The organism is Stenotrophomonas sp. STEN063 (assembly GCF_056854515.1).
This window is the reverse complement of sequence record NZ_JBXFWF010000023.1, coordinates 1-55,436: the sequence shown is the minus strand read 5'-3', so window position 1 is coordinate 55,436 and position 55,436 is coordinate 1. Positions and strand designations below refer to the sequence as shown.

General features: G+C 62.3%; 57 protein-coding genes and 5 tRNA genes (1 of these 62 running past the window's edge). 57 read left to right on the top strand and 5 right to left on the bottom strand.

The features are described from left to right. Positions 1-45, top strand: partial view of a TlpA family protein disulfide reductase gene (locus AC1VWL_RS08365; RefSeq protein ID WP_482986364.1) — the 3' portion only. It extends 519 nt beyond the left edge of the window; the window shows 45 of its 564 coding nt (coding positions 520-564); the start codon falls outside the window, past its left edge; its stop codon occupies positions 43-45. 304 nt (positions 46-349) lie between these two features. Here the strand turns inward: AC1VWL_RS08365 and ppk2 are convergent, their stop codons facing one another. The 4 genes from ppk2 to hemA form a co-directional block, all read right to left on the bottom strand. Beyond that, a complete protein-coding gene (ppk2, locus tag AC1VWL_RS08360) occupies positions 350-1,168 on the bottom strand; it encodes a polyphosphate kinase 2 (RefSeq protein WP_482986363.1) in 819 nt (272 codons plus the stop codon). Between the two features lie 41 nt (positions 1,169-1,209). Further along, the gene (locus AC1VWL_RS08355) at positions 1,210-2,922 is read right to left on the bottom strand and encodes an O-linked N-acetylglucosamine transferase, SPINDLY family protein (RefSeq protein WP_482986362.1); all 1,713 of its coding nucleotides are present in this window, start codon (positions 2,920-2,922) and stop codon (positions 1,210-1,212) included. A 196-nt stretch (positions 2,923-3,118) separates the two neighbouring features. Then, entirely contained in the window at positions 3,119-4,204 is a 1,086-nt protein-coding gene (gene prfA / locus AC1VWL_RS08350) for a peptide chain release factor 1 (RefSeq protein WP_481548073.1), read from the bottom strand. Next, entirely contained in the window at positions 4,182-5,465 is a 1,284-nt protein-coding gene (gene hemA / locus AC1VWL_RS08345) for a glutamyl-tRNA reductase (protein WP_296252472.1), read from the bottom strand. Before hemA ends, prfA begins: the two co-directional genes overlap by 23 nt. A gap of 67 nt (positions 5,466-5,532) precedes the next feature. On the opposite strand from hemA, the gene AC1VWL_RS08340 reads away from it, so the two are divergent. From AC1VWL_RS08340 to ychF, 8 genes are all read left to right on the top strand, one after another. Continuing rightward, complete coding sequence (locus AC1VWL_RS08340) at positions 5,533-7,215, top strand: tetratricopeptide repeat protein (RefSeq protein WP_482986361.1); 1,683 nt, start codon at positions 5,533-5,535, stop codon at positions 7,213-7,215. Continuing rightward, positions 7,212-7,871: a lipoprotein insertase outer membrane protein LolB gene (gene lolB, locus AC1VWL_RS08335; protein ID WP_481615402.1), complete on the top strand. Its 660-nt coding sequence runs from the start codon at positions 7,212-7,214 to the stop codon at positions 7,869-7,871. The genes AC1VWL_RS08340 and lolB overlap by 4 nt, the downstream gene beginning before the upstream one ends. Continuing rightward, positions 7,868-8,746 carry a 4-(cytidine 5'-diphospho)-2-C-methyl-D-erythritol kinase gene (gene ispE / locus AC1VWL_RS08330; RefSeq protein WP_282267133.1) on the top strand — a complete coding sequence of 293 codons (879 nt, stop codon included), beginning with the start codon at positions 7,868-7,870 and terminating at the stop codon, positions 8,744-8,746. Before lolB ends, ispE begins: the two co-directional genes overlap by 4 nt. A gap of 3 nt (positions 8,747-8,749) precedes the next feature. Then, positions 8,750-8,826: transfer RNA gene (locus AC1VWL_RS08325), tRNA-Gln, on the top strand. A 108-nt stretch (positions 8,827-8,934) separates the two neighbouring features. Then, positions 8,935-9,894, top strand: coding sequence for a ribose-phosphate diphosphokinase (locus AC1VWL_RS08320; protein WP_282267136.1), 960 nt, complete (start codon positions 8,935-8,937; stop codon positions 9,892-9,894). A gap of 105 nt (positions 9,895-9,999) precedes the next feature. Beyond that, a complete protein-coding gene (locus tag AC1VWL_RS08315) occupies positions 10,000-10,602 on the top strand; it encodes a 50S ribosomal protein L25/general stress protein Ctc (RefSeq protein WP_282267139.1) in 603 nt (200 codons plus the stop codon). A 53-nt stretch (positions 10,603-10,655) separates the two neighbouring features. After that, positions 10,656-11,234, top strand: a complete 579-nt coding sequence (pth, locus tag AC1VWL_RS08310) for an aminoacyl-tRNA hydrolase (protein ID WP_296252462.1) — start codon at positions 10,656-10,658, stop codon at positions 11,232-11,234. A gap of 84 nt (positions 11,235-11,318) precedes the next feature. Further along, the gene (ychF, locus tag AC1VWL_RS08305; RefSeq protein WP_482986360.1) at positions 11,319-12,410 is read left to right on the top strand and encodes a redox-regulated ATPase YchF; all 1,092 of its coding nucleotides are present in this window, start codon (positions 11,319-11,321) and stop codon (positions 12,408-12,410) included. An 897-nt stretch (positions 12,411-13,307) separates the two neighbouring features. Here the strand turns inward: ychF and AC1VWL_RS08300 are convergent. Then, positions 13,308-16,103, bottom strand: coding sequence for a TonB-dependent receptor plug domain-containing protein (locus AC1VWL_RS08300; protein WP_482986359.1), 2,796 nt, complete (start codon positions 16,101-16,103; stop codon positions 13,308-13,310). Positions 16,104-16,265: 162 nt separating this feature from the next. Here AC1VWL_RS08300 and AC1VWL_RS08295 point away from each other — a divergent pair, with 162 nt between their 5' ends. The 48 genes from AC1VWL_RS08295 (at position 16,266) to AC1VWL_RS08060 (ending at position 55,229) form a co-directional block, all read left to right on the top strand. Continuing rightward, complete coding sequence (locus AC1VWL_RS08295) at positions 16,266-17,309, top strand: cyanophycinase (protein ID WP_482986358.1); 1,044 nt, start codon at positions 16,266-16,268, stop codon at positions 17,307-17,309. A 197-nt stretch (positions 17,310-17,506) separates the two neighbouring features. Continuing rightward, positions 17,507-18,526: an isoaspartyl peptidase/L-asparaginase family protein gene (locus AC1VWL_RS08290; RefSeq protein ID WP_482986357.1), complete on the top strand. Its 1,020-nt coding sequence runs from the start codon at positions 17,507-17,509 to the stop codon at positions 18,524-18,526. A gap of 136 nt (positions 18,527-18,662) precedes the next feature. After that, a tRNA-Tyr gene (locus AC1VWL_RS08285) sits at positions 18,663-18,748 on the top strand. Positions 18,749-18,776: 28 nt separating this feature from the next. Beyond that, positions 18,777-18,850 (top strand) — tRNA-Gly (locus AC1VWL_RS08280). 38 nt (positions 18,851-18,888) lie between these two features. Then, a tRNA-Thr gene (locus AC1VWL_RS08275) sits at positions 18,889-18,964 on the top strand. A 49-nt stretch (positions 18,965-19,013) separates the two neighbouring features. Then, the gene (gene tuf, locus AC1VWL_RS08270) at positions 19,014-20,204 is read left to right on the top strand and encodes an elongation factor Tu (RefSeq protein WP_481509898.1); all 1,191 of its coding nucleotides are present in this window, start codon (positions 19,014-19,016) and stop codon (positions 20,202-20,204) included. 104 nt (positions 20,205-20,308) lie between these two features. After that, positions 20,309-20,384 (top strand) — tRNA-Trp (locus AC1VWL_RS08265). Between the two features lie 50 nt (positions 20,385-20,434). Continuing rightward, positions 20,435-20,845, top strand: coding sequence for a preprotein translocase subunit SecE (secE, locus tag AC1VWL_RS08260; protein WP_296253959.1), 411 nt, complete (start codon positions 20,435-20,437; stop codon positions 20,843-20,845). Positions 20,846-20,855: 10 nt separating this feature from the next. Then, entirely contained in the window at positions 20,856-21,416 is a 561-nt protein-coding gene (gene nusG, locus AC1VWL_RS08255) for a transcription termination/antitermination protein NusG (protein ID WP_057630031.1), read from the top strand. A 194-nt stretch (positions 21,417-21,610) separates the two neighbouring features. Continuing rightward, positions 21,611-22,039, top strand: coding sequence for a 50S ribosomal protein L11 (rplK, locus tag AC1VWL_RS08250; protein WP_057630030.1), 429 nt, complete (start codon positions 21,611-21,613; stop codon positions 22,037-22,039). 4 nt (positions 22,040-22,043) lie between these two features. Further along, positions 22,044-22,742 carry a 50S ribosomal protein L1 gene (gene rplA, locus AC1VWL_RS08245; protein WP_303749023.1) on the top strand — a complete coding sequence of 233 codons (699 nt, stop codon included), beginning with the start codon at positions 22,044-22,046 and terminating at the stop codon, positions 22,740-22,742. A gap of 570 nt (positions 22,743-23,312) precedes the next feature. Beyond that, complete coding sequence (gene rplJ / locus AC1VWL_RS08240; protein ID WP_282270681.1) at positions 23,313-23,849, top strand: 50S ribosomal protein L10; 537 nt, start codon at positions 23,313-23,315, stop codon at positions 23,847-23,849. A gap of 63 nt (positions 23,850-23,912) precedes the next feature. Beyond that, on the top strand, positions 23,913-24,278 hold the full coding sequence (gene rplL, locus AC1VWL_RS08235; protein ID WP_282270680.1) for a 50S ribosomal protein L7/L12: 366 nt from the start codon (positions 23,913-23,915) through the stop codon (positions 24,276-24,278). 313 nt (positions 24,279-24,591) lie between these two features. Continuing rightward, complete coding sequence (gene rpoB, locus AC1VWL_RS08230; protein WP_282270678.1) at positions 24,592-28,782, top strand: DNA-directed RNA polymerase subunit beta; 4,191 nt, start codon at positions 24,592-24,594, stop codon at positions 28,780-28,782. Positions 28,783-28,871: 89 nt separating this feature from the next. Next, entirely contained in the window at positions 28,872-33,095 is a 4,224-nt protein-coding gene (gene rpoC / locus AC1VWL_RS08225; RefSeq protein ID WP_481615107.1) for a DNA-directed RNA polymerase subunit beta', read from the top strand. Between the two features lie 229 nt (positions 33,096-33,324). After that, positions 33,325-33,699, top strand: a complete 375-nt coding sequence (gene rpsL / locus AC1VWL_RS08220; protein WP_004145320.1) for a 30S ribosomal protein S12 — start codon at positions 33,325-33,327, stop codon at positions 33,697-33,699. Positions 33,700-33,709: 10 nt separating this feature from the next. After that, the gene (rpsG, locus tag AC1VWL_RS08215) at positions 33,710-34,177 is read left to right on the top strand and encodes a 30S ribosomal protein S7 (protein WP_057630019.1); all 468 of its coding nucleotides are present in this window, start codon (positions 33,710-33,712) and stop codon (positions 34,175-34,177) included. A gap of 135 nt (positions 34,178-34,312) precedes the next feature. After that, positions 34,313-36,454 carry an elongation factor G gene (gene fusA / locus AC1VWL_RS08210; RefSeq protein ID WP_481615108.1) on the top strand — a complete coding sequence of 714 codons (2,142 nt, stop codon included), beginning with the start codon at positions 34,313-34,315 and terminating at the stop codon, positions 36,452-36,454. Positions 36,455-36,504: 50 nt separating this feature from the next. Further along, complete coding sequence (tuf, locus tag AC1VWL_RS08205) at positions 36,505-37,695, top strand: elongation factor Tu (RefSeq protein ID WP_481509898.1); 1,191 nt, start codon at positions 36,505-36,507, stop codon at positions 37,693-37,695. Positions 37,696-38,957: 1,262 nt separating this feature from the next. Continuing rightward, positions 38,958-39,269, top strand: a complete 312-nt coding sequence (rpsJ, locus tag AC1VWL_RS08200) for a 30S ribosomal protein S10 (protein ID WP_010341589.1) — start codon at positions 38,958-38,960, stop codon at positions 39,267-39,269. Positions 39,270-39,280: 11 nt separating this feature from the next. Further along, a complete protein-coding gene (gene rplC, locus AC1VWL_RS08195; RefSeq protein ID WP_282270285.1) occupies positions 39,281-39,931 on the top strand; it encodes a 50S ribosomal protein L3 in 651 nt (216 codons plus the stop codon). Positions 39,932-39,943: 12 nt separating this feature from the next. After that, the gene (gene rplD, locus AC1VWL_RS08190) at positions 39,944-40,549 is read left to right on the top strand and encodes a 50S ribosomal protein L4 (protein WP_282270283.1); all 606 of its coding nucleotides are present in this window, start codon (positions 39,944-39,946) and stop codon (positions 40,547-40,549) included. Further along, positions 40,546-40,845 carry a 50S ribosomal protein L23 gene (gene rplW, locus AC1VWL_RS08185; RefSeq protein WP_057629589.1) on the top strand — a complete coding sequence of 100 codons (300 nt, stop codon included), beginning with the start codon at positions 40,546-40,548 and terminating at the stop codon, positions 40,843-40,845. Before rplD ends, rplW begins: the two co-directional genes overlap by 4 nt. Positions 40,846-40,855: 10 nt before the next feature. Beyond that, positions 40,856-41,683, top strand: a complete 828-nt coding sequence (rplB, locus tag AC1VWL_RS08180; protein ID WP_057629590.1) for a 50S ribosomal protein L2 — start codon at positions 40,856-40,858, stop codon at positions 41,681-41,683. A gap of 6 nt (positions 41,684-41,689) precedes the next feature. After that, complete coding sequence (gene rpsS / locus AC1VWL_RS08175) at positions 41,690-41,959, top strand: 30S ribosomal protein S19 (protein ID WP_057629591.1); 270 nt, start codon at positions 41,690-41,692, stop codon at positions 41,957-41,959. A 12-nt stretch (positions 41,960-41,971) separates the two neighbouring features. Next, positions 41,972-42,307, top strand: coding sequence for a 50S ribosomal protein L22 (gene rplV, locus AC1VWL_RS08170; RefSeq protein ID WP_054657198.1), 336 nt, complete (start codon positions 41,972-41,974; stop codon positions 42,305-42,307). Positions 42,308-42,325: 18 nt separating this feature from the next. Continuing rightward, positions 42,326-43,060 carry a 30S ribosomal protein S3 gene (gene rpsC / locus AC1VWL_RS08165; RefSeq protein ID WP_057629592.1) on the top strand — a complete coding sequence of 245 codons (735 nt, stop codon included), beginning with the start codon at positions 42,326-42,328 and terminating at the stop codon, positions 43,058-43,060. 5 nt (positions 43,061-43,065) lie between these two features. Further along, positions 43,066-43,479, top strand: a complete 414-nt coding sequence (rplP, locus tag AC1VWL_RS08160) for a 50S ribosomal protein L16 (RefSeq protein WP_282270271.1) — start codon at positions 43,066-43,068, stop codon at positions 43,477-43,479. Beyond that, positions 43,479-43,664, top strand: a complete 186-nt coding sequence (gene rpmC / locus AC1VWL_RS08155; protein ID WP_054657204.1) for a 50S ribosomal protein L29 — start codon at positions 43,479-43,481, stop codon at positions 43,662-43,664. Before rplP ends, rpmC begins: the two co-directional genes overlap by 1 nt. 11 nt (positions 43,665-43,675) lie before the next feature. Further along, positions 43,676-43,945 (top strand): 30S ribosomal protein S17, encoded by a 270-nt coding sequence (rpsQ, locus tag AC1VWL_RS08150; protein ID WP_303749032.1) that lies wholly within the window; start codon positions 43,676-43,678, stop codon positions 43,943-43,945. Between the two features lie 13 nt (positions 43,946-43,958). Further along, positions 43,959-44,327, top strand: a complete 369-nt coding sequence (gene rplN / locus AC1VWL_RS08145; protein WP_019186153.1) for a 50S ribosomal protein L14 — start codon at positions 43,959-43,961, stop codon at positions 44,325-44,327. A gap of 16 nt (positions 44,328-44,343) precedes the next feature. Next, entirely contained in the window at positions 44,344-44,661 is a 318-nt protein-coding gene (rplX, locus tag AC1VWL_RS08140; protein WP_017355416.1) for a 50S ribosomal protein L24, read from the top strand. A 10-nt stretch (positions 44,662-44,671) separates the two neighbouring features. Further along, entirely contained in the window at positions 44,672-45,214 is a 543-nt protein-coding gene (gene rplE / locus AC1VWL_RS08135) for a 50S ribosomal protein L5 (protein ID WP_062169033.1), read from the top strand. 18 nt (positions 45,215-45,232) lie between these two features. Beyond that, positions 45,233-45,538, top strand: a complete 306-nt coding sequence (gene rpsN, locus AC1VWL_RS08130; RefSeq protein ID WP_282270266.1) for a 30S ribosomal protein S14 — start codon at positions 45,233-45,235, stop codon at positions 45,536-45,538. Between the two features lie 217 nt (positions 45,539-45,755). After that, complete coding sequence (gene rpsH / locus AC1VWL_RS08125; RefSeq protein ID WP_296253885.1) at positions 45,756-46,154, top strand: 30S ribosomal protein S8; 399 nt, start codon at positions 45,756-45,758, stop codon at positions 46,152-46,154. A gap of 15 nt (positions 46,155-46,169) precedes the next feature. After that, complete coding sequence (gene rplF / locus AC1VWL_RS08120) at positions 46,170-46,697, top strand: 50S ribosomal protein L6 (protein WP_282270262.1); 528 nt, start codon at positions 46,170-46,172, stop codon at positions 46,695-46,697. A 33-nt stretch (positions 46,698-46,730) separates the two neighbouring features. After that, positions 46,731-47,084 carry a 50S ribosomal protein L18 gene (rplR, locus tag AC1VWL_RS08115; RefSeq protein ID WP_062169024.1) on the top strand — a complete coding sequence of 118 codons (354 nt, stop codon included), beginning with the start codon at positions 46,731-46,733 and terminating at the stop codon, positions 47,082-47,084. Between the two features lie 161 nt (positions 47,085-47,245). Further along, complete coding sequence (rpsE, locus tag AC1VWL_RS08110) at positions 47,246-47,788, top strand: 30S ribosomal protein S5 (RefSeq protein ID WP_282270259.1); 543 nt, start codon at positions 47,246-47,248, stop codon at positions 47,786-47,788. After that, positions 47,781-47,972, top strand: coding sequence for a 50S ribosomal protein L30 (gene rpmD, locus AC1VWL_RS08105; RefSeq protein WP_062169020.1), 192 nt, complete (start codon positions 47,781-47,783; stop codon positions 47,970-47,972). Before rpsE ends, rpmD begins: the two co-directional genes overlap by 8 nt. Before the next feature lie 6 nt (positions 47,973-47,978). After that, on the top strand, positions 47,979-48,422 hold the full coding sequence (gene rplO, locus AC1VWL_RS08100; RefSeq protein WP_057629603.1) for a 50S ribosomal protein L15: 444 nt from the start codon (positions 47,979-47,981) through the stop codon (positions 48,420-48,422). Between the two features lie 7 nt (positions 48,423-48,429). Next, the gene (gene secY, locus AC1VWL_RS08095; protein WP_282270254.1) at positions 48,430-49,785 is read left to right on the top strand and encodes a preprotein translocase subunit SecY; all 1,356 of its coding nucleotides are present in this window, start codon (positions 48,430-48,432) and stop codon (positions 49,783-49,785) included. 347 nt (positions 49,786-50,132) lie between these two features. Continuing rightward, positions 50,133-50,489 carry a 30S ribosomal protein S13 gene (rpsM, locus tag AC1VWL_RS08090; protein WP_057629605.1) on the top strand — a complete coding sequence of 119 codons (357 nt, stop codon included), beginning with the start codon at positions 50,133-50,135 and terminating at the stop codon, positions 50,487-50,489. Positions 50,490-50,501: 12 nt separating this feature from the next. Continuing rightward, complete coding sequence (gene rpsK / locus AC1VWL_RS08085; RefSeq protein WP_057629606.1) at positions 50,502-50,894, top strand: 30S ribosomal protein S11; 393 nt, start codon at positions 50,502-50,504, stop codon at positions 50,892-50,894. 14 nt (positions 50,895-50,908) lie between these two features. Then, positions 50,909-51,538, top strand: coding sequence for a 30S ribosomal protein S4 (gene rpsD / locus AC1VWL_RS08080; protein WP_057633112.1), 630 nt, complete (start codon positions 50,909-50,911; stop codon positions 51,536-51,538). Positions 51,539-51,592: 54 nt separating this feature from the next. Next, positions 51,593-52,591, top strand: a complete 999-nt coding sequence (locus AC1VWL_RS08075; protein WP_062169013.1) for a DNA-directed RNA polymerase subunit alpha — start codon at positions 51,593-51,595, stop codon at positions 52,589-52,591. A 194-nt stretch (positions 52,592-52,785) separates the two neighbouring features. Further along, a complete protein-coding gene (gene rplQ / locus AC1VWL_RS08070) occupies positions 52,786-53,172 on the top strand; it encodes a 50S ribosomal protein L17 (protein WP_282270242.1) in 387 nt (128 codons plus the stop codon). A gap of 145 nt (positions 53,173-53,317) precedes the next feature. Continuing rightward, a complete protein-coding gene (locus tag AC1VWL_RS08065) occupies positions 53,318-53,833 on the top strand; it encodes a disulfide bond formation protein B (protein ID WP_482986356.1) in 516 nt (171 codons plus the stop codon). Positions 53,834-53,861: 28 nt separating this feature from the next. Further along, the gene (locus AC1VWL_RS08060) at positions 53,862-55,229 is read left to right on the top strand and encodes a class II 3-deoxy-7-phosphoheptulonate synthase (protein WP_482986355.1); all 1,368 of its coding nucleotides are present in this window, start codon (positions 53,862-53,864) and stop codon (positions 55,227-55,229) included. Positions 55,230-55,436 lie beyond the last annotated feature (207 nt).

Here is a 55,436-nt window from a genome sequence, read left to right as displayed (position 1 = left end):
GAGATCGAGCAGGCGATTGTGGCTGCCGGGGGTAAGGCGGTTTAAAGGGTTCGCTGCGCGAAAGGGAGGGGGCTGTTCTCGGCATCTGTCAGATGGCCGCGGTGCCGCTGCTACTCCCTCCCTTTCGCGCAGCGAAGGGGAGGGTTGGGGAGGGGTAGCTTTTCAGCTCTTCGCGCAATGCCAGCTTCGCGGCTTACGCCGCTCCTATAACTCCTGCAACATGGCTGGGAATGCCCCTGCCGAGCATGGCTCGGCACTACAAGCCGCTCTCCCGTTTACGGGAGAGGGGTTGGGGTGAGGGCAGCCTTTCGGGTATTGCTGGAATGCTCCTGCCGAGCATGGCTCGGCACTACATGGCGCTGGACGTGCGCTTTGGCTTGGCGGCTTCTTCATCCACAACGAACGGGGTAATCGGCTTTACCACGCCGTACCTCTCCTTCTTGGGCTTGCCTGGCAGCGGTGGCAGTTCGACCACCGGTTCGTCGATGTGGGTATCCGGCAGGCGATCCAGCAGGTCGCGTATCAGGGTCAGGCGGCCGCGTTTCTGGTCATTGAAGTCCACCAGCGTCCACGGCGCCTGTGTGGTGTGGGTGGCTTCCAGCATGGCTTCGCGGGCCTGCGTGTAGGCGTTGTATTCCTGCCGCGATTTCAGATCGATCGGTGACAGTTTCCAGCCCTTGAGCGGGTCATCGCGGCGCTCGGCAAAGCGCTTTTCCTGCTGCTCCTGGTCCACGCACAGCCAGTACTTGAACAGCAGGATGCCATCGTCGATCAGCAGTTTCTCGAACGCGGGAGCCTGTTTGAGGAAGTCTTTGTACTGTGCATCGGTGCAGTAGCCCATCACCTTTTCAACGCCAGCACGGTTGTACCAGCTGCGGTCCATCAGCACGATCTCGCCGGCGGCGGGCAGGTGTGCGATATGGCGCTGGAAATACCACTGACTGTCTTCCCGTTCGCTGGGCTTGGGCAAGGCCACCACCCGGCACTGGCGTGGGTTGACGTGCTTGGCGATGTCCTGGATGACGCCACCCTTGCCAGCGGTATCGCGGCCTTCGAACAGCACCAGCACGCGCTGCCCGCAGTGCTGGGCCCAGCGGGCCATGTTGGCCAGTTCCAGCTGCATCGGTTCCAGCAATGCTTCGTACTGTTTGCGCTTGAGCTTGCCCATGGTCACTCCTTGTGGAGTGCCGAGCCTAACCCAATCGCATGTCAGTCAATGTCAGCGCCACGCCAGCCGTGGCTGCCGGCCAGCTGCTGCAGCAGCTGGGTCAGGTCGCTGGCGAAGCCGGCCATGTCGAACAGGCTGCTACGCTCGCGGGCTTCGGCCAGCCGCTGGCGCGTGGCCTGCAGGGCGGCAGTATCGTTGCCCAGTGCAATTGCCTTGGCGATGAAGGTCTGGTCACCGGTGACATTCATGTCATCCATGCCGAGGTGATGGTTGAGGCTGCCCGCCACCCGCGCGGCAAGCGTGTTTCCGGGCGCAGTCAACACCGGGCAGCCAGCCCATAGCGCGTCGGAGGCGGTGGTGTGGGCGTTGTACGGATGTGTGTCCAGGAACAGATCGGCATGCTGGTAGCGGGCCAGATACTGCGGATGCGGCAATTTGCGCATGAACACCAGGCGCGCTGGATCCACGCCGCGCTGACGGGCGACGTCCTGCAGGCGCTGATCCGCCTTGCCTGGGCCGGACAGCAGCCACAGCACGCTGCCGGGCACGCCCAGCAGCACCTGCAGCAGGCGTTCGACGCTGCGCGGGTTGAGCTTGTAACTGTTGTTGAAGCAACAGAACACCACGCCAGCTTCCGGCAGGCCACAGTCGCCGCGCGACGGTGGCGACTGAACAATGCGGGTGTTGTCCGAGGGCTGGAAGGCGCGCGGCAGGCGCAGCACCCTTTCGCTGAAGCCTGATTCCAGCGCCGATGGCAGCACGAATCCATCGGCGACGACGTAGTCGATCCACGGCGCGCCGGACGTGCCGGGGTAGGCCAGCCAGTTCAACTGCAGCGGAGCAGGGCGCATGGCCAGTACTTCGGGTGTGCCGCCGCCACCCCAGCCACGCAGGTCGAACAATAGATCGATGCCTGCGTTGCGGATGCGCTGGGCTATCGCCGCATGCGGCTGGCCGCTGACGTCGTGCAGTTGCCCGGCAGCGGCCTGCAGGCGTTGGCGGATGCTGCTGCCATCGTCGCGGTTGAGTGCAAACAGGTGGACCTGCAATTGCGGCTGCGCGCGCAGCTGCTCGAACAGGGCGACCGTCAGCAGCCCGGTCGGGTGCGCACCGAAGCCGTTGGAAAGAAAGCCGACGCGCAGCGCGCCGTGTGCACGCACCTGCGTTGCAGGCAGGCGCGGAATGGCTTGGGCAAGCACGCCGGCACGTTGTCGCGCACAGGCCAGTTGTTCGGCGGCACTGGCATCCTCGCTGAGGAAGGCGAAGGGCTCCACGGCGGGATTGCCTTGCACTACCGCGCGCCGCACTTGTTGCGAGAGCGCATCGATATCGCGCCAGTCGCAGAGCCGGCGCTGCCAGTTCAGGCGCTGTGCGGCCATATAGGCCTCGTCCGGTGCCAGCGCATGCGCGCGTCGATAGGCGTCGGCGGCGGCTTCGGGCTGGTTGGCATCTTCCAATACGTGACCCAGCCACAAGGCCATGCCGGGGTGCTGCGGAGCGCGCTGGCAGGCCTGCTGCAGCAGTGCGGCGGCTTCGTCATGCCTGCCTTGCATCCAACGGGCGCGCCCGAGCCGGGCGAGGGCTTCGGGGTGTTGTGGACGCAGCTGCAGTGCTCTGGATGCAGCTGTTTCACCCGCACGCACATCGCCCGCGCCAAGTTCTGCGTCGGCCAGCATCACCCAGGCGATGAAGTCACCGGGCTGGCGGGTGACGGCATTGCGGAGCTGGTCGCGTTCGTTGAGGGCGTTGGTCATTGTGCTTGCTTTGCTCCCTCCCTTGCGCGTAGGGCTGGGGAGGGGTGGTTTTTGATTTTGCTCTGGGCTGGTGATTAAGGCCAAATCCAGAGGCAGCAGCCAAAGCCAAAGCCAAAGCCAAAGCTCCCCCTCCCCAGCCCTCCCCTATGCTTCGCATAAGGGAGGGAGCAAAGCAGGTGCTGCGTGCTGGAGGGGGTTACGTCCCTTCAGCCAAACGTGCCAGCTCATCGACCTGGTGTTCGTGCTGCAGGCGTGCGATCAGGTCGTCGAGGCCGCCTTCGATGATGTTGGGCAGGTCGTACAGGGTCAGGCCTTCGACGCGGTGGTCGGTGATGCGGCCCTGCGGGAAGCTGTAGGTGCGGATGCGCTGGCTGCGGTCGCCACTGCCTACCTGCAGGCGGCGCGACTCGGCCTGGGCTGCGGCCTGCTTGCTGCGCTCGGCATCCAGCAACTGCGCCTTCAGCCGCTTCATCGCCTTGTCGCGATTGGCGTGCTGGCTGCGCTCGGTCTGGCATTCCACCACCACGCCGGTGGGGACGTGGGTGATGCGGATCGCTGACTCGGTCTTGTTGACGTGCTGGCCGCCGGCGCCGGAGGAACGGAACGTGTCCACCTTCAGATCCGCCGGGTTGATCACCACGTCTTCGACATCGTCGGCTTCGGGGATGATCGCCACCGTTGCTGCCGAGGTGTGGATGCGGCCCTGCGATTCGGTGGCCGGCACGCGCTGCACACGGTGCGTGCCGGATTCGAACTTCAGCTTGGAGTAGGCGCCGCGGCCAACCACGCGTGCCACGATCTCCTTGTAGCCGCCATGTTCGCCGGGGTTATCGGATTCGATTTCCACCTTCCAGCCCTGGCGCTCGGCATAGCGGGCGTACATGCGGAACAGGTCGCCGGCAAAAATCGCTGCCTCGTCGCCGCCGGTGCCGGCGCGCACTTCCAGGAACAGGTTGCCTTCATCGCGCGGGTCACGCGGCACCAGCAGCAGCGCCAGTTCCTCGTCCAATGCCTGCAGGCGGGCCTGGGCAGCGCTGATTTCTTCCTCGGCCAGCTCGCGCAGTTCCGGGTCGTTGCGCATGGCTTCGGCCGAGGCCAGGTCTTCCAGCGCACGGGTTTCGTTCGCCAATGCAGTGGCGATGGGTTCCAGTTGCGAGAACTCACGGGAAAAATTGCGGAAACGCTCGTTGTCGGCGACCACATCGGGGTCGGAAAGCAGGCGTTCCAGTTCTTCTCGGCGCTCGGCCAGTGCCAGCAGCTTACGGCGCAGGGTCGGCGTCATCATTCCTCGCAGCGGGGTGGTGATACCCGGGGGTGGCCGGGAACAGGCGCTCGGCGGCGCGGGTGAGATCGGTATCGCCATCCTGCGCGGCTTGGCGCAGGGCGGCGGTGGGTGGATGCAGCAGGCGGTTGGTCAGGCCGTGCGCCAACTGCTCCAGTACTTCGTCGGGGAGTTTGCCATGGGCCAGCTGTTGCCGGGCCTTGGCCAGCAATTCGGCGCGGGTGGCCTCGCCGAACGCGCGCAGTTGCCGGATCGGCGCCTGCAGGCGAGTGGCGCGCAGGTTCTCCAGGTAACGGGTGACCTGCAGGTCGATGATGGATTCGGCCTCGGCGGCGGCCTCGCGGCGGCCGCGGCGGTTTTCTTCCACGGCCCGCTCCAGGTCATCCACGGTGTACAGGTAGGCATCGGCCAGCGTGCCAACCTCGGCGTCGATATCGCGCGGCACGGCCAGGTCGAACAGCAGCATCGGCTTGTGCCGGCGCAGGCGCAGCGCGTTGGCGACCTGGCGGTGCAGGATCACCGGCTCGCGCGCGGCGGTGGCCGAGAACACCACGTCGGCTTCGCCCAGATGGCGCTCCAGCTCGGTCAAGGGCAGCGCCACGCCGCCGTGCCGGCTGGCCAGGTCCTGGGCATTGGCCAGGGTGCGGTTGGCGATGAGCAGGCGCTTCACCTTGGCATCGCTCAGATGCTTGGCGACCAGCTCCATGGTTTCGCCGGCACCGACCAGCAGCACGGTGGATTCATCCATGCGCGCAAACGAGTCCTGCGCCAGCCGCACCGCGGTGGAAGCCACCGAGATTGGATTGGCGCCGACGCGGGTGTCGGTGCGGGCACGCTTGGCCACGGAGAAGGTCTGCTGGAACAACCGGTCCAATTGTTGCCCGATTGCGCCGCTGTCGTGGGCCAGCGCCCAGGCATCTTTCACCTGGCCCAGGATCTGCGGCTCGCCCAGCACCATCGAGTCCAGGCCAGTTGCGACCCGGAACAGATGGCGCACGGCCTCAGCGTCGCTGTGCTGGTAGAGGTAGCCCTGCAGGCTGCCGGCGTGGTGCTCCAGCCAGTGGCTCAAGGCCTTGCTGTCCTCGGCAACGGCATACAACTCGGTGCGGTTGCAGGTGGACAGCAGCACCGCCTCGGCCAGTTGCGGGGTCTGCCGCAATGAATCCATCGCGCGCGGCAGGGCGTCTCCGCCAAAGGCAGCGCGTTCGCGCAGTTCTACCGGCGCAGTCTGGTGATTCAGTCCGAGCACCCACAGGGTCATCTGTTCAGTTGCTTGCGATAAGCTGCTGGCTGTTGAAGGCCGCCATTTTACGGCCCGGTTGCGTCAGATGCCCGTATTCAATCGCATATGCACCGTTCTGTTGCTTTCCCTGCCGGTTTTTCCGGTGCTGGCGGCCCCGGTTGCGCCGGTCCAGGCGCCATTGGCGGCCGAAGGCCTGCCGCTGACCCCGGTGCTGGCCGGCGAATTCTCGCTGCAGGCCGGCAAGTTGCCCGATGCCGCCCGCTGGTATCTGCAGGCGGCCCAGGAAGCCAAGGGCGACGTGGGCCTGGCTGAACGCGCCACCCGCATCGCCATGCTGGCCGATGATGCCGACCGAGCCGAACAGGCGCTGGCGCTGTGGGCGCAGCGTGACCCTGGTTCGGTCGCGGTGCGCGGCACCCGTGGTGCGCTGGCCATGCGCAATGGCGATGCCAGGCTGGCCCGCAAGGAGTTGTTGGCGGTGCTGCGCTCTGCTGAGCCGCGCGCCTGGCGCTATGCGCTGCTGGCGCTGGCTACTGGTGGCCGCGACCCGGCGGTGCCGGCACAGGTGCTGGGCATGCTGGTGGACGCCAATGCGATCCCCAATGATCTGGAGGCCTGGCAGGAGTTCGGCAGGCTGGCCCTGCGCATGGAGCGGCCGGAGTTGTCGCGGCGCATGGTCGGCGAGGTGGTCCGGCGCTTCCCGGACGAGCCGCGGGTGGCGCTGTTGCATGCCTCCCAACTCAACCAGGCCGGCAAGAAGGACGAGGCGCTGGCCCTGCTAAAGGGCATCGAGCCCAGGGCCGAGAAGGACGAGGAGCTGCGTGGTGCGTTGGCCATCGCCTATGACACGCTGGGTGAAACCGCCGCAGCCGAGCATGTGCTGTCGATAGGTGAGCAGAACCTGCAGAGCTGGGGCATGCGTGCCTCGCTGCTGGCCAAGCAGAAGGACGATGCGGGCCTGTTGGCGCTGTATCAGGACATCGCGGCCAAGGCCAGCAAGCCTGATCCCGACCAGCGCCTGCTGCTGGGCAAGATCGCCGAGTACCTGAAGCGCTACCAGGAAGCCGTGGATTGGTATCACGGCGTGCCCGGTGGCGAGCATCGCGGTGAGGCCCAGCTGCGTGCGGTCAATGCGCTGCACCTGATGGGCGACAAGGCGCGCGCTGCCAAGGAAGTGCAGTCGATCCAGGCCGATGCCTCGCTTGACGACGATGTACGCCGTGACGCCTATCTGCTCGAATCCGAGCTGCAGCTGCGTGATGGCGAAACCAAGGCCGAGTTCGATGTGCTGGCCCGTGGCCTGGCTGCGTTCCCGGATGACAGTGCCTTGCTGTACGCCCGCGCGCTGGCCTGGGAGCGCAACGACAATGTGCCGCGCGCCGAGGCTGACCTGCGCAAGGTGCTGGTGGCCGAGCCGGAGAACGTGGCGGCGCTGAACGCGCTGGGCTACACCTTGGCCGACCGCACCCAGCGCTACCAGGAGGCATTGGAGCTGATCGACCGTGCGCGCGTCGCCGAGCCGGACAATGCGGCCATCGTCGACAGCTATGGCTGGGTGCTGTATCGGCTGGGTCGCAACGACGAGGCGCTGGTGCATCTGCGCCGCGCCTGGGGCTTGAACAAGGACCCGGAAATCGCCGCGCATGTGGGCGAGGTGCTGTGGGTGCTGGGGCAGAAAGACGAAGCCCGGCGCTACTTCGACGAGGCCCGCAAGTTGGATCCGGATAACCGCGCACTGCAGCGTGCGATCGAAAAGTTGGGTGTATGAACGTAATGATGTGGCGGGCGCCGTTGGCGCTGCTGGTGGTAGGCACGCTCGCGGCCTGTGGTTCGGTGCCCAAGCGCCAGGCGGCGCCGGTAGCGGCTGAAGTAGCGCAGGTGTCGGCGCAGGCACAGGCGGCGGAGCAGCAGCGGCAAACCGCCTTGCGGGCGCAGCCGGACTGGTCGTTCCAGGGCCGGGTGGCGATCAGCAAGGGGCGCAACGGCGGCAACGGCCGGATCGACTGGCTGCAGCAGGGGCCTGTCTATCAGGTCAGCCTGGCTGCACCAGTGACTCGCCAGAGCTGGCAACTCAGTGGTGGTGAGCCCGGCCAGGCGGTGCGTCTGGAGGGACTTGATGGCGGGCCGCGCACGGCCGATGACGCCGGCCAGCTGCTGTTGCAGGCCACTGGCTGGGAAATCCCGGTCGCCCAGCTGGCCGACTGGGTGCGTGGTCTGCCAAGTGCGGGCGCAAGCCCGGAGCACCTCGGCTTTGACGCCGAAGGCCGGCCACGGGTACTGCGCCAGCAGGGCTGGCAGGTGGATTACCTGGACTGGTACCCGGCCGAGGCCGGGCGTCCGTCGCTGCCGCGCCGGATCGAGGCGGTCAATGGCGATGCCAAGGTCCGCCTGATCGTGGATGAATGGGGTGCGGACGCGCCATGACTGCCGTTGTTGACGAAGCGGGCTGGTCGTACTGGCCGGCCCCGGCCAAGTTGAACCTGTTTCTGCATATCACCGGCCGTCGCGCGGATGGCTACCACGTGCTGCAGACCGTATTCCGGCTGCTGGATTGGGGTGATCGCATCGGGCTGCGCCTGCGTGAAGATGGTCAGGTGCATCGGGACGGGCCATCGGTGGCTGGTGTAGCCGAGGCTGATGATCTGGTGGTTCGTGCGGCCATCGCGCTGAAAAATGCCACCAATTGCGGCAAAGGTGTCGATATCCGGGTCGAAAAGCGGATCCCTGCCGGTGGCGGCTTTGGCGGTGGCTCATCCGATGCGGCAACCGTGCTGGTGGCGCTGAATGCGCTATGGGGCACTGGTCTGGACGAGGACGCGCTGGCCGCACTTGGCGTCGGTCTAGGCGCCGATGTACCGGTATTCGTGCGCGGGCGCAGCGCCTGGGCCGAAGGTGTGGGCGAATTGCTGACGCCGATGGAATTGCCGGAAGCATGGTATTTGCTGGTGGATCCGGGCGTTCATGTGCCCACGGCTGAACTTTTCCGTTCACAGCATTTGACGCGGGATGCCAAGCCCGTGAAAATAGCGGACTTCGCTTCCGGGACCGTCCTCGGAAATGCGTTCGAGCCGGTACTACGGCGCCAGGAACCTGCCATCGAGGCGACGTTCCAGGCCTTGTCAGGTATTGGTCGGGCACGACTCACGGGGTCGGGAAGCGGTTGTTTCGTCGAGTTCGCCACGCGCGCTGCTGCAGAGCAGGCCTTGGCGGAGTTGCCGCCGCAACTGCGAGCATGGGTAGCTGCGGGTGTTGATCGCTCGCCACTGCTGGATGCGCTGGATACGACGGGAATTGTTTGATGCAGGGGCGTCGCCAAGAGGCCCAAGGCACCAGGTTTTGATCCTGGCATTCGTAGGTTCGAATCCTACCGCCCCTGCCACACACTCCCAACGCTGTAAGCGCAATGGATGTGCGCCAGTCACACCTGCGCCATCACTGCAGTACTCACGTTTCCATTTGCTACTCGCCCCCGCCCGAGAGAGCTGTCATGCAAGATTCCCCGAACCTGCTGGTCTTTTCCGGCAATGCCAACAAACCTCTTGCACAGAGCATCTGCAAGGAACTCGGGGTAAGGCCGGGCAAGGCATTGGTTTCCAAGTTCTCCGACGGTGAAGTACAGGTCGAGATCCAGGAAAACGTGCGCAAGCAGGACGTTTTCGTCGTTCAGCCGACCGGTGCTCCCAGCGCCGAGAACCTGATGGAACTGCTGGTGATCATCGACGCGCTCAAGCGCGCGAGCGCCGCATCCGTCACCGCGGTGGTGCCGTACTTCGGTTACGCCCGCCAGGATCGCCGCATGCGCTCCTCGCGCGTGCCGATCACCGCGAAGGTTGCTGCAAAGATGTTCTCGGCCGTGCATACCGACCAGATCCTCACGGTCGACCTGCACGCCGATCAGATCCAGGGTTTCTTCGACATGCCGGTCGATAACGTCTATGCGTCGCCGCTGCTGCTGGCCGACATCTGGCGTGTCTACGGCACTGACAACCTGATCGTGGTCAGCCCGGACGTAGGCGGCGTGGTACGCGCCCGCGCCGTGGCAAAGCGCCTGGATGATGCCGACCTGGCCATCATCGACAAGCGCCGTCCGCGTGCCAACGTCGCCACCGTGATGAACATCATCGGTGACGTCGAGGGCAAGACTTGCGTGATGGTCGACGACATCGTCGACACCGCCGGCACCCTGTGTGCTGCCGCTGCCGCCCTCAAGGCGCGCGGTGCACTGAAGGTCGCCGCGTACTGCACCCACGCCGTGCTCTCGGGCCCGGCCGTGGACAACCTGAACAACTCCCAGCTCGACGAGCTGGTGGTGACCGACACGATTCCGCTTTCCGAAGTGGCCCGCGTCTGTCCCAAGATCCGCCAGATCAGCGTGGCCGAAATGCTGGCCGAGACGATGCGTCGCATCGCCTTCGGTGAGTCGGTCAGCTCGATGTACGTGGATTGATGCATCCGGTCCCCGGCTTGCCGGGGATCATCACGGGCTCTTCTGGTCGCGGAAGAGTCTTTACGCAACGCCGCGAGGCGATGCAACAACCTAGAGTAGTCAACAATGGCAAATTCCCACGAAATCAAAGTCGCCCGTCGTGACGTGCAAGGTCAGGGTGCGAGCCGCCGCCTGCGTCACGAAGGCGTGGTCCCGGGTATCGTTTACGGTGGTGACAAGGAGCCGGTGAAGGTCCAGTTCAACCACAACGAAATCTGGCTGGCCCAGTTCAACGATTGGTTCTACTCGTCGATCATCGACCTGAACCTCGACGGCACCATCCACAAGGTGCTGCTGCGTGACATGCAGCGTCACCCGTACAAGCAGCTGGTCATGCACCTGGATTTCCAGCGCGTGAACGAAAATGAAGTGCTGCACGCTTCGGTGCCGCTGACCTTCATCAACGAAGACACCTCGCCGGCTGGCAAGGCTGCCGACGTGCTGGTCACCCACGAACTGAAGGAAGTGTCGATCGCTTGCTTGCCGAAGGACCTGCCGGAGTCGATCGAAGTCGACCTGGGCGAGCTGAAGGCTGGCGACATCATCTACCTGTCGGGCCTGAAGCTGCCGGCTGGCGTGGAAATTCCGGCTCTGAAGCTGGGCAAGGGCCATGACGACGCTGTTGTCATCGCCAAGACCGCCGCTGCAGAAGAAGCAGCAGCCGAGTAATCGGCCATGTTGCGCCCGCTCTTCGGAGCGGGCGCAGCAGGTGTATCTGACAGATGACTGGCTTGCGATTGATCGTTGGTCTGGGCAATCCCGGACCCGAACACGCCCGGACCCGGCACAATGCCGGGTTTCATTTCGTTGAGGCCCTGGCAGAGCGGCAGGGCGCGCGCTGGGCGCTGGAAAGCAAATTGTTTGGCGAAGTCGCCAAGGTCGAGATTGCCGGGCAGCCGGTGTGGCTGTTGAAGCCGGCGACCTACATGAACCTGTCTGGCAAATCGGTCACCGCCGCACAGCGGTTCTGGAAGATCGAGCCGGAACAGACCCTGCTTGCACACGACGAACTGGACATGCCGCCCGGCGTGGCCCGGCTCAAGTTCGACGGTGGTCATGGCGGCCAGAACGGCCTGCGTGACACCATCCGTCTGCTCGGTCATGGCAAGTTCCATCGCCTGCGTCTTGGCATCGGCCATCCGGGTCACAAGGACCGCGTGGTGGGTTGGGTATTGGGCCGTCCGTCGCCGGACGACGCCGTGCTGATGGCACAGGCCATCGATGCGGCCATCGACGTGATGCCGTTGGCAGTAGCTGGTGATTACAGCGAAGCGATGAAGCGTCTGCACACCACCAAGTGAGCGAAAAATGGGGAATGGGGAATGGAACGGCACTAGGCCCTTCCGGTTCTCCATTCCCGATTTTCCATTCACGGGAGTTCAAGCATGGGTATCAAATGCGGCATCGTCGGTCTGCCCAATGTCGGCAAGTCGACCCTGTTCAATGCGCTGACCAAGGCGGGTATCGCTGCGGCCAACTTCCCGTTCTGCACGATCGAGCCGAACACCGGCGTGGTGCCGGTGCCGGATCCGCGCCTTGATGCGCTGGCAACCATCGTCAAGCCGGAGCGGGTGATCCCGACCACGATGGAGTTCGTCGACATCGCCGGTCTGGTCGCTGGTGCGTCCAAGGGTGAAGGCCTGGGCAACAAGTTCCTGGCCCACATCCGCGAGACCGACGCCATCGCCCACGTCGTGCGCTGCTTCGAAGACGGCAACGTCATCCACGTGGCCAACAAGGTCGACCCGATCGCCGATATCGAAACCATCGATACCGAGCTGGCGCTGGCCGACCTGGAATCGGTGCTGAAGGCACTGGATCGTGCCACCCGCGCGGCCAAGGCCAACGACAAGGAAGCGCTGGCCCGCAAGCCGGTGCTCGAGAAGCTGGCGTCGGCACTGGATCAGGGCAAGTCGGCGCGTGCCGCCGGCCTCGATGCCGATGAGAAGGCGCTGATCCGTGACATGTTCCTGATCACGCTGAAGCCGCTGATGTACATCGCCAACGTTGCCGAAGACGGCTTCGAGAACAATCCGCTGCTGGACGTCGTGCGCGCCCGCGCCGCGGCCGAAGGTGCCGAAGTGGTGCCGGTGTGTGCGGCCATCGAAGAAGAAATGGCGCAGCTGGACGACGCCGACCGCGACGAGTTCCTCAAGGACCTCGGTCTGGAAGAGCCGGGCCTGAACCGCGTGATCCGTGCCGGCTACAAGCTGCTTGGCCTGCAGACCTACTTCACCGCAGGTGTGAAGGAAGTCCGCGCATGGCAGCTGCGTGCCGGTTCGACCGCACCGCAGGCAGCAGGCGTGATCCATACCGACTTCGAGCGTGGCTTCATCCGTGCCGAAACCATCAGCTACGAGGACTTCATCAACCTCAAGGGTGAGCAGGGCGCCAAGGAAGCCGGTCGCCTGCGCCTGGAAGGCAAGGATTACATCGTCAAGGAAGGCGACGTGCTGCATTTCCGCTTCAACGTCTGATTCCTTGGATGTTGCAGTACCAACAAGGCCCCGCAATGCGGGGCCCTGTTGTATGTGTGGTTTGTTGTGTGATTAAAATTTGATCACCATTTTGAAGGCCTTGCAGCGCAAGGCCTGCGCGCAGTTGTCCACAGTCTTCTCCATCCATTGCACACAGCGGCTGTGGAGAAATCCCTGGGCAGACGGATGCTTGTGGGAGCGGCGTGAGCCGCGAAGCTGACATTCTTGAAGCCCTCGTGTCTGTGCAAGCTGAAGGGGCACGAGCTTCGCGGCTGACGCCGCTCCCACAAGATAGGTTGGCCTGAATTTGTAGGAGCGGCGTAAGCCGCGAAGCTGGCATTCCTGCAACGCCGGGAGACTGCGCCACCTGATGATGTGCGTGCTTCGCGGCTTACGCCGCTCCTACAAAAAAGGCCGCATGCCTTCGTTGTAGTGCATTGGCGAAAATTTCACCGCCATTCTGAAAGCCTTGCAGCGCAAGGCTTGCACGCGGTTGTCCACAGCCTTCTCCAGCCATTGCGCACAGCGCTTGTGGAGAACCCGATAAGCCGGGTGGCTGCTTGTAGGAGCGGCGTCAGCCGCGAAGCTGGTATTCCTGCAGTGCCGGGAGACTGCGCCACCTTATGATGTGCGTGCTTCGCGGCTTACGCCGCTCCCGCAAAAAAAGCCGCATGCCTTCGTTGTAGTGCAGTGGCGAAAAAATCACCGCCATTTTGAAAGCCTTGCAGCGCAGGGCCTGCACGCAGTTGTCCACAGTCTTCTCCATCCATTGCACACAGTGGCTGTGGAGAAAAAGCCCGTAGCCTCCGGAATGTCGGTCAGTGGTAGCACCAAGGCCCGCACAAACAACAAGGCCCGCCAATGGCGGGCCTTGTTGGCACTGCGTGCAGACTGGCCTTACAGCGCCTTGCCGCCCAACTTCCAGGTGAGCTGCAGGTAGTAGCTGCGGCCCATGCTGTCGAACCACGAAGTGTCGTAGTACGGGTAATTCGACCAGGTCGGGTCCTTCGGCGGCATCTTGTCGAACAGGTTGTTGACCGACAGCGACACCCGCAGATGATCAGTGATGTCGTAGCGGGCACCGGCGTTGAAGCGCCAGGTTGCTTTGGTCCATGCGTCGTTGTCGTAGTTGGCGACCTTGCCAAGGTAGTTGCCGAACAGGCTGGCGCCCCAGGCACCCTTGTCCCAGCTCACGCCCAGGTTCGACTTCACCCGCGGCAGCGTGGTGGCGCTGAAGCTGACATCGAGCATGTCTTCCTTCGGGTCGCCGGGGAACTGCTGGCGGGTATGGCGATGGGTCCAGTTGTACTGGCCGGTGAAACTGAAATCGCCAGCGTTCGCGGTCTGCAGACGGTAGTTGGCGGCGACATCGATGCCCGAGGTTTCCTCGTTGGCGATGTTGATCGGGCCGAACAGCACGCTGGTGATGTTGCCGTCTGCATCACGGACTACGCGGGCCAGGGCATCCACGCAGGTCGGTGAGTTGATGTCCACTGCGGCACCTGTATCGGTCCTGCCGAGGCGGCAGTCCGCTTCCTGGATGCGCAGCAGTTCGCGGTCCTGCGTCTGCACCTGATTCTCGATCCGGATCTTGTAGTAGTCCACCGCCAGATCGAAGTTGGTCACGGGTGACCACACGAAACCGGCCGAGAACGACTTGCTCGTCTCCTCATCCAGATTCATGTTGCCGCTGTAGACATCGAACGTGCTGACGTCGTAGTTGCCAAAGTCGCGGTCGTAGCATTCGCCGTCGGTTGCACCGGCATTGTCCGAACGACAGGCCAGGTAATCGGTGGCGAAGCGGGTGCGGTAGTAGTCGTTCCCGGCAAACAGGTAGTGCATGTCCGGCGCACGGAAGCCGGTGCCATAAGAACTACGCAGCAACAGCGTATCCAGCGGGCGCCATTCAAGACCGGCGCTGTAGGTGAACTTGCCCGGGCTCTTGTTGCCGTAGCTGTAACGGTCATAGCGGCCCGCAACGCTTGCCTGCAGGGTGGAAGCGATTGGCAAGCGCAATTCGCCGGCAGCACTCCAATGATCACGGTCGCCGCTGCCATCACCATAGCGCGGGCCGTAGTACGCGTCTTCGGTAAGTGCGAGTGGATCGGGATTGATCTTGTAGGACTGTTCACCGTATTCCACTGCACCAGCGAAGCCGACGTCACCTGCAGGCAGCGAGAACAGCGACGCGGTATCGACGGTGAAGCTGAGGTTGTCGTTCTTGGCTTCCGGGCGGAAGGTGGACATCGCCGCGATCGAGGCAAACTCGGCGGTGGTCAGTGGTGTGAACAGGCGCGTCGGATCCGGGGTGTAGATCGCGATGCCGTCATCGTCGTAACCCTGCAGTTCGCCCAGGAACAGGCGGTTGGCTGCAGCTGCCTTGATGCGCGGCATCTTGACGTCAGCCTTGTACTGGGAGTGGTTGTAGGCCGCTTCCCAGTTCCACTCCTCGGCGAACATGCCCTTCAGGCCGGTGGTTACCGCAAATGTCTTCTGGGTGGTGGTGTTCATGCGGTTGCGCAGGCCGCCAACCTCCTCCGGGGTGAATTGACGCGCCCAGTTCTCATAGCGCCCGGTGGTGGCGTTGTAGAAGATCTTGTTGCGGTAGTTGCCTTCGGAGTTCGGGTCATGGAACTCCCAGCCCATGTGGTCGCTGGCGACATCATTGCCATTGGTGCCGGTCAGCAGCTTGACCTTCTGCTGGCCAAGCTGGACATCGGCAAACCACGACAGCGCATCATTGAAGCGGTACTCGAACGAACCATAGGCATTGAAGCCTTTGCGCTCGTTCTGGATGGTGCGATAGGCAATGGCGCGTTCGCTGCCGCAATACGGGCCGTAGTCGTTCTCGGCGAGCACGGTGGTGCCGCCGTTGAGGCCGGCCATCGCCGCGCAATTGTCGGCCGGGGCGATGTTTTCGTCGTCGTCCCAGTTCTGCAGCTGCGCGATAAGGCGCGGCAGCTGGCGTTCTGCAGCAGGCGAATCCAGCGTCGAATCCTGCACGCTGCGGTCGGTGCCCCACAGGGGGCGCTTGTTGATCAGTTCAACGCCGACGATGCCGCTGAACTTGTCCTGCTCAAAGCCGGTGGTGATCGTCAAATTCTGCGATGAGCCACCGCCCCGGCTGGTGTCGCCAAAGCGGTAGTCGAAGGTGGTGCCATCGGTGGACTTCTTGAGGATGAAGTTGATGACGCCGGCCATTGCGTCTGAGCCGTACACCGCCGAGGCACTGCCGGTCAGCACTTCAATCCGGTCGATCATGCCCAGCGGGATGTTGCCGACATCGGTGAAGTTGCTGCGGCCATTGAGCGGCAGCGGGAAGTCGGCGATGCGTCGGCCATTGACCAGTACAAGGGTGTGGTTGGGCCCAAGGCCGCGCAGATCGACTGCCTGTGCGCCAGGCGTGGACTGGGCGCCAGTGGTGTTCTGCTGTCCCTGCGTGCTGCCGCTGTTCTGGCTGAGCGAGCGCAGTACGTCGGGTACCGAGGTGAAGCCGGCGGATTTGATCTGCTCAGCCGTCACCACGGTGACCGGTGCCGGGCCTTCCACCTGGGCGCGCGGGATGCGCGAGCCGGTGACCTGCACCGTGTCGAGTTGTTGCGGTTGGCCCTGGGTGGCGGTCTGGGCCAGGGCGGGGGCGGCCATCGACAGCAGGGCCAGTTGGATTGAACACACCATTGCGTGCTTACGCATGAATCAGCTCTCTGATGAAAAGTGTCCGGATTTGTCCTGTCGGCATGTAGGGGAATGCCGGCCAACCCTGTCTGTAATGTGAATGGGGTCACTGCATCTAACACCTTTTTTACACGCTTGACCACTGCCAGAAAGTCTGGCATTACAGCTGTAAGCGATTACATGGATCGGGTAGAGGGCGCTATGAAACGTAAGAGTTCTTGGCTGGGGCGAGTGGTCCTGGCTATCGCGGCTATTGCTGCGGGGGGCGTGGCCCACGCCGAGGATTCGCGCGCCATCAGCGCTGCTGGCTATCGCTACTACGAAGTGGGTGATCTGGATGCCCCCCGCCCGGGCAAGACCGAGGCGGCCATGATGTTGATGGGCGGCGGCGACTGGGTGCCGGAAGCCTTCCACTGGTGGGTTGAGCGGGCAGGCCACGGCCGCGTGGTGATCCTGCGCGCCTCTGGCGACGACAACATGCAGAAGGAGCTGTACTACGACATCGGCGGCGTCACCGCGGTGCAGACGCTGGTGTTCGACAGCCGCAAGGCGGCCGACGATCCGGCCGTGCTGCGGGTGGTGCGTGGCGCCGATGCGATTTTCATCGCTGGCGGTGACCAGTCGCGCTACATCCGTTTCTGGAAGGGCACCGAGCTCAATGCCCTGCTCAATGAGCATGTCCGCGCGGGCAAGCCGATTGGTGGCACCAGTGCGGGCTTGGCCATCCTTGGTGGCTATTCCTATGGCGCGCTGGATGGCGGCAGTGTCAATTCGCCGACTGCGTTGAGCGACCCGATGGGCAGCGAGGTGACCATGGATCGGGATTTCCTGACCATGCCCTACCTGTCGAACGTGGTGACCGACACCCATTTCGCCAAGCGTGATCGCCTGGGGCGCCTGATTGTCTTCGTCGCCCGCGCTGCCCAGGACAAGGGCCAGGACGACATCGTCGGTATCGGCGTGGATGAGGACACCGCGCTGTGCGTGGAGGCCGATGGACGTGGCCGGGTGTACTCGCTGGTCGATGGCTATGCATGGCTGGTGATGCCGCGCCGCACGGCTGATCGCCTGAGCAATGGTGAGCCGTTGGAATTCAGTTCGATTCCGGTCACAGGCGTGGGCGCGGGTAGTCGCCTGCATCTGGATGGCTTCAAGGTCGACAATGCCGCCTTCACCGCGATGGCCAGTGTCGTCGACGGCGAGTTGGAGCTGCATCCCAACTGAGTGCGTGCGATCAACAGAAAAAAGGGGGCTTCGGCCCCTTTTTTTTGTGGTCCCTTGGCGCGCGGCGCGGCTGTTGGGGGCGGAGACTGCCGCGTTGGCGTGGCTGGCGATGGAGCGGCGGTGCCTGCGACCATGGTGACTGTTCAGAGTGGCAGGCACCTGCCTAGAATCGGGCTTCCATTCGGGAGTGAAGAAACATGAAGCTGACTTCTGCAGTACTGCTGGGCCTGGCGTCGCTGTCCTCGGGAGCTGCTACGGCAGCCGAGGTTTCTCCCCTGTTGGTCATCCATGGCGGGGCGGGGGTGGAGCGCAAGGATTTCAGCGCTGCAGAAGAGCGCGCCGCACGTGCGGCGCTGACCGAGGCATTGCGTCAAGGTCATCAGGCACTGGTCGCTGGCAAGCCGGCACTGGATGCGGTGACTGCGGCGATCACAGTGTTGGAGAACGATCCGACCTTCAATGCAGGTCGCGGTGCGGTGTTCACCCATGACGGCAAGAATGAGCTGGACGCCTCGCTGATGGATGGCGCCACGCTGCGTGCCGGTGCCGTCGCTGGCGTGCATACGGTCAAGAACCCGATCCTGCTGTCGCGCGCGGTGATGGAGCATTCGCCGCACGTGATGATGGTGGGGCAGGGCGCGGAGATGTTTGCCGCCGAGCAGAAGATCGAGCTGGTGGATCCGTCCTACTTCCGTACCGAGAAGCGCTGGGAGCAGCTGCAGCGTGCATTGAGGGAAGAGACTGCAGGGCAGGCACATGCCGACCTGGAGACCGCCAAGCATTTCGGCACCGTCGGTGCGGTTGCGCTGGACAACCAGGGCAAGCTCGCCGCGGGTACTTCCACTGGCGGCATGACCAACAAACGCTATGGGCGTGTTGGTGATTCGCCGATCATCGGCGCGGGTACCTATGCCAATGATCAGTGCGCGGTTTCAGGCACGGGCTGGGGTGAGTACTACATCCGCCTGTCCGTCGCGCATGAGATCTGTGCACGCATGAAGTACCTGAAGGAAACACCTGCACAGGCTGGCGATGAAGTGATCGTCAAGCGCGTGCCAGAGCTCGGCGGCGATGGCGGCGGTATCGTTCTGTCTGCGGATGGCAAGGCGGCGATGCCGTTCAATACCGAAGGCATGTATCGCGGTTGGATTGGTGCCGATGGCGTGCCACACGTGGCGATTTTTGCCGACGAAAAGATTAAGATGCCCGGCGAGTGACCGGCACCGCGATGCCGAAAAAGAAATTTCACCGAATGTGAAGATTTCTGTTGACAGCATCGGCGCTGATCACCAAAATAGCGAGCTCACCCACCCCTGACCGGCAAGGCCGCGGTCCTCGACAAGGGAGTGGAATGGAGGGATACCCAAGCGGCCAACGGGGGCAGACTGTAAATCTGCTGGCTTACGCCTTCGGTGGTTCGAATCCACCTCCCTCCACCAGTTTTATGTTGTGACGTGTTTTCCCGGTGCGGGAGTAGTTCAACGGTAGAACCTTAGCCTTCCAAGCTAATGGTGCGGGTTCGATTCCCGTCTCCCGCTCCATTGAACGAAACGAAAAAACACGGCATAATAGACAACTCGCTCACGTAGCTCAGTCGGTAGAGCACCTCCTTGGTAAGGAGGAGGTCGAAGGTTCGATTCCTTTCGTGAGCACCATCTTTCGCAGATAGTGCACAACTAACCCTGTTACCGAGAAGAAGCAGCCATGTCCAAGAGCAAGTTCGAGCGTACCAAGCCGCACGTCAACGTCGGTACTATCGGCCACGTCGATCATGGCAAGACCACGCTGACTGCCGCACTGACCAAGATCGGTGCAGAGCGCTTCGGTGGCGAGTTCAAGGATTACTCCTCGATCGACGCCGCGCCGGAAGAAAAGGCACGTGGCATCACGATCTCGACCGCACACGTTGAGTACGAATCCGCTACCCGTCACTACGCCCACGTGGATTGCCCGGGCCATGCTGACTACGTCAAGAACATGATCACCGGTGCTGCCCAGATGGACGGCGCGATCCTGGTCTGTTCGGCTGCTGACGGCCCGATGCCGCAGACCCGCGAGCACATCCTGTTGTCGCGTCAGGTCGGCGTGCCGTACATCGTCGTGTTCCTGAACAAGGCCGACATGGTTGACGATGCCGAGCTGTTGGAACTGGTCGAAATGGAAGTCCGCGAGCTGCTGAGCAAGTACGACTTCCCGGGCGACGACACCCCGATCGTGCACGGTTCGGCTCGTATGGCGCTGGAAGGCGACCAGAGCGACATCGGTGTGCCGGCCATCCTGAAGCTGGTCGATGCACTGGACAGCTGGATCCCGACCCCGGAGCGTGACGTCGACAAGCCGTTCCTGATGCCGGTGGAAGACGTGTTCTCGATCTCGGGCCGCGGCACCGTGGTGACCGGTCGTATCGAGCGCGGCGTGATCAAGGTCGGCGAAGAAATCGAAATCGTCGGTATCCGTCCGGTCCAGAAGACCACCGTCACCGGCGTGGAAATGTTCCGCAAGCTGCTGGACCAGGGTCAGGCAGGTGACAACGCCGGTCTGCTGCTGCGCGGCACCAAGCGTGACGACGTCGAGCGTGGCCAGGTTCTGGCCAAGCCGGGTTCGATCAAGCCGCACACCCAGTTCGAAGCCGAAGTGTACGTCCTGTCGAAGGACGAGGGCGGCCGTCACACCCCGTTCTTCAAGGGCTACCGTCCGCAGTTCTACTTCCGTACCACCGACATCACCGGTGCGGTTGAGCTGCCGGAAGGCGTCGAGATGGTGATGCCGGGCGACAACGTGAAGATGGTTGTCACCCTGATCAACCCGGTGGCAATGGACGAAGGCCTGCGCTTCGCAATCCGCGAAGGTGGCCGTACCGTCGGCGCCGGCGTGGTTGCCAAGATCGTCGCTTAATAAGCCTGTAGCGCCAGCAGTAACTGCTGTTGGCGGCGCGGATGGCGGGCCGGGTACCTCGGTCCGCCTTCGCCGTCTAAGGTGATGTGTAATAGTCAAGTTTTACGCCAGTAGCTCAATTGGCAGAGCAGCGGTCTCCAAAACCGCAGGTTGGGGGTTCGAGTCCCTCCTGGCGTGCCATTTGCAACTCTCTATCCAGTGACCTTGGTCGCACCAGCTACAAGAGTCGGATGAACAGCAAGATCGAACATTCCAAGCCCGCCGCGTCTTCTGGTGGCGATATCGTCAAGTACGTCGGCGCTGCGCTGTTGGTGCTGGCTGGTTTGTTTGTCTGGTTCTGGTTTGCCGATCAGCCGCGTGCTGCCCAGCTGGGTGCATGGGCCGGTCAGTGGCGTGCGCTGGCAGTGGTTTTGGGTCTGGTGGCCGGTGGTGCAGTGTTCATGCTGACCACGAAGGGTCGTCAGACAATCGAATTCCTTTCTGAATCCCGTTTCGAGCTGCGCAAGGTCGTGTGGCCGACCCGCCAGGAAGCTATCCGCATGACGTGGGTGGTGGTTGTGGTGGTGATCGTGTTGAGCCTGCTGTTGGGTGGCTTCGACTTCGTGATCCAGAAGCTGACCCAGTGGTTCCTGGGTCGTTAAGGAGATATCTGTGAAGCGTTGGTACGTCGTTCACGCCTATTCAGGTTTTGAGAAGTCGGTTGCGCAGGCACTGCGTGATCGCATTGCGCGTGACGAGATGCAGGAGCTTTTTGGCGACGTGCTGGTCCCCACGGAAGAAGTGGTGGAAATGCGCGCTGGCCAGAAGCGCCGCTCCGAGCGCAAGTTCTTCCCGGGTTACGTGCTGGTACAGATCGAGACCCACGAAGAAGCCGGTATCCCGCGCATCGACAACGAAAGCTGGCATCTGGTCAAGGAAACCCCGAAGGTCATGGGTTTCATCGGTGGTACTGCTGACCGGCCTCTGCCGATCCAGGACAGCGAAGCTGCTGCCATCCTGAATCGCGTTCAGGAAGGGGTCGAGAAGCCGCGTCCGAAGGTACTGTTCGAGCCGGGCCAGATGGTTCGTGTCACCGAAGGTCCGTTCAACGATTTCAACGGCGTTGTCGAAGAAGTTAATTACGAAAAGAGCCGCCTGCGCGTCTCGGTGCTGATCTTCGGTCGCGCCACCCCGGTCGAGCTTGAATTCGGCCAGGTCGAGAAGGCGATCTAAGGCGCTGCGTGTCACCTGTTCAGGTGGCGTCGCAAAAAGCTGCTACAATTTTCGGCTCCCCAATGAGGGAGCAAATCAAGGGCTGCCGCGAGGTGGCCTTTGGTGCGATTTCACAACGCGATGCCGGGACGCGTGATTCCCGGTCCGATGGGGAGCCTGTTGTCGCAAGGCGCTAGCACCCGGAGAGCACTCTAATGGCAAAGAAAGTTGTCGGTTATATCAAGCTGCAGGTAAAGGCCGGTCAGGCCAATCCCTCGCCGCCGGTCGGTCCTGCGCTGGGTCAGCGTGGCCTGAACATCATGGAATTCTGCAAGGCGTTCAACGCTGCCACGCAGAAGCTGGAACCGGGTCTGCCGGTGCCGGTGATCATCACGGCCTACTCGGACCGTACGTTCACCTTCATCACCAAGAGCACCCCGGCGACCACGCTGCTGAAGAAGGCTGCTGGCATTTCTTCGGGCTCGAAGAAGCCGAACACCGACAAGGTGGGCAAGGTTACTCGCGCGCAGCTGGAAGAAATCTGCAAGGCAAAGGAGCCGGATCTGACGGCTGCCAGCCTTGACGCCGCCGTGCGTACGATCGCGGGTTCTGCCCGTTCCATGGGCCTGGTGGTAGAGGGTTAATCTGATGGCACAGACCAAGCGTGAGAAGGCCATCAAGGCCGCTATCGTCCCGGGCAAGGCATACGCCTTCGAGGACGCAATCAACATCCTGAAGACCGCCACCAAGGCCAAGTTCGTCGAGTCGATCGACGTGGCCGTGCGTCTGGGCGTGGATGCCAAGAAGTCCGACCAGCAGGTTCGCGGTTCCACCGTGCTGCCGGCCGGTACCGGCAAGTCGGTCCGCGTTGCCGTGTTCGCTCCGGCCGGTGCCAAGGCTGACGAAGCCCTGGCCGCTGGTGCCGAAGCCGTCGGCATGGACGACCTGGCTGAGAAGATGCAGGCCGGCGATCTGAACTATGACGTCGTCATTGCTACCCCGGACGCGATGCGCGTTGTCGGTAAGCTGGGCACCCTGCTGGGCCCGCGTGGCTTGATGCCGAACCCGAAGGTCGGCACCGTTTCGGCCAACCCGGGCGAAGCCGTCAAGAATGCCAAGTCGGGTCAGGTGCGTTACCGCACCGACAAGGCCGGCATCATCCACTGCACCATCGGCAAGGCCAGCTTCGAAAACGGCGCGCTGCAGTCGAACCTGCAGGCACTGCTGGTTGACCTGATCAAGGCCAAGCCGGCCACCTCGAAGGGCCTGTACCTGCAGAAGGTGTCGGTCAGCTCGACGATGGGCCCGGGCGTGACTGTTGATCAGTCCTCGCTGACCCTGAAGTGACGTACCGGCCCGTGCGCGCATAGCGCGCACGGCTTTGCCGGCACGTCATCCCCGCGAAGGCGGGGATCGCTCTGATGCTCTTGGGCTTCAGAGCAACAAGAAACACCAGCGTCACCGGCAACGGTGATGCTGACTTTTGAAGGCGTCGCGCAGGGTGACCTGCGTGGAGCCGTCAAAGACCGCAGGCGCGGTCAGCGCATACCGGCGACGGGCATGGAAGCTCGATTTGGCAAGGAGTCGCCGCCGGCACAGCGAGATCGCTTAATCGATTCGTTCTCGGATCACCCTGCGTAGATGGTGCCGCCCTTCTGGATTTTTCTGGTTCACGTACGTCCGGGTTTGCCCGGGTTTGCACTCCAGCTCTAGAACGGCCACCACCGGAACATCACCCGATGTTCCCGGCGTCCAGGACGGATGCCGCCCAGGACCGCACACGGCTAGGAGCCGTAAGCGGAATATGTTTGAAGCAGGGTGTTGAGGTTCGGCCAGGGAGGCCTGCAGCAGTGGCATTGCCGCTCTTGCCAATCCCGGATCCCGAATTCCCAGTCCCAGCTTAAACGGAGGAGTGCAATGGCTCTCAATCTGTCCCAGAAGCAAGAAGTAGTCGCCGAGCTGGCAGACGTCGCCGCCAAGGCCCACTCCTTGATCGCAGCCGAATACGCTGGCACCACGGTCGCTCAGATGACCGCGATGCGTAAGCAGGCCCGCGAAACCGGTGTTTTCTTGAAGGTTGTCAAGAACACGCTGGCCTCGCGCGCCGTTGAAGGCACCGATTTCGCAGTTGCAAAAGACCAGATGGTTGGTCCGTTGCTGTATGCGTTTTCGCTTGAGGAGCCCGGCGCAGCCGGTCGCCTGATCAAGGAAGCCGCCAAGGGTAACGACAAGCTGAAGGCGAAGGTCGTGGCAATCGGCGGGGAAGTTTTCCCGGCCAGCCACGTCGACGTGCTGGCATCGTTGCCGACCCGTGATCAGGCCCTGGCCATGCTGGCCCGCGTCCTGACCGAGCCGGTCACCATGTTCGCCCGCGCCGTCAAGGCTATCGGTGAGAAGCAGGAAGGTGGCGCAGCGGAAGCTGCAGCGCCGGCCGCTGAAGCTGAAGCCGTCTAAGTTCGACGTCTCCGTGGTTCCGCACGGAACCTCAATCCAGAATATTTTCAAAAGGTAATCAAAATGTCCCTTACCAACGATCAGATCGTCGACGCAATCGCCGAAAAGTCCCTGATGGAAGTGATGGAGCTGGTCAAGGCCATCGAAGAGAAGTTCGGCGTGTCGGCTGCTGCCCCGGTTGCAGTTGCTGCTGCTGGCCCGGTTGCTGCTGTTGAAGAGCAGACCGAATTCAACGTCATCCTGAAGGATGCCGGCGCGAAGAAGGTCGAAGTGATTAAGGCCGTCCGCGCCATCACCGGCCTGGGCCTGAAGGAAGCGAAGGACCTGGCTGAAGCCGGTGGCGTCGTGAAGGAAGGCGCTTCGAAGGAAGACGCCGACAAGTTCAAGAAGGAACTGGAAGCCGCCGGCGCGACCGTCGAGCTGAAGTAATCAGTTCTTGCATCGTCATCGATTCACGGCGATGCAGCCAAGGCTGGGGGCGTAAAGCCCCCGGCCTTTGGTCGTTTCAAACCGTTGTAATGCCGGGCGTGCCTGGCAGGCAATAGAAAGACCAACGTGGCAAGTGTCAGGCGCTGCGCTCCAGACGATGGGGTGACCCGCAGCCGATACAAGCGAGTTGGCAGTTGGAAGTAGCAATAGAAGGCGTGCTGGTGCCGGCAATACCAGCGACTTCCAACTGACAATTTCAAGATTTCCTTACGGGTCGTGGACGCACGGCTCGCACAACAAGGTGGAAGACCTCATGACGTCCTATTCGTACACCGAAAAAAAGCGCATCCGCAAAGATTTCGGCAAGCAGCGCTCGATCCTCGAGGTGCCGTTCCTGCTCGCGATCCAGGTTGATTCGTACCGCGAATTCCTGCAGGAAAACATCGATCCGGCCAAGCGCTCCGACCACGGCCTGCATGCTGCGCTGAAGTCGGTGTTCCCGATTTCCAGCTACAGCGGCAATGCTGCCCTGGAATACGTCGGCTACAAGCTGGGCGATCCGGTGTTTGACGAGCGCGAGTGCCGCCAGCGTGGCATGAGCTACGGCGCGCCGCTGCGCGTCACCGTGCGTCTGGTCATCTACGACCGCGAATCGTCCACCAAGGCGATCAAGTACGTGAAGGAGCAGGAGGTCTATCTGGGCGAAATCCCGTTGATGACCGACAACGGCACCTTCATCGTCAACGGTACCGAGCGCGTCATCGTGTCGCAGCTGCACCGTTCGCCGGGCGTGTTCTTCGACCACGACCGTGGCAAGACCCACAGCTCGGGCAAGCTGCTGTACAGCGCCCGCATCATTCCGTACCGCGGTTCCTGGCTGGACTTCGAGTTCGACCCGAAGGACGCACTGTTCACCCGTATCGACCGTCGCCGCAAGTTGCCGGTGTCGGTGCTGCTGCGTGCGCTGGGCTACAACAACGAAGAGATGCTGGCCGAGTTCTTCGAGGTCAACACCTTCCACATCAACCCGGACGAAGGCGTGCAGCTGGAGCTGGTGCCGGAGCGTCTGCGTGGCGAAACGCTGAACTTCGACCTGGCTGACGGCGACAAGGTCATCGTGGAAGCCGGCAAGCGCATCACCGCGCGCCACATCAAGCAGCTGCAGGCCTCGGGCATTGCCGCCCTGGCCGTGCCGGACGACTACATCGTCGGCCGCATCCTGTCGCACGACGTGGTTGATGCCAACACCGGTGAACTGCTGGCCCAGGCCAACGACGAAATCAGCGACGAGCAGCTGCAGAACTTCCGCAAGGCGGGCGTTGATGCAGTAGGCACGCTGTGGGTGAACGATCTGGATCGTGGCCCGTACCTGTCCAATACCCTGCGCATCGATGGCACCAAGACCCAGCTCGAAGCGCTGGTCGAAATCTATCGCATGATGCGTCCGGGCGAGCCGCCGACCAAGGACGCCGCGCAGAACCTGTTCCACAACCTGTTCTTCACCTTCGAGCGCTACGACCTGTCCACGGTTGGCCGCATGAAGTTCAACCGTCGTGTCGGCCGCAAGGAAGTCACCGGTGAGTCGGTGCTGTACGACCGCAAGTACTTCGGTGAGCGTAACGACGAGGAATCCAAGCGCCTGGTCGCCGCACACGGCGAAGGTTCGGACATCCTGGACGTCATCAAGGTGCTGACCGAGATCCGCAACGGCCGCGGCGTGGTCGATGACATCGATCACCTGGGCAACCGTCGCGTGCGTTCGGTCGGTGAAATGGCCGAGAACGTGTTCCGCGTGGGCCTGGTCCGCGTCGAGCGCGCGGTCAAGGAGCGCCTGTCGATGGCCGAGTCGGAAGGCTTGACCCCGCAGGAACTGATCAACGCCAAGCCGGTGGCTGCCGCGATCAAGGAATTCTTCGGTTCCTCGCAGCTGTCGCAGTTCATGGACCAGAACAACCCGCTGTCGGAAGTGACGCACAAGCGTCGCGTCTCGGCGCTGGGCCCGGGCGGCCTGACCCGCGAGCGCGCTGGCTTCGAAGTCCGCGACGTGCACCCGACCCATTACGGCCGCGTCTGCACCATCGAAACGCCGGAAGGCCCGAACATCGGCCTGATCAACTCGCTGGCCGTGTTCGCACGCACCAACAAGTACGGCTTCCTGGAAACCCCGTACCGCAAGGTGCATGACGGCAAGGTCTCCGACGAAGTCGAGTTCCTGTCGGCCATCGAAGAGAACGAGTACGTCATCGCCCAGGCCAACGCCCTGACCGATGCCAAGAACATGCTCACCGAGCAGTTCGTACCGTGCCGCTTCCAGGGTGAGTCGCTGCTCAAGCCGCCGGCAGAAGTCCACTTCATGGACGTCTCGCCGATGCAGACCGTGTCGGTCGCTGCCGCGCTGGTTCCGTTCCTGGAGCACGATGACGCGAACCGCGCACTGATGGGCGCCAACATGCAGCGCCAGGCCGTGCCGACCCTGCGTGCACAGAAGCCGCTGGTGGGTACCGGTATCGAACGCGCCGTGGCGCGTGACTCGGGTGTGACCGTGAACGCCCTGCGTGGTGGTCAGATCGTGCAGATCGACGCCGGCCGCATCGTGGTCAAGGCCAACGAGAACGAGATCACCGATCCGGCAGATGCCGGCGTGGATATCTACAACCTGATCAAGTACACCCGTTCGAACCAGAACACCTGCATCAACCAGCGTCCGCTGGTGAACGTGGGTGACGTGATCGCGCGCGGCGACGTGCTGGCCGATGGCCCGTCCACCGATATCGGTGAACTGGCGCTGGGTCAGAACATGCTGATCGCCTTCATGCCGTGGAACGGCTACAACTTCGAAGACTCCATCCTGCTGTCCGAGCGTGTGGTCGAGGAAGATCGTTACACCACGATCCACATCGAAGAACTGACCTGCGTTGCACGCGACACCAAGCTGGGGCCGGAGGAAATTTCCGCCGACATCCCGAACGTGTCCGAGCAGGCGCTGAACCGTCTGGACGAATCCGGCGTGGTGTACATCGGTGCGGAAGTGCGCGCCGGCGACATCATGGTTGGCAAGGTCACGCCGAAGGGCGAGAGCCAGCTGACCCCGGAAGAGAAGCTGCTGCGCGCCATCTTCGGCGAGAAGGCTTCGGACGTTAAGGACAGCTCGCTGCGCGTTCCGCCGGGCATGGACGGCACCGTCATCGACGTGCAGGTCTTCACCCGCGACGGCATCGAGAAGGACAAGCGCGCACGCCAGATCGAGGAAAACGAGATCAAGCGCGTCAAGAAGGACTTCGACGACCAGTTCCGCATCCTGGAAGGCGCCATCTACGCACGTCTGCGTTCGCAGCTCGTGGGCAAGGTTGCCAACGGCGGCGCCAGCCTGAAGAAGGGTGACGTGATCACCGATGCGTTCCTGGACGGCCTGAAGAAGTCCGACTGGTTCACCCTGCGCATGAAGGACGATGACGCGTCCGACGCCATCGAACGTGCCCAGATGCAGATCCAGGCACACGAGAAGGAATTCGAGCGTCGCTTCGCCGACAAGCGCGGCAAGATCACCCAGGGCGACGATCTGGCACCGGGCGTGCTGAAGATGGTCAAGGTGTTCCTGGCCGTGAAGCGCCGCATCCAGCCGGGTGACAAGATGGCAGGCCGCCACGGTAACAAGGGTGTGGTCTCCAACGTGGTGCCGGTCGAAGACATGCCGTACATGGCTGACGGCAACACCGTGGACATCTGCTTGAATCCGCTGGGCGTGCCGTCGCGTATGAACATCGGCCAGATTCTGGAAGTGCACTTGGGCTGGGCCGCAAAGGGCCTGGGCAAGCGCATCCAGGGCATGCTGGAACAGCAGCGTGCAGTCAGCGAGCTGCGTGAGTTCCTGGGCAAGATCTACAACCATGACTCGGCCATCTCCGAGCAGCGCGTGGACCTGTCCCAGTTCAGCGACGAAGAGCTGCTGAACCTGGCCAAGAACCTGACCGACGGCGTGCCGATGGCAACCCCGGTGTTCGACGGCGCGGCGGAAGAGGAAATCCGCGAAATGCTGAATCTGGCCTACCCGGATGAAGCACCGGAAACCGCTCGCCTGGGCTTCAACGCCAGCAAGACGCAGATGCAGCTGTATGACGGCCGCACCGGCGAAGCCTTCGACCGCAAGACCACGGTCGGTTACATGCATTACCTGAAGTTGAACCACTTGGTCGACGACAAGATGCATGCCCGTTCGACCGGTCCGTACTCGCTCGTTACCCAGCAGCCGCTGGGCGGCAAGGCGCAGTTCGGTGGTCAGCGCTTCGGTGAAATGGAAGTCTGGGCACTGGAAGCCTACGGCGCGGCCTACACCCTGCAGGAAATGCTGACGGTGAAGTCCGATGACGTACAGGGCCGTAACCAGATGTACAAGAACATCGTCGACGGTGAGCACGAGATGGTTGCGGGCATGCCGGAATCCTTCAACGTTTTGGTGAAGGAAATCCGCTCGCTGGCCATCAACATGGAACTGGAAGGCGGTTGATTGCGCAGGCGCTGCTGCAGTGATGCAGCAGCGCCGCCAGCACTGACTGACAGCCCATCGACACAGATTTCCTCCTTTCGGAGAACACCATGAAAGACCTGCTCAACCTCTTCAACCAGCAGCGCCAGACGCTGGACTTCGACGCGATCAAGATCGCGCTGGCCTCGCCGGACCTGATCCGTTCGTGGTCCTTCGGCGAAGTGAAGAAGCCGGAAACCATCAACTACCGTACCTTCAAGCCGGAACGTGACGGCCTGTTCTGCGCCGCCATCTTCGGACCGGTCAAGGACTACGAGTGCCTGTGCGGCAAGTACAAGCGCATGAAGCACCGCGGCGTCGTCTGCGAAAAGTGCGGCACCGAAGTCACCCTGGCCAAGGTGCGCCGCGAGCGCATGGGCCACATCGACCTGGCATCGCCGGTCGCGCACATCTGGTTCCTCAAGTCGCTGCCGTCGCGCATCGGCCTGATGCTGGACATGACCCTGCGTGACATCGAGCGCGTGCTGTACTTCGAAGCCTACGTGGTGACCGAGCCGGGCCTGACCGCCCTGGAGCGCCGCCAGCTGCTGACCGAAGAACAGTACCTGCAGGCCCGCCAGGAGCACGGCGACGACTTCGACGCCGCCATGGGCGCCGAGGCCGTGTACGAACTGCTGCGCACCATCGACCTGCAGGCCGAAATGGTCCGCCTGCGCGAGGAAATCGCCTCGACCGGTTCGGAAACCAAGCTCAAGCGTCTGACCAAGCGCATCAAGCTGGTCGAAGCCTTCCTCGAGTCGGGCAACCGCCCGGAGTGGATGGTGATGACCGTGCTGCCGGTGCTGCCGCCGGACCTGCGTCCGCTGGTTCCGCTGGACGGTGGCCGCTTCGCGACCTCGGATCTGAACGATCTGTACCGCCGCGTCATCAACCGTAACAACCGTCTGCGCCGCCTGCTGGAGCTCAACGCTCCGGACATCATCGTGCGCAACGAAAAGCGCATGCTGCAGGAATCGGTTGACGCCCTGTTGGACAACGGCCGTCGCGGCCGTGCCATCACCGGCACCAACAAGCGCCCGCTCAAGTCGCTGGCCGACATGATCAAGGGCAAGCAGGGTCGCTTCCGCCAGAACCTGCTGGGCAAGCGCGTCGATTACTCGGGCCGTTCGGTGATCACCGTGGGTCCGTACCTGAAGCTGCACCAGTGCGGCCTGCCGAAGAAGATGGCGCTTGAGCTGTTCAAGCCGTTCGTGTTCGCCAAGCTGCAGCGTCGTGGCCTGGCCACCACCATCAAGGCCGCCAAGAAGCTGGTCGAGCGCGAAGAAGGCGAAGTCTGGGACGTCCTGGAAGAAGTCATCCGCGAGCATCCGGTGCTGCTGAACCGTGCGCCGACCCTGCACCGACTGGGCATCCAGGCGTTCGAACCGCTGTTGATCGAAGGCAAGGCCATCCAGCTGCATCCGCTGGTCTGTACCGCATTCAACGCCGACTTCGACGGTGACCAGATGGCCGTCCACGTGCCGCTCTCGCTGGAAGCCCAGCTGGAAGCGCGTGCGCTGATGATGTCCACCAACAACATCCTGTCGCCGGCCAACGGCGAGCCGATCATCGTGCCGTCGCAGGACGTCGTGTTGGGCCTGTACTACATGGCGCGCTCGCTGGTGAACAAGCAGGGCGAGGGCATGGTGTTCGCGAACACCGACGAAGTGAAGCGTGCCTACGACAACCGTCTGGTTGAGCTGCACGCCCGCGTCAAGGTGCGCATCGTGCAGGTCGAGCGTGACGAAGACGGCAACAAGGTCAAGAAGACCTCGATCGTCGACACCACCGTCGGCCGTGCGCTGCTGAGCGAGATCATGCCGGAAGGCCTGCCGTTCGAGCTGTGCAACACCGAGATGACCAAGAAGAACATCTCGCGCCTGATCAACCAGAGCTACCGTCTGCTGGGTCTGAAGGACACCGTGGTGTTCGCCGACAAGCTGATGTACACCGGCTACGCCTACGCAACCCGCGCTGGCGTGTCGATCGGCATCGACGACATGCTGATCCCGGACGAGAAGAAGGGCATCCTCGGCGAAGCCGAAGCCGAAGTGCTGGAAATCCAGGAACAGTACCAGTCCGGTCTGGTCACCGCTGGCGAGCGCTACAACAAGGTGGTCGACATCTGGTCGCGCACCAATGAGCGCATCGCCAAGGCGATGATGGAAACCATCGGTACCGAGAAGGTCGTGGGCAGCGACGGTGAGATGGTCGACCAGAAGTCGATGAACTCGCTGTACATCATGGCCGACTCCGGTGCGCGTGGTAGCCAGGCGCAGATCCGTCAGCTGGCCGGTATGCGTGGCCTGATGGCGCGTCCGGACGGCTCGATCATCGAAACGCCCATCAAGGCGAACTTCCGTGAAGGCCTGAACGTGCAGGAGTACTTCAACTCCACCCACGGTGCCCGTAAGGGTCTGGCCGATACCGCGTTGAAGACGGCGAACTCGGGTTACCTGACCCGTCGTCTGGTCGACGTGGCACAGGACGTGGTGATCACCGAGGTAGATTGCGGCACCACCGAAGGCCTGACCATGATTCCGATCGTGGAAGGCGGCGACGTGGTTGAGCCGTTGAAGGATCGCGTGCTGGGCCGCGTCGTGGCCGAGGACGTGTTCCTGCCGGGCAACGACGAAGATCCGATCGTGACCCGCAACACCGTGCTCGACGAGCAGTGGGTGAACAAGCTGGAAGAAGCCGGCGTGCAGACCATCAAGGTCCGCTCGACCATCACCTGCGCCTCGTCCTTCGGTGTCTGCAGCCTGTGCTACGGCCGCGATCTGGCCCGTGGCCACATCGTCAACATCGGTGAAGCGGTTGGCGTCATCGCCGCACAGTCGATCGGTGAGCCGGGTACCCAGCTGACCATGCGTACGTTCCACATCGGTGGTGCGGCATCGCGTGCGGCTGCGGTCGACAACATCACCGTCAAGACCACCGGTTCGGTGAAGTTCTCCAACCTGAAGCACGTCGAGCAGACCAGCGGTTCGCTGGTTGCGGTCTCGCGTTCGGGTGAAATCTCCGTGCTCGACCCGCATGGTCGTGAGCGTGAGCGCTACAAGCTGCCGTACGGTGCCAGCATCGGCGTCAAGGACGGTGCTGAGATCAAGGCTGGCCAGACCGTGGCCAACTGGGATCCGCATAACCACCCGATCGTGTCGGAAGTGGCTGGTTTCGTGCGCTTCATCGACTTCATCGATGGCGTGACCGTGATCGAGAAGACCGACGAACTGACCGGTCTGGCTTCGCGCGAAATCACCGATCCGAAGCGTCGTGGCTCGCAGGCCAAGGATCTGCGTCCGCTGGTCCGTATCGTCGATGGCAAGGGCAATGACCTGACCATCCCGGGCACCGACCTGCCGGCACAGTACCTGCTGCCGCCGCGCTCGATCGTCAACCTGCAGGATGGCGCGCCGGTAGGCGTGGGCGACGTGGTTGCCAAGATCCCGCAGGAAGCCTCGAAGACCCGCGACATCACCGGTGGTCTGCCGCGCGTTGCCGACTTGTTCGAAGCCCGCAAGCCGAAGGACCCGGCGATCCTGGCCGAGCGTTCGGGTATCATCAGCTTCGGCAAGGACACCAAGGGCAAGCAGCGCCTGATCATCAAGGACACTGATGGTTCGGAGCACGAAGAGCTGATTCCGAAGTACCGCCAGATCATCGTGTTCGAAGGTGAACACGTGACCCGCGGTGAAACCGTGGTGGACGGCGAGCCGAGCCCGCAGGACATCCTGCGCCTGAAGGGCGTGGAAGAACTGGCCCGTTACCTGGTCAAGGAAATCCAGGACGTTTACCGCCTGCAGGGCGTGAAGATCAACGACAAGCACATTGAAGTGATCTCGCGCCAGATGCTGCGCAAGGTGGAAATCGTCGACCAGGGCAGCAGCAAGTTCCTCAATGGCGAGCAGGCCGAGCGCCAGCGCGTGATCGAGGAGAATGCCAAGCTGATCGCCCGCAACGAGCTGCCGGCACGTTTCGAGCCGGTGCTGCTGGGTATCACCAAGGCATCGCTGGCCACCGAGTCGTTCATCTCGGCGGCTTCGTTCCAGGAAACCACCCGCGTGCTGACCGAGGCTGCCGTGCGCGGTACCTCCGATGGCCTGCGCGGCCTGAAGGAAAACGTGATCGTCGGCCGCCTGATTCCGGCGGGTACCGGCCTTGCGTACCACGCCCAGCGCCGTCGTAACGCGTCGGGTCTGACCGATTCGGAAATCGCAACCCTGGCCGGTCCGGCCGTGGTCGCTGAACCGGCGGTGGTGGCACCGGAAGCTGAACCGGCGACTGGTGAAGAGTAAGTAGTTTGATCCGCCGGTCCGTTCGCGGACCGGCAGTTCGACCTGAACGGGGAATATGGAGATACCCCTGTAACGGCTCTGGATCAGGGCTGGCTTGGCATGGGCCTGTTTGACTGGGCTCTTGACAAGTTGCTACAATCGTCTGTCTCAGCAGGCCAAAATTTTGGCCTGCTTTACAATTTCCGCATCCTGGCCGTTTTTTGGCGGCCCCAATCAGAAGAACCTACTGATGGCGACGATCAACCAGCTGGTACGCAAGCCGCGTCAAGCTACCACCTACAAGAGTGCCTCGCCGGCGCTCGACAAGTGCCCGCAGCGCCGTGGCGTCTGCACGCGCGTGTACACCACCACTCCGAAGAAGCCGAACTCGGCTCTGCGCAAGGTTGCAAAGGTTCGCCTGACCAACCAGGAAGAAGTGATTTCCTACATCGGTGGTGAAGGCCACAACCTGCAGGAGCACTCCGTGGTCCTGATCCGCGGCGGTCGCGTCAAGGATCTGCCGGGTGTGCGTTACCACACCGTCCGTGGCTCGCTCGATGCCGCCGGCGTCGCCAAGCGTCGTCAGGCGCGTTCCAAGTACGGCGCAAAGCGTCCGAAGGCCTGAGGAATAAGACATGTCACGTAAAGGTAATACTCCCCAGCGTTCGGTCCTGCCGGATCCGAAGCACAAGAGCGAAACCATTGCCCGCTTCATCAACATGGTCATGTTGAGCGGCAAGAAGTCCGTTGCTGAAAAGATCGTCTATGGCGCCATGGACGTGATCAGCGAAAAGAACCCGAACGCAATCGAGCTGGTGCAGAAGGCACTGGACAACGTTGCTCCGGGCGTGGAAGTGAAGTCGCGTCGCGTCGGTGGTGCCACCTATCAGGTGCCGGTCGAAGTGCGCGCTTCGCGCAAGATGGCCCTGGCCATGCGTTGGCTGATCGACTCGGCGCGTAAGCGCGGCGAGAACACCATGCCGCGCAAGCTGGCTGCTGAACTGCTGGACGCTTCGGAAAACCGTGGCGGCGCCATCAAGAAGCGCGAAGAAACCCACCGTATGGCGGAAGCGAACAAGGCCTTCGCTCACTACCGCTGGTGAGTTGTAGGGGCCTTGGAAACAGGGCCCCTGGCACCCATGTGGTGCTACTTGTAGCGCTTTGAGCGCTGCTTAAATCCGAAGGCCGCCGCAAGGCGGCGTTCGGCCATCCGAATTCCAAGAAATTGAGAGGCTCCCGTGGCCCGCACCACTCCTATCGAGCGTTACCGTAACTTCGGCATCATGGCCCACATCGATGCCGGCAAGACCACCACGTCCGAGCGCATCCTGTTCTACACCGGCAAGAGCCACAAGCTCGGTGAAGTGCACGATGGCGCCGCCACCATGGACTGGATGGAGCAGGAGCAGGAACGTGGCATCACGATCCAGTCCGCTGCTACCACCGCGTTCTGGAAGGGCATGGACAAGTCCCTGCCGGAGCACCGTTTCAACATCATCGACACCCCCGGGCACGTTGACTTCACCATCGAAGTCGAACGCTCCCTGCGCGTGCTCGACGGTGCGGTGTTCGTGCTGTGTGCCGTTGGTGGCGTGCAGCCGCAGTCCGAGACCGTGTGGCGCCAGGCCAACAAGTACCAGGTCCCGCGCATCGCGTTCGTCAACAAGATGGACCGTACCGGTGCCAACTTCCTGAAGGTCCGTGACCAGCTGAAGGCCAAGCTCGGCGCCGTCGCCGTGCCGATGCAGTTGCCGATCGGTGCCGAAGAAGGCTTCAAGGGCGTGGTCGATCTGCTCAAGATGAAGGCCATCCATTGGGATGAGGCTTCGCAGGGCATGAAGTTCGAGTACGGCGAAATCCCGGCTGATCTGCAGGCGGCGGCTGAAGAAGCCCGCACCTTCATGATCGAAACCGCGGCTGAAGCCAGCGAAGAGCTGATGGAAAAGTACCTGGGCGGCGAAGAGCTGGACGAGGCCGAGATCATCAACGCGCTGCGTACCCGTACGCTGGCCGTTGAAATCGTGCCGATGTTCTGCGGTTCGGCGTTCAAGAACAAGGGCGTGCAGGCCATGCTGGACGGCGTGATCCAGCTGCTGCCGTCGCCGGTGGACGTGCCTGACGTGAAGGGCACCGACGTCGACGACGACTCCATCGAGATGACCCGCAAGTCGGACGACAAGGCTCCGTTCTCGTCGCTGGCATTCAAGATCATCACCGATCCGTTCGTTGGCGCGCTGACCTTCTTCCGTGTCTACTCGGGCACCCTGAACGGTGGCGACACCGTGCTGAACTCGGTGAAGAACAAGAAGGAGCGTATCGGCCGCATCCTGCAGATGCACTCGAACAACCGCGAGGAAATCAAGGAAGTTCTGGCTGGTGACATCGCTGCTGCCGTGGGCCTGAAGGACACCACCACCGGTGACACGCTGTGCTCGCTCGAAGCACCGATCGTGCTTGAGCGCATGGTGTTCCCGGAGCCGGTGATCTCGATGGCCGTCGAGCCGAAGACCAAGTCGGACCAGGAAAAGATGGGTCTGGCGCTGGGCCGTCTGGCACAGGAAGATCCGTCGTTCCGCGTCAAGACCGACGAAGAATCCGGCCAGACCATCATCTCCGGCATGGGCGAGCTGCACCTGGACATCATCGTTGACCGCCTCAAGCGCGAGTTCAACGTTGAAGCCAACGTCGGCAAGCCGCAGGTGGCCTACCGCGAAACCATCCAGCAGGCTGACGTCAAGTCGGATTACAAGCACGCCAAGCAGTCCGGTGGTAAGGGTCAGTACGGTCACGTCGTGATCGAGCTGTCGCCGATCACCGCTGAAGACCGTGCCGATCCGAAGCTGGCTGCTGCCATCAAGGATGACTTCCTGTTCATCAACGACATCACCGGCGGCGTGATCCCGAAGGAATTCATTCCTTCCGTGGAAAAGGGCCTGCGCGAAACCATCACCAGCGGTCCGCTGGCTGGCTTCCCGGTGGTGGACGTCAAGGTCAAGCTGGTGTTCGGCTCGTACCATGACGTTGACTCCTCGGAAATGGCGTTCAAGCTCGCCTCGTCGATGGCCTTCAAGCAGGGCTTCGCCAAGGCCAAGCCGGTTCTGCTGGAGCCGATCATGAAGGTCGAAATCGTGACCCCGGAAGACTACCAGGGTGACGTGATGGGCGACGTAAGCCGCCGTCGTGGCGTTCTGCAGGGTTCGGGCACCACCGGTGACGGCTCGGCCAGCATCATCAATGCGATGATCCCGCTGGGCGAAATGTTCGGTTACGCCACCGCGCTGCGTTCGCAGACCCAGGGTCGCGCAACCTTCACGATGGAATTCGACCATTACGAGCCGGCGCCGAACAACATCGCCGAAACCGTCATCAAGAAGGGCTGAGTCTCTGACTCAGCCTCTCCTTCCAAGTTATAGATAATCAAGGAACAACAATGTCCAAGAGCAAGTTCGAGCGCACCAAGCCGCACGTCAACGTCGGCACCATCGGCCACGTCGACCATGGCAAGACCACCCTGACCGCAGCACTGACCAAGATCGGTGCAGAGCGCTTCGGTGGCGAGTTCAAGGATTACTCCTCGATCGACGCCGCGCCGGAAGAAAAGGCACGTGGCATCACGATCTCGACCGCACACGTTGAGTACGAATCCGCTACCCGTCACTACGCCCACGTGGATTGCCCGGGCCATGCTGACTACGTCAAGAACATGATCACCGGTGCTGCCCAGATGGACGGCGCGATCCTGGTCTGTTCGGCTGCTGACGGCCCGATGCCGCAGACCCGCGAGCACATCCTGTTGTCGCGTCAGGTCGGCGTGCCGTACATCGTCGTGTTCCTGAACAAGGCCGACATGGTTGACGATGCCGAGCTGTTGGAACTGGTCGAAATGGAAGTCCGCGAGCTGCTGAGCAAGTACGACTTCCCGGGCGACGACACCCCGATCGTGCACGGTTCGGCTCGTATGGCGCTGGAAGGCGACCAGAGCGACATCGGTGTGCCGGCCATCCTGAAGCTGGTCGATGCACTGGACAGCTGGATCCCGACCCCGGAGCGTGACGTCGACAAGCCGTTCCTGATGCCGGTGGAAGACGTGTTCTCGATCTCGGGCCGCGGCACCGTGGTGACCGGTCGTATCGAGCGCGGCGTGATCAAGGTCGGCGAAGAAATCGAAATCGTCGGTATCCGTCCGGTCCAGAAGACCACCGTCACCGGCGTGGAAATGTTCCGCAAGCTGCTGGACCAGGGTCAGGCAGGTGACAACGCCGGTCTGCTGCTGCGCGGCACCAAGCGTGACGACGTCGAGCGTGGCCAGGTTCTGGCCAAGCCGGGTTCGATCAAGCCGCACACCCAGTTCGAAGCCGAAGTGTACGTCCTGTCGAAGGACGAGGGCGGCCGTCACACCCCGTTCTTCAAGGGCTACCGTCCGCAGTTCTACTTCCGTACCACCGACATCACCGGTGCGGTTGAGCTGCCGGAAGGCGTCGAGATGGTGATGCCGGGCGACAACGTGAAGATGGTTGTCACCCTGATCAACCCGGTGGCAATGGACGAAGGCCTGCGCTTCGCAATCCGCGAAGGTGGTCGTACCGTCGGCGCCGGCGTGGTCGCAAAGATCGTTGCCTGATAACGCTGCGCTTCCTCGCGAAGCAATGTGTTGAAAGAAGGGCGGCCTCCGGGCCGCCCTTTTTTTGTGTGTCAGGTGGGCGGGGTGGGGTGGGCCGGGGTTTCGTGTGGCGTGAGTGTTTGACGCTTGTGGTTTGAAGAGCCTGGCGCTTGAGGGGCTGGGAGGTTTTGGCGCCAAAAGCTTCAAGTGTCATGAGCTTTGACGGCTCACGGCTTCAATTGGCTGAGGAAGCCAGAGGCTGGGAGTCAAGGGCCAAAAGCTAAAGTCAACGGCTTGCCCTCACCCCAACCCCTCTCCCGCGTGCGGGAGAGGGGCCAGGATTGCGTGCGCTCGCGGTGCACTCGCGGCCGACGCATTGCGGGTAGCTCTCCCGGCGGGAGAGGGGCTGGATTGCGTGCGCTCGCGGTGCACTCGCGGCCGATGCATTGCGGGTAGCTCTCCCGGCGGGAGAGGGGGCAGGATTGCGTGCGCTCGTAGTGCACTCGCGGCCGACGCATTGCGAGCCCCTCTCCCGTTTACGGGAGAGGGGTTGGGGTGAGGGCGGCTTTTTGCGGAAAGTCCGGGTGATCTGAATAGGCTGAGACTGCAGTCCGGATGGATTTGTACTTCCGCTTCGCCCGCGTGGATAATGCTGCTCCCCGAGGGAAACGGCTGGGCGGGCGTATTCACATCCGAGCCTGTTCAGGGTTTGCCTGACTCCGGTCGGCACAAGTGCCGGGCTTGGGTGGGGTAGGGCGCTCGACGCAGTACCGTTAGTCCTGTTGCCCGGCCTTCTCACTGCCGCACCTGCCTCTGGCCATTCATCCCGCAGTTAGCCGGGGCATCCGTATCTGCGCACATCGGCGGTGTGGTTGCCAGGGGCGGAGCGCGCTTATACGCGGCAAACCCCGCAAATCCTGCTGTTTCCTGAAGCACCCCATACCTCGGCAGAGGGGTGAGTTGCAATAGGAAAAGAATACTGACAGAATGCACGACCACTCGCGGAAGTGCCCGTTTACGGGAATTCCGCAACCAGCGAAAAGAGGGGCAGGACGCACCTCGTATTCGCCAGACAAGGACAGGTCGCATGGGAGGCACTCCGTTCAACGGGGTGTTTTTTGTGCGTTTGAACATGTCTGGGGCGGGCCGGGAAACCGGGCCGCCCTGCTGTTATGAAAGGATTCGCGCGACGGGCAGTGCTTCGGCGCTAAACGTCGTTTTCATGGGGTTCGGCACACTCAGGGGCCGGACCTGTCGCTCTTTAGACCCATAGGAATACCGTCATGGCGGACCAAAAGATCCGAATTCGGTTGAAGGCGTTTGATCATCGTTTGATCGACCGTTCGGCCAGCGAGATCGTTGAAACGGCAAAGCGGACCGGCGCGCAAGTGCGTGGCCCGATCCCCCTGCCCACCAAGATCGAGCGTTACACCATCCTCGTCTCCCCGCACGTCGACAAGGACGCGCGTGACCAGTACGAGACCCGCACGCACAAGCGCGTGCTCGATATCGTCGACCCCAACGACAAGACCGTGGACGCGCTGATGAAGCTCGAACTGGCTGCCGGCGTCGACGTTCAGATCAAGCTGACCTGAGGACTACGACCATGACGAAGAAATATTCGTTGGGCTTCGTGGGCCGCAAGGCTGGCATGAGCCGCGTTTTCACCGAAGATGGCCAGTCCATCCCGGTGACCCTGATTGAAGCAACCCCGAACCGCATCGCGCAGATCAAGACCGTCGAAACCGACGGCTACAGCGCCGTGCAGGTGACCGTCGGCGCTCGTCGCGCTGCGCTGGTCAACAAGCCGGAAGCCGGTCACTTCGCCAAGGCGAAGGTCGAAGCCGGTCGTGGCCTGTGGGAATTCCGCGTTGAAGACGCACAGATCGGCGATTTCGCCGTCGGTGGCGAAATCAAGGCAGACATCTTTGAAGTCGGCCAGACGGTTGACGTCCAGGGCGTCACCAAGGGTAAGGGCTTCCAGGGCACCATCAAGCGCTACAACTTCCGTATGGGCGATGCAACCCACGGTAACTCGCTGTCGCATCGCGCGCCGGGTTCCTTGGGCCAGCGCCAGACCCCGGGTCGCGTTTTCCCGGGCAAGAAGATGTCCGGCCACATGGGTTCGGTGCAGCAGAGCACGCAGAATCTGGAAGTGGTCAAGGTCGATGTCGAGCGTGGTCTGATTGCCATCCGCGGCGCCGTGCCTGGCGCAGCCGGTGGTGACGTGATCGTGCGTCCGGCTAGCAAGGCATAAGGAGAGATGACGATGGAACTCGTTATCACGGGTAGCAACAACAAGGTCTCGGTCTCCGAAGCCGTGTTCGGTCGCGATTTCAGCGAAGATCTGGTTCACCAGGTCGTCGTTGCTTACCGCAACGCCGCACGTTCGGGCACCAAGGCACAGAAGACGCGTTCTGAAGTGGCTGGTACCACCAAGAAGTCGAAGAAGCAGAAGGGTGGTGGCGCTCGTCACGGTGCCCTGACCGCTCCGATCTTCGTCGGCGGTGGTGTCACCTTCGCGGCCAAGCCGCGTAGCTTCGAACAGAAGGTCAATCGCAAGCAGTATCGCGCCGCCATGTGCGCCATCCTGTCCGAGCTGAACCGCCAGGGTCGCCTGACCATCGTTGAGTCGTTCGATGTCGAAGCGACCAGCACCAAGGCCCTGACCACCAAGCTGGCTGGCCTGGAAGTGGGCAAGCGTCCGCTGATCGTCACCGAAGAAGCTTCCGAGCACCTGTACCTGTCCGCTCGCAACCTGCCGTATGTGCAGGTGCGTGACGTGCAGGGCCTGGACCCGGTTTCGCTGGTCGGTGCCGACACGGTCGTCATCACCGCTGACGCGGTCAAGAAGGTCGAGGAGTGGCTGGCATGAGCGCCAACGAAAAAATCTTCAGCGTGCTGCGTGCACCGCGAGTCTCTGAAAAGACCGCGCGCCTGCAGGAAATCTCCAACCAATACGTCTTCGAAGTTTCGAACGAAGCCACCAAGGCCGATGTAAAGGCCGCGGTTGAGCAGCTGTTCGACGTCAAGGTCGAGTCGGTCAACGTGCTGAACGTGAAGGGCAAGAACAAGTCCTTCCGTAACCGTGCAGGCCGCCGCGGCGATTGGCGCAAGGCGTATGTGCGTCTCGCCGATGGCCAGTCCATCGATGTAACGGCCAAGGCCTGAGGTACATCCCATGCCATTGATGAAATTCAAACCCACTTCTCCCGGCCGTCGTTCGGCCGTGCGCGTGGTCACTCCTGATCTGCACAAAGGCGCGCCGCATGCTGCGTTGCTGGAGCCGCAGAGCAAGTCCGGCGGTCGTAACCACCACGGCCGCATCACTACCCGTCACGTGGGTGGTGGTCACAAGCAGCACTACCGTCTGATCGACTTCAAGCGCAACAAGGAAGGCATTCCGGCACGCGTGGAACGTATCGAATACGATCCGAACCGCACTGCCCATATCGCCCTGCTGTGCTACGTCGACGGCGAGCGTCGCTACATCATCGCCCCGAAGGGCCTGAAGGCTGGTGACCAGGTCATCTCGGGCGCTCACGCCCCGATCAAGACCGGCAACACCCTGCCGCTGCGCAACATCCCGGTCGGTACCACCGTCCACGGGATCGAGCTGAAGCCGGGCAAGGGCGCTCAGATCGCTCGTGCTGCTGGTGCAGGCGTGCAGCTGGTCGCTCGTGAAGGCATCTACGCCACCCTGCGCCTGCGCTCGGGTGAAATGCGTAAGGTGCCGGTCGAATGCCGCGCCACCATCGGTGAAGTCGGTAACGATGAGCACAACCTGGAAAAGCTGGGCAAGGCTGGCGCCAAGCGCTGGCGCGGTGTCAAGCCGACCGTCCGCGGTGCGGCCATGAACCCGGTTGATCACCCGCACGGTGGTGGTGAAGCCAAGGCCGGCCAGGGTAATCCGCATCCGGTCACCCCGTGGGGCGTTCCGACCAAGGGTTACAAGACGCGCCATAACAAGCGCACTCAGCAGTTCATCGTCCGCGATCGTAGGGGCTAATCGACCATGGCACGTTCACTCAAGAAGGGCCCGTTCGTCGATCACCACCTCGTCAAGAAGGTGGAGGCCGCTGCGGGCAGCAAGAAGCCGATCAAAACCTGGTCGCGCCGTTCGATGATCCTGCCGGAAATGGTAGGCGTCACCATCGCCGTTCATAACGGCAAGAACCACGTTCCAGTGCTCGTCAACGAGAACATGGTCGGCCACAAGCTCGGCGAATTTGCCGTCACCCGGACCTTCAAGGGTCACGGTGGCGACAAGAAGTCGGGCAAGTAAGGAGAGATGACAATGGAAGCGAAAGCAATCCTGCGCTCCGCGCGCATCTCTGCGCAGAAGGCTCGTCTGGTCGCTGACCAGGTGCGCGGTCTGCCGGCCGAGCGTGCGGTCAACCTGCTGAAGTTTTCGGATAAGAAGGCTGCCCACCTGATCAAGAAGGTGGTGGAGTCGGCTATCGCAAATGCCGAAAACAACCAGGGCGCTGACGTCGACGAGCTGAAGGTCAAGACCATCATGGTTGATGAAGGTCCGACCCTGAAGCGTTTCATGGCGCGGGCGAAAGGCCGCGGTACCCGCATCCTCAAGCGCACCAGCCACATCACTGTGGTTGTGGGCGCCGGCAAGTAAGCGGAAAGGATAAAGACCATGGGTCATAAAGTTCATCCGGTTGGTATCCGCCTCGGTATTTCCAAGGACTGGAACTCCAAGTGGTACGCCAACAAGGCCGAGTTTGCTGGTTACCTGGCAGCCGACCTGAAAGTTCGCGAGATGCTGCGCAAGAAGCTTGCTCAGGCTGGTATCTCCAAGATCCTCATCGAGCGTCCGGCAAAGACGGCTCGCGTGACGATCCACACCGCCCGTCCGGGCGTGGTGATCGGCAAGCGTGGTGAGGACATCGAAAAGCTGCGTAAGGAAGTGAGCGAAATGATGGGCGTCCCGGCGCACATCAACGTCACCGAAGTGCGCAAGCCGGAGTTGGACGCACAGCTGGTTGCCGAGTCGATCGCGCAGCAGCTGGAGCGCCGCATCATGTTCCGCCGCGCAATGAAGCGCTCGGTCGGCAACGCGATGCGCCTGGGTGCCCTGGGCATCAAGGTCAACGTCGGCGGCCGCTTGAACGGCGCTGAAATCGCCCGTTCGGAGTGGTACCGCGAAGGCCGCGTGCCGTTGCACACCCTGCGTGCGGATATCGACTACGGTTTCGCTGAAGCCAGCACCACCTACGGCATCATCGGCATCAAGGTCTGGATCTACAAGGGTGAAGTCTTTGATTTCTCCCAGGTTGGCCAGGAAAAGCAGGACGACAGCCCGCGCAACGATCGTAACGATCGCGGCGACCGCGGTGACCGTCCGTCGCGCCCGGCTCGTGAAGCGAGGTAACGGCAATGTTGCAACCCAAGCGAACCAAATACCGCAAGATGTTCAAGGGCCGCAATGACGGCCTGAGCTGGAGCGCCAACGCCGTCAGCTTCGGCGAGTTCGGCCTGAAGGCTACTGCCCACGGTCAGCTGACCGCGCGTCAGATCGAAGCGGCCCGCCGCTCGATCAGCCGCTACGTCAAGCGCGGTGGCAAGATGTGGATCCGTGTGTTCCCCGACAAGCCGATCACCAAGAAGCCCATCGAAGTCCGAATGGGTGCTGGTAAGGGTGGCGTGGAATACTGGGTCGCCCAGATCCAGCCGGGCCGCATGATTTATGAAGTCGAGGGTGTGACCGAGGAAGTGGCACGCGAGGCGTTCCGCCTGGCCGCTGCCAAGCTCTCGGTGACCACCACTTTCGTAACCCGGACGGTGCGCTGATGGACATCAAACAACTCCGCGAGAAGTCGGCTGACGAACTCAAGGCCCACCTGACCGACCTGCGTAAGGAGCAGTTCTCGCTCCGTATGCAGCAGGTCACCGGCCAGCTGCCGAAGACCCACGAAACCCGCCGGGTGCGTCGCGAGATTGCTCGCGTCAAGCACCTGATCGGCAGCACGAAGTAAGGATGGCTGCGATGAGCGAAAATACTGAAAAGAAGACGCTGCGCACGGTCGAAGGCCGTGTCGTCAGCAACAAGATGGACAAGACGGTCACCGTGTTGGTGGAGCGCCAGGTCAAGCACCCGTTGTACGGCAAGTACATCAAGCGCTCGACCAAGCTGCACGCACACGACGCCGACAACGCCTGCAATGAAGGCGATGTCGTGCGCGTGACCGAGATTGCTCCGATGTCCAAGACCAAGAACTGGCGTGTGGTGGAAGTCATCACGCGTGCGGCTGAATAAGGAGATCTGACTCATGATCCAGATGCAGAGCTACCTTGATGCTGCGGACAATTCCGGTGCCAAGGAACTGATGTGCATCAAGGTGCTTGGTGGTTCCAAGCGCCGTTATGCCCACATCGGCGACATCATCAAGGTCACCGTGAAGGACGCAATCCCGCGCGGCAAAGTCAAGAAGGGTGAAGTGTATGACGCCGTCGTGGTGCGTACCCGCAAGGGTGTGCGTCGCGCCGATGGCTCGCTGATCCGTTTCGACGGCAACGCTGCGGTCCTGCTCAACAACAAGCAAGAGCCGATCGGCACCCGCATCTTCGGACCGGTGACCCGTGAACTTCGTTCCGAGAAGTTCATGAAGATCGTCTCGCTCGCTCCCGAAGTTCTGTGAGCGCCAGGAGATAGTCATGGCTAACCGTATCAAGAAGGGCGACCAGGTCGTCGTCAACACCGGCAAGGACAAGGGCAAGCAGGGCGAAGTCGTCCGCGTCGACGGCGATCGTGTGATCGTCGCCAACGTGAACATCGTCAAGCGCCACACCAAGCCGAACCCGCAGGCAGGCGTTGCCGGCGGCGTGGTCGAGCGTGAAGCGTCGATCCATATCTCCAACGTGAATGTGCTGAACCCGGCTTCGGGCAAGGGCGAGCGCGTTGGCTTCAAGGTGCTGGAGGATGGACGCAAACTGCGTGTGTTCCGCTCCAGCGGTGAGGCGCTCGACGCCTAAGGACTGACCGATGAATTCACGTCTCGAAAAGTTTTACAAGGAAGAAGTGGTACCGGCGCTGACCAAGCAGTTCGGTTACACCAATCCGATGGAAGTGCCGCGCCTGGTCAAGGTCACCCTGAACATGGGTGTGGGCGAAGCTGCGACCAACAAGAAGGTTCTTGAGAACGCCGTTGCCGACATGACCAAGATCACCGGCCAGAAGCCGGTGGTCACCAAGTCGCGCGTCTCGGTGGCTTCGTTCAAGATCCGTGATGGTTGGCCGATCGGCTGCAAGGTCACGCTGCGTCGTGACACCATGTTTGAGTTCCTGGATCGCCTGATCAACATCTCGCTGCCGCGCGTGCGTGACTTCCGCGGCGTGTCGGGTCGTTCGTTCGACGGTCGTGGCAACTACAACATGGGTGTGAAGGAACAGATCATCTTCCCGGAAATCGACTTCGACGCCGTCGACGCGATCCGCGGTATGGATATCGCCATCACCACCACCGCCAAGACCGACGCGGAAGCGAAGGCGCTGCTCGCAGCGTTCAAGTTCCCGTTCCGTAACTGATTCGTCGAGGATACAGAAATGGCAAAGACCTCAATGGTCAACCGCGACATCAAGCGGAAGAAGCTGGCTCTGAAGTACGCCGACAAGCGTGCTGCTCTGAAGAAGATCGTGTCCTCCGTGGACGCGAGCTACGAAGAGAAGATCGAGGCTGCAACCAAGTTGTCGAAGCTGCCGCGCGATTCGTCGCCGAGCCGCCACCGCAACCGTTGCGAACTGTCGGGTCGTCCGCGTGGCGTGTACAGCAAGTTCGGCCTCGGCCGCAACAAGCTGCGCGAAGCCACCATGCGTGGTGACGTGCCGGGCCTTCGCAAGGCAAGCTGGTAGCAACAACCCGCTGGGCGGACCGAAAGGCCCGCCCAGCAGGGCTTTCGGGTCAATCTGAAGGCAAAACAAAAAGTCCGACGCAAGTCGGGCTTTTTGTCGTATAATCCCGCTTCTTGCCTGCCCGAAATGGCGGCAGGTGCGTCAAGGGCCCTGGCCCATCCCAGGAAAACACGAGATTTTCGCGAAAGCGGATATCGGTGCACTCAAAGGTATCTACATGAGCATGACTGATCCCATCGCCGACCTGCTGGTCCGCATCAAGAATGCGGCAGCGGTTGGCAAGCAGACGGTGAAAGCCCCGTCGTCCAAGGTCAAGGTGGCCATTGCCCAGGTCCTGAAGGACGAGGGTTACATCGCCGACCTGCGCGTCAACAACATCGAGAACAACAAGGCCGAACTCGAAATCGTCCTGAAGTACTTCGAAGGCAAGCCGGTCATCGCGACCCTGAAGCGCTTCTCGCGTTCGGGTCTGCGCCAGTACCGTGGCAAGTCTGAACTGCCGAAGGTCCTGAACGGCCTGGGCGTCGCCATCATTTCCACCTCCAAGGGCATCATGACTGATGCGCAGGCGCGCCAGTTGGGCGTCGGCGGCGAAGTCCTGTGCTTCGTGGCCTAAGGGAAGGAGTCCACTATGTCCCGCGTAGCCAAGAAGCCGATCAACCTGCCCAAGGGCGTTGAACTGACCATCCAGCCGGAAGTTGTGAGCGTGAAGGGCCCGAAGGGCACCCTGTCGCTGAACAAGACCGCTGGCGTAGAAATCACTCTCGACAACGGCGTTGCCACGCTGAGCCCGAAGGACATTTCCTTCGACGCGCTGGCCGGCACCGTGCGTGCGATCCTGGCCAACATGGTGCAGGGCGTGTCCGAAGGCTTCGAGCGCAAGCTTGAGCTGGTCGGCGTGGGTTACCGCGCTGCCATGCAGGGCAAGGACCTGAACCTGTCGCTGGGCTTCTCCCACCCTGTCGTGTTCGTGGCGCCGGAAGGCATCACCCTGTCGACCCCGACGCAGACGGAAATCGTCGTGCAGGGCGTGGACAAGCAGGTTGTCGGTGAAGTCGCCGCCAAGATCCGTGGTTACCGTCCGCCGGAGCCCTATAAGGGCAAGGGTGTGAAGTACGCCGGTGAAGTCATCATTCGCAAGGAAGCCAAGAAGGCCTAATTCTTAGGTTTTCAGCTTTCGAGGATAAAGAACATGAACAAGAACATCGCCCGTCTGCGTCGCGCCAAGTCGACCCGTTCGCACATCCGTACCCTGGGCGTTGCACGTCTGTCGGTGCTGCGCACCGGTCAGCACCTGTACGCACAGGTCTTCACCGCCGACGGCTCCAAGGTGCTGGCTGCTGCCAACACCGCACAGGCCGAAGTCAAGGAAGGCCTGAAGAGCGGCAAGAACATCGACGCTGCCACCAAGGTTGGCAAGTTGATCGCCGAGCGCGCCAAGGCTGCTGGTATCGAGAAGGTCGCTTTCGACCGCTCGGGCTACCGCTACCACGGTCGCATCAAGGCGCTTGCTGATGCTGCCCGCGAAGGCGGCCTGCAGTTCTAAGCAATACAGGAAAGGGGCCTCTGGCCCCTTTCCGCCTGCCTGCCGGTACGGGTTTGTACCGGGCGCCATTCGTTCTTCTGCAGCGTCTGGCGATTCACTGCTTCACTACACAACCATAAGCGGCATCGAGCCGTACATACCCAATCAATCAAGGAATCGAAATGGCAGAAGAGCGTCAGCAGCGGGGTCGCGATCGCGACCGTAACCGCGAAGAGAAAATCGACGACGGCATGATCGAGAAGCTGGTCGCGGTCAACCGCGTCAGCAAGACCGTCAAGGGTGGCCGTCAGTTCACCTTCACCGCACTGACCGTGGTCGGTGATGGCGAAGGCAAGGTCGGCTTCGGTTATGGCAAGGCACGCGAAGTGCCGGTCGCCATCCAGAAGTCGATGGAACAGGCCCGCAAGAACCAGGTCAGCGTTGATCTGAACAACGGCACGTTGTGGCACACCATCAAGGATGGTCACGGCGCAGCTCGCGTGTTCATGCAGCCGGCTTCGGAAGGTACCGGCGTCATTGCCGGCGGTGCCATGCGCGCCGTGCTGGAAGCCGTTGGCGTGAAGAACGTCCTGGCCAAGGCAACCGGTTCGCGTAACCCGATCAACCTGGTCCGCGCCACCCTGAAGGGTCTGGCCGGTGCACAGTCCCCGGCTCGTATTGCTGCCAAGCGCGGCAAGAAGTTGGAGGATCTGAACCATGGCTAATGAAACCGTCAAGACTGTAAAGGTGCGCCTGGTGCGCGGCCTGCGTGGCACCCAGTCGCGTCACCGCCTGTCGGTGCGTGCCCTGGGCCTGAACAAGCTCAATGATGTGCGTGAACTGAAAGACAGCCCGCAGGTTCGCGGTCTGATCAACAAGGTTCAGTACCTCGTCCAGGTTGAGGAGTAATCGACCATGACTATGCGTCTCAATGAACTGAGCCCGGCACCGGGCGCCCGTACCGAGCGTACCCGCGTCGGTCGCGGCATCGGCTCCGGCCTGGGCAAGACCTGCGGCCGCGGCCACAAGGGTTCGTTCGCTCGCAAGGGCGGCGGCAAGATCAAGGCTGGCTTCGAAGGCGGCCAGACCCCGATGCAGCGTCGTCTGCCGAAGATCGGCTTCTTCTCGCACAAGGCCAAGGACACCGCAGAAGTGCTGTCCTACCACCTTGACCGCCTGGAAGCTGGTGAGATCGACCTGGCCGCACTGCGTGCAGCCAAGCTGATCCCGTCGACCGCGAAGAAGGCCAAGGTCGTCTTCAAGGGCGAGCTGAGCAAGGCATTCACCCTGAAGGGTATTGCTGCTACTGCCGGCGCCAAGGCCGCGATTGAAGCTGCCGGCGGCAGCGTACAGGAGTAACTGGAACATGGCGCAAGCTGGCATCGGTAACCTCGCGGCAGGGGCGGGCAAGTTCACTGAACTTCGCCAACGCCTTCTGTTCGTACTTGGGGCATTGCTCGTCTATCGCATCGGCTGTTATGTGCCGGTGCCGGGCGTCAATCCCGAGGCCATGCTTGCGCTGATGCAGGCGCAGGGCGGCGGCATCGTGGACATGTTCAACATGTTCTCGGGCGGCGCCCTGCACCGTTTCAGTATCTTCGCGTTGAACGTGATGCCGTATATCTCGGCATCCATCGTGATGCAGCTGGCGGTCCACATCTTCCCGGCCCTGAAGGCCATGCAGAAGGAAGGTGAGTCGGGTCGTCGCAAGATCACCCAGTATTCGCGCATTGGCGCGGTGCTCCTGGCGGTAGTGCAGGGCGGCAGTATCGCGCTGGCACTGCAGAACCAGGTGTCGCCGGGCGGTGCACCGGTGGTGTACGCCCCGGGCATGGGCTTCGTGTTGACCGCGATCATCGCGCTCACTGCAGGCACCATCTTCCTGATGTGGGTAGGTGAGCAGGTGACGGAGCGCGGCATCGGCAACGGTGTGTCGCTGATCATCTTCGCAGGCATCGTGGCTGGCTTGCCGGCTGCCGTGATCCACACCGTCGAAGCCTACCGTGACGGCAACATGAGCTTCATCTCGTTGCTGATCATCGTGCTGGTGGTGCTGGCTTTCACCTACTTCGTGGTGTTCGTGGAGCGCGGTCAGCGTCGTATCACGGTCAATTACGCCCGCCGTCAGGGTGGCCGTAATGCCTATATGAACCAGACCTCGTTCCTGCCGCTGAAGCTCAACATGGCAGGCGTGATCCCGGCGATCTTCGCCTCCAGCATCCTTGCCTTCCCGGCAACGCTGGCGATGTGGTCCGGCCAGGCCAGCTCGGCCACGTGGCTGCAGAAGGTGGCCAACGCGCTGGGTCCGGGCGAGCCGCTGCACATGATCGTGTTTGCTGCGCTGATCACCGGTTTTGCGTTCTTCTACACCGCGTTGGTGTTCAACTCGCAGGAAACCGCTGACAACCTGAAGAAGTCGGGCGCGCTGATCCCGGGTATCCGTCCGGGCAAGGCCACCGCCGATTACATCGATGCCGTGCTGACCCGTCTGACGGCTGCTGGCTCGCTGTACCTGGTGATCGTCTGCCTGCTGCCGGAAATCATGCGTACCCAGCTCAACGCCTCCTTCTACTTCGGCGGCACCTCGCTGCTGATCGTGGTGGTGGTGGTGATGGACTTCATCGCACAGGTCCAGGCGCATCTGATGTCGCACCAGTACGAGAGCCTGTTGAAGAAGGCCAACCTGAAGGGCGGCAACCGCGGTGGTTTTGCACGCGGCTGATTCACCGGTTATACTTTCCGCTTCATAGCGAGAAACCCGCTCCGGTTCCCGGGGCGGTTTTCCAAACAGAAGGGCGGCCCCTGCAGCGGTTTCGGGTGGGGGTGTGATGTGGTTGTTCCGCGCGGGAGTAGCGCGGGCGGCTCGGAGACTTCTCTCCTTGCCAGGCACATCCGGCGCCGGAGCATGGGCACACTCCCCACGCCGGGCTTGTGGAACTGTATGTTCCACGGGCTTCCAAGCAAACCGAAGCCTTGTTAGTATCGCTAGTTCACATTTTTGATCCATCCTGCCGGATTGGCGCGCCTCATGGTGCGTATTCGGCCATCACTCAGCTGGAGAACCGCGTCATGGCGCGTATTGCAGGCGTCAACCTGCCAGCCCAGAAGCATGTCTGGGTCGGGTTGCAAAGCATTTACGGCATCGGCCGTACCCGTTCGAAGAAGGTCTGCGAAGTTGCAGGCGTTGCTTCGACCACCAAAATCCGCGATCTGTCGGAACCGGAAATCGATCGTCTGCGCCTGGAAGTAGGCAAGTACATCGTTGAAGGCGATCTGCGTCGCGAAATCGGCATTGCCATCAAGCGCCTGATGGACCTGGGCTGCTATCGCGGCCTGCGTCACCGTCGTGGTCTCCCGCTGCGTGGTCAGCGCACCAAGACCAATGCACGTACCCGTAAGGGTCCGCGCAAGGCTCTGAAGAAGTAAGGGACCTAGATAATGGCTAAGCCCGCTGCTGCAAAAACCAAGAAGAAGATCAAGCGCGTCATCACTGATGGCGTTGCCCACGTCCACGCTTCGTTCAACAACACCATCGTGACCATCACCGACCGTCAGGGCAATGCACTGTCCTGGGCGACCTCCGGTGGCGCTGGCTTCCGTGGTTCGCGTAAGTCGACTCCGTTCGCCGCTCAGGTTGCCGCCGAAAAGGCTGGCAAGGCTGCGCTGGATTACGGCCTGAAGTCGCTGGAAGTCCGCATCAAGGGTCCGGGTCCGGGCCGTGAGTCGGCCGTACGTTCGTTGAACAACGTCGGCTACAAGATCACCAACATCATCGACGTGACGCCAATCCCGCACAACGGGTGCCGTCCGCCGAAGAAGCGTCGCGTCTAAAGGAGCGATAAGAAATGGCTCGTTATATCGGTCCTACCTGTAAGCTCGCCCGCCGCGAAGGCGCCGACCTCTCCCTGAAGAGCCCGGCCCGCGCGTTGGATTCCAAGTGCAAGCTGGAGCAGAAGCCCGGCCAGCACGGCGCCACTGCCCGTAAGGGCAAGCTGTCCGACTACGCTACCCAGCTGCGCGAAAAGCAGAAGGTCAAGCGTATCTACGGTCTGCTGGAGCGTCAGTTCCGCAACTACTACAAGAAGGCCTCGACCAAGAAGGGCAACACCGGCGAGAACCTGCTGCAGTTGTTGGAAACCCGTCTGGACAACGTCGTCTACCGCATGGGCTTCGCAGTGACCCGTCCGGCTGCCCGTCAGCTGGTCTCGCACCGCGGTGTCACGGTCAACGGCAAGTCGGTGAACCTGGCTTCGTACCAGGTCAAGGCCGGCGACGCGATTGCGCTGTCCGAGAAGGCTGCCAAGCAGCTGCGCGTCCAGGAAGCCCTGGTCGTTGCCGAGCAGCACGACCTCAGCCCGTCGTGGGTCGAAGTCGATTCGAAGAAGTTCAGCGGCGTCTTCAAGGCTGTGCCGGATCGTGCGGACCTGCCTGCGGATATCAACGAAGCGCTGATCGTCGAGTTGTATTCGAAGTAATTCACAATGGAGAACCTCCGGGTTGCACCGGAGGTTCGCAGGAGAACCCGCAACATGACGGTTACCGCAAACCAGGTTCTGCGTCCTCGCGGTCCGCAGATCGAACGCCTTACCGAGACCCGCGCCAAGGTCGTGATCGAGCCTTTGGAGCGTGGTTACGGGCATACGCTGGGCAACGCCCTGCGTCGCGTGCTGCTGTCGTCCATCCCGGGCTTCGCCATTACCGAAGTCGAGATCGACGGCGTGTTGCACGAGTACACCACTTTGGAAGGCCTGCAGGAAGACGTGCTTGACGTCCTGCTGAACCTGAAGGACGTGGCGATCCGTATGCACACCGGCGACAGCGCCACTGTTTCCCTGTCCAAGCAGGGTCCGGGTGTTGTCACCGCTGCCGACATCAAGGTTGACCACAACGTCGAAGTGATCAACGGCGACCATGTGATCTGCAACCTGACCAAGGACACTGCGATCAACATGCGTCTGAAGGTCGAGCGTGGCTTCGGCTACCAGCCGGCTGCCGCACGTCGTCGTCCGGACGAAGAATCGCGTGCGATTGGTCGTCTGGTGTTGGACGCTTCGTTCTCGCCGGTCCGCCGCGTCGCTTATGCGGTGGAAGCCGCTCGCGTCGAACAGCGTACCGACTTGGACAAGCTGGTCATTGATATCGAAACCAACGGCACGATCGATGCCGAGGAAGCTGTCCGCACCGCGGCCGACATCCTCAGCGATCAGCTGTCGGTGTTCGGTGATTTCACCCACCGCGACCGTGGTGCAGCCAAGCCGGCCAACAACGGCGTGGATCCGGTGCTGCTGCGCCCGATCGACGACCTGGAACTGACCGTGCGTTCGGCCAACTGCCTCAAGGCTGAGAGCATCTACTACATCGGCGATCTGATCCAGAAGACCGAAGTCGAGCTGCTCAAGACCCCGAACCTCGGCAAGAAGTCGCTGACCGAGATCAAGGAAGTGCTGGCCCAGCGCGGTCTGTCGCTTGGCATGAAGCTGGAGAACTGGCCGCCGGCCGGTGTCGCCGCTCACGGCATGCTCGGCTGATAAGCAATACCTGTTCCCCCGCATGGGTGACCATGCGGGGGAATATTGTTTCAGCAGTACCCGCATTGACGGTTAAACAACGCCGCAATGCCGGTCGTCCAGGACGGGTGACCAGGACCATCCGCAGTCCACTTTCAACGCCAGGATGGCGACAACGATGTCCAACGTCTCACCATTAACCAAGGAATAAACCCATGCGTCACATGAAGTCGGGCCGCAAGTTCAACCGCACCAGCGCCCACCGCGAAGCAATGTTCAAGAACATGGCTGCGTCGCTGTTCAAGCACCAGCTGATCAAGACCACCCTGCCGAAGGCCAAGGAACTGCGCCGCGTTGCCGAGCCGCTGATCACCCTGGCCAAGGTTGATTCGGTTGCCAACCGTCGTCTGGCGTTCGCCCGCCTGCGTGACAAGGAAGCCGTTGGCGTCCTGTTCACCGTGCTGGGCCCGCGCTACGCCAACCGTCCGGGCGGCTACCTGCGCCTGCTGAAGTGCGGTTTCCGCGCTGGCGACAACGCTCCGATGGCTTACGTTGAACTGGTTGACCGTCCGGTCGCCGTTGCGGAAGAAGTCGGCGAGTAATCGCACGCTTCCGTCCATCGACGGATGCAGAAGAAGCCCGGCCTAGGCCGGGCTTTTTTGTTCATGTGGTTACGGTTGCCATCACTGCTGATCGCGCGCGGATGGCCTGTTACTCTTGTTGCATTGTTCACTCCGGAAAGTTGCGATGAACCCTTTGCGTTGGAGTTTCCGCGCGCAGTGCCTGCTGGGCTTGCTGACCTGTGCTGGCCTGCTCGCATTTGCGATCTACATGCAGATCCAGATGGGGCTGGAGCCATGCCCGCTGTGCATCTACCAGCGCATCGCGTTCGCCGCCGTCGGCGTGCTGTTCCTGTTTGGTGCCATGCACGGCCCTGCCAGCCGCGGTGGACGCGCCGGTTACGGCGTGTTGACGCTGCTGGCGGCGCTGGTCGGCGCTGGTATTGCCGGGCGCCATGTCTATGTGCAATTGCTGCCGAAGGACCTGGGCAGCAGCTGTGGCCCGCCGCTGAGCTTCCTGGCCGAGACCATGGGGCCGTTCGAGGTGTTCCGTACCGTGCTGACCGGCACCGGTGACTGCGGCAACATCGATTGGACCTTCCTTGGCCTGAGCATGCCGATGTGGAGCCTGGTGTGGTTTGTGCTGCTCGCCGGCTGGGCGCTGTACGTCGGCCTGCGCACCCGTAAAAAACGATTGATCTGACTCTTTGAACTCGACAACTGGTATCTGCATGAACGCTTTCTCTTCCCCGTCATCCGTCGCCACCGCCAGCAGCTGGGCGCCGGACAGCTGGCGAGGCAGGCCCGCGCTGCAGATGCCGACGTACCCCGATCCGCAGGCGCTGGAGGCCGCGTTGAGCGAACTGCGGCAACTGCCGCCGCTGGTGACCTCATGGGAGATCTTCGCGCTCAAGCAGCAGCTGGCCGAGGCACAGGAGGGCAAGCGTTTCCTGCTGCAGGGCGGTGACTGCGCCGAGAACTTCGTCGACTGCGAATCGGGCACGATCTCCAACCGGCTCAAGGTGCTGCTGCAGATGAGCCTGGTGATGGTGCATGGCCTGCGCATGCCGGTTATCCGCGTTGGCCGCTTTGCCGGCCAGTACGCCAAGCCGCGCTCGGCCGATACCGAAACCCGCGACGGGGTGACCTTGCCCAGCTACCGTGGCGACGTGATCAATGCGCCTGGGTTCACCGAGGCCGCGCGCGTTCCCGACCCGCAGCGGATGATCACCGCGCATTCGCGCTCGGCGCTGACGATGAACTTCGTGCGTGCGCTGATCGATGGCGGCTTCGCCGACCTGCATCACCCCGAGTACTGGAACCTGGCGTGGATGCGCTGCTCGCCGCTGGCCGAGGAGTACCAGGAGATGGTCGCCTCGATCGGTGATGCGGTGCGCTTCATGGAAACCTTGTCGGGCTCACAGGTGCACAACCTCAACCGCGTGGATTTCTACACCTCGCATGAGGCCTTGCTGCTGCCGTACGAGCAGGCGCTGACCCGGCAGGTGCCGCGCCAGAGCGGTTGGTTCAACCTGAGCACGCACTACCCGTGGATCGGCATGCGCACCGCGGCGCTGGATGGCGCCCACGTGGAGTACCTGCGCGGCGTGCGTAATCCGATCGCGATCAAGGTGGGGCCGTCGGTACAGCCGGATCAGCTGCTGCGCTTGATCGACGTGTTGAACCCGGATGACGAGCCGGGCCGCCTGAGCTTCATCCACCGCATGGGCGCGAATCAGATCGCCGACAAGTTGCCGCCACTGCTGGATGCGATCAAGCGCGATGGGCGCCGCGTGCTGTGGGTCTGCGATGCCATGCATGGCAACACCGAGAGCACCAGCAACGGTTACAAGACCCGGCGGTTTGACAACATCCGCAGCGAGGTCGAGATGTCCTTCGACCTGCACGCAGCGGCCGGAACGCGCCTGGGCGGCGTGCACCTGGAGTTGACCGGCGAGGATGTCACCGAATGCACCGGTGGCGCACGTGAGCTCACCGAGCGCGATCTGGAGCGTGCCTACCGCTCCAGCGTCGATCCGCGCCTGAACTACGAGCAGTCGCTGGAAATCGCCATGGCCATCGTCCGCAAGCAGGGCTGAAGGCCATACCTGTAGTGCCGAGTCATGCTCGGCAGAGGCATTACCGGCAAAGCCGAACCCGTAGTGCCGAGCCATGCTCGGCAGAGGCATTACCGGCAAAGCCGAACCCGTAGTGCCGAGCCATGCTCGGCAGGGGCGTTACCGGCAACGCCGAACCTGTAGTGCCGAGCCATGCTCGGCAGAGGCGTTACCGGGAAAACCCAATGC

What these genes read in the sequence shown, in the direction of transcription:
- ppk2 (WP_482986363.1), bottom strand. Translation starts at nt 1,168, where the DNA reads ATGGGCAAGCTCAAGCGCAAACAGTACGAAGCATTGCTGGAACCGATG.
- AC1VWL_RS08355 (WP_482986362.1), bottom strand. Translation starts at nt 2,922, where the DNA reads ATGACCAACGCCCTCAACGAACGCGACCAGCTCCGCAATGCCGTCACC.
- prfA (WP_481548073.1), bottom strand. Translation starts at nt 4,204, where the DNA reads ATGACGCCGACCCTGCGCCGTAAGCTGCTGGCACTGGCCGAGCGCCGA.
- hemA (WP_296252472.1), bottom strand. Translation starts at nt 5,465, where the DNA reads ATGACCCTGTGGGTGCTCGGACTGAATCACCAGACTGCGCCGGTAGAA.
- AC1VWL_RS08340 (WP_482986361.1), top strand. Translation starts at nt 5,533, where the DNA reads ATGCCCGTATTCAATCGCATATGCACCGTTCTGTTGCTTTCCCTGCCG.
- lolB (WP_481615402.1), top strand. Translation starts at nt 7,212, where the DNA reads ATGAACGTAATGATGTGGCGGGCGCCGTTGGCGCTGCTGGTGGTAGGC.
- ispE (WP_282267133.1), top strand. Translation starts at nt 7,868, where the DNA reads ATGACTGCCGTTGTTGACGAAGCGGGCTGGTCGTACTGGCCGGCCCCG.
- AC1VWL_RS08320 (WP_282267136.1), top strand. Translation starts at nt 8,935, where the DNA reads ATGCAAGATTCCCCGAACCTGCTGGTCTTTTCCGGCAATGCCAACAAA.
- AC1VWL_RS08315 (WP_282267139.1), top strand. Translation starts at nt 10,000, where the DNA reads ATGGCAAATTCCCACGAAATCAAAGTCGCCCGTCGTGACGTGCAAGGT.
- pth (WP_296252462.1), top strand. Translation starts at nt 10,656, where the DNA reads ATGACTGGCTTGCGATTGATCGTTGGTCTGGGCAATCCCGGACCCGAA.
- ychF (WP_482986360.1), top strand. Translation starts at nt 11,319, where the DNA reads ATGGGTATCAAATGCGGCATCGTCGGTCTGCCCAATGTCGGCAAGTCG.
- AC1VWL_RS08300 (WP_482986359.1), bottom strand. Translation starts at nt 16,103, where the DNA reads ATGCGTAAGCACGCAATGGTGTGTTCAATCCAACTGGCCCTGCTGTCG.
- AC1VWL_RS08295 (WP_482986358.1), top strand. Translation starts at nt 16,266, where the DNA reads ATGGATCGGGTAGAGGGCGCTATGAAACGTAAGAGTTCTTGGCTGGGG.
- AC1VWL_RS08290 (WP_482986357.1), top strand. Translation starts at nt 17,507, where the DNA reads ATGAAGCTGACTTCTGCAGTACTGCTGGGCCTGGCGTCGCTGTCCTCG.
- tuf (WP_481509898.1), top strand. Translation starts at nt 19,014, where the DNA reads ATGTCCAAGAGCAAGTTCGAGCGTACCAAGCCGCACGTCAACGTCGGT.
- secE (WP_296253959.1), top strand. Translation starts at nt 20,435, where the DNA reads ATGAACAGCAAGATCGAACATTCCAAGCCCGCCGCGTCTTCTGGTGGC.
- rplK (WP_057630030.1), top strand. Translation starts at nt 21,611, where the DNA reads ATGGCAAAGAAAGTTGTCGGTTATATCAAGCTGCAGGTAAAGGCCGGT.
- rplA (WP_303749023.1), top strand. Translation starts at nt 22,044, where the DNA reads ATGGCACAGACCAAGCGTGAGAAGGCCATCAAGGCCGCTATCGTCCCG.
- rplJ (WP_282270681.1), top strand. Translation starts at nt 23,313, where the DNA reads ATGGCTCTCAATCTGTCCCAGAAGCAAGAAGTAGTCGCCGAGCTGGCA.
- rplL (WP_282270680.1), top strand. Translation starts at nt 23,913, where the DNA reads ATGTCCCTTACCAACGATCAGATCGTCGACGCAATCGCCGAAAAGTCC.
- rpoB (WP_282270678.1), top strand. Translation starts at nt 24,592, where the DNA reads ATGACGTCCTATTCGTACACCGAAAAAAAGCGCATCCGCAAAGATTTC.
- rpoC (WP_481615107.1), top strand. Translation starts at nt 28,872, where the DNA reads ATGAAAGACCTGCTCAACCTCTTCAACCAGCAGCGCCAGACGCTGGAC.
- rpsL (WP_004145320.1), top strand. Translation starts at nt 33,325, where the DNA reads ATGGCGACGATCAACCAGCTGGTACGCAAGCCGCGTCAAGCTACCACC.
- rpsG (WP_057630019.1), top strand. Translation starts at nt 33,710, where the DNA reads ATGTCACGTAAAGGTAATACTCCCCAGCGTTCGGTCCTGCCGGATCCG.
- tuf (WP_481509898.1), top strand. Translation starts at nt 36,505, where the DNA reads ATGTCCAAGAGCAAGTTCGAGCGCACCAAGCCGCACGTCAACGTCGGC.
- rpsJ (WP_010341589.1), top strand. Translation starts at nt 38,958, where the DNA reads ATGGCGGACCAAAAGATCCGAATTCGGTTGAAGGCGTTTGATCATCGT.
- rplC (WP_282270285.1), top strand. Translation starts at nt 39,281, where the DNA reads ATGACGAAGAAATATTCGTTGGGCTTCGTGGGCCGCAAGGCTGGCATG.
- rplD (WP_282270283.1), top strand. Translation starts at nt 39,944, where the DNA reads ATGGAACTCGTTATCACGGGTAGCAACAACAAGGTCTCGGTCTCCGAA.
- rplW (WP_057629589.1), top strand. Translation starts at nt 40,546, where the DNA reads ATGAGCGCCAACGAAAAAATCTTCAGCGTGCTGCGTGCACCGCGAGTC.
- rplB (WP_057629590.1), top strand. Translation starts at nt 40,856, where the DNA reads ATGCCATTGATGAAATTCAAACCCACTTCTCCCGGCCGTCGTTCGGCC.
- rpsS (WP_057629591.1), top strand. Translation starts at nt 41,690, where the DNA reads ATGGCACGTTCACTCAAGAAGGGCCCGTTCGTCGATCACCACCTCGTC.
- rplV (WP_054657198.1), top strand. Translation starts at nt 41,972, where the DNA reads ATGGAAGCGAAAGCAATCCTGCGCTCCGCGCGCATCTCTGCGCAGAAG.
- rpsC (WP_057629592.1), top strand. Translation starts at nt 42,326, where the DNA reads ATGGGTCATAAAGTTCATCCGGTTGGTATCCGCCTCGGTATTTCCAAG.
- rplP (WP_282270271.1), top strand. Translation starts at nt 43,066, where the DNA reads ATGTTGCAACCCAAGCGAACCAAATACCGCAAGATGTTCAAGGGCCGC.
- rpmC (WP_054657204.1), top strand. Translation starts at nt 43,479, where the DNA reads ATGGACATCAAACAACTCCGCGAGAAGTCGGCTGACGAACTCAAGGCC.
- rpsQ (WP_303749032.1), top strand. Translation starts at nt 43,676, where the DNA reads ATGAGCGAAAATACTGAAAAGAAGACGCTGCGCACGGTCGAAGGCCGT.
- rplN (WP_019186153.1), top strand. Translation starts at nt 43,959, where the DNA reads ATGATCCAGATGCAGAGCTACCTTGATGCTGCGGACAATTCCGGTGCC.
- rplX (WP_017355416.1), top strand. Translation starts at nt 44,344, where the DNA reads ATGGCTAACCGTATCAAGAAGGGCGACCAGGTCGTCGTCAACACCGGC.
- rplE (WP_062169033.1), top strand. Translation starts at nt 44,672, where the DNA reads ATGAATTCACGTCTCGAAAAGTTTTACAAGGAAGAAGTGGTACCGGCG.
- rpsN (WP_282270266.1), top strand. Translation starts at nt 45,233, where the DNA reads ATGGCAAAGACCTCAATGGTCAACCGCGACATCAAGCGGAAGAAGCTG.
- rpsH (WP_296253885.1), top strand. Translation starts at nt 45,756, where the DNA reads ATGAGCATGACTGATCCCATCGCCGACCTGCTGGTCCGCATCAAGAAT.
- rplF (WP_282270262.1), top strand. Translation starts at nt 46,170, where the DNA reads ATGTCCCGCGTAGCCAAGAAGCCGATCAACCTGCCCAAGGGCGTTGAA.
- rplR (WP_062169024.1), top strand. Translation starts at nt 46,731, where the DNA reads ATGAACAAGAACATCGCCCGTCTGCGTCGCGCCAAGTCGACCCGTTCG.
- rpsE (WP_282270259.1), top strand. Translation starts at nt 47,246, where the DNA reads ATGGCAGAAGAGCGTCAGCAGCGGGGTCGCGATCGCGACCGTAACCGC.
- rpmD (WP_062169020.1), top strand. Translation starts at nt 47,781, where the DNA reads ATGGCTAATGAAACCGTCAAGACTGTAAAGGTGCGCCTGGTGCGCGGC.
- rplO (WP_057629603.1), top strand. Translation starts at nt 47,979, where the DNA reads ATGACTATGCGTCTCAATGAACTGAGCCCGGCACCGGGCGCCCGTACC.
- secY (WP_282270254.1), top strand. Translation starts at nt 48,430, where the DNA reads ATGGCGCAAGCTGGCATCGGTAACCTCGCGGCAGGGGCGGGCAAGTTC.
- rpsM (WP_057629605.1), top strand. Translation starts at nt 50,133, where the DNA reads ATGGCGCGTATTGCAGGCGTCAACCTGCCAGCCCAGAAGCATGTCTGG.
- rpsK (WP_057629606.1), top strand. Translation starts at nt 50,502, where the DNA reads ATGGCTAAGCCCGCTGCTGCAAAAACCAAGAAGAAGATCAAGCGCGTC.
- rpsD (WP_057633112.1), top strand. Translation starts at nt 50,909, where the DNA reads ATGGCTCGTTATATCGGTCCTACCTGTAAGCTCGCCCGCCGCGAAGGC.
- AC1VWL_RS08075 (WP_062169013.1), top strand. Translation starts at nt 51,593, where the DNA reads ATGACGGTTACCGCAAACCAGGTTCTGCGTCCTCGCGGTCCGCAGATC.
- rplQ (WP_282270242.1), top strand. Translation starts at nt 52,786, where the DNA reads ATGCGTCACATGAAGTCGGGCCGCAAGTTCAACCGCACCAGCGCCCAC.
- AC1VWL_RS08065 (WP_482986356.1), top strand. Translation starts at nt 53,318, where the DNA reads ATGAACCCTTTGCGTTGGAGTTTCCGCGCGCAGTGCCTGCTGGGCTTG.
- AC1VWL_RS08060 (WP_482986355.1), top strand. Translation starts at nt 53,862, where the DNA reads ATGAACGCTTTCTCTTCCCCGTCATCCGTCGCCACCGCCAGCAGCTGG.